The following is a 57,671-nucleotide window of genomic DNA, read 5'->3' as shown; positions in this document are numbered from 1 at the left end:
ACCTGTCCGGTTGGCATTGCGACGCAGGATCCGGTTCTGCGCAAGCGCTTCAAGGGCACTCCGGAGCACGTCATCAACTACTTCTTCTTCGTTGCTGAAGAAGTCCGTGAGCTGATGGCATCTCTCGGCGTTGAAAAGCTCGATGACCTCATTGGCCGTTCCGACTTCCTCGACAAGGAAGCCGCGCTCGATCATTGGAAAGCCAACGGCCTTGATTTCTCTCGGATCTTCTTCCAGCCGGACGCAAAGCCGGAAGAGACCCGCTGGACTGAGCGTCAAGAGCACCCGATCATCGACATTCTCGACCGCCGCTTGATTGCAGCTGCCCAACACACGCTGGACACCAAGGAACCGTCGACGATCGAAGAGACCATCTGTTCGGTGGACCGGTCGGTTGGCGCCATGCTGTCCGGCGAGATTGCCAAGCGCTACGGCAACAAAGGCCTCAAAAAACCGGACACGCTGACAGTCAAGCTCACGGGCACGGCGGGTCAGGCGTTTGGCGCATTCGTCGCCAAAGGCGTCACAATGGACCTGGAAGGCGATGCCAACGATTATGTCGGCAAAGGTCTGTCCGGCGGCAAGATCATTGTCCGCCCGCCAGAAAACACCCGGATCGTTGCCGAAGACTCCATCATTGTCGGCAACACCGTGCTTTATGGTGCAACCGAGGGCGAATGCTACTTCCGAGGCGTTGCAGGTGAGCGGTTCGCAGTCCGCAACTCCGGTGCAGTCGCCGTTGTTGAAGGCGTCGGCGATCACGGCTGTGAATACATGACCGGTGGTGTCGTTGTTGTAATCGGCCAGACAGGGCGTAACTTCGCAGCTGGTATGTCCGGCGGCATCGCCTACGTTCTCGATGAAGACGGAACCTTCGGATCCCGTTGCAACCTGGCAATGGTGGAACTAGAGCCCGTCACCGAAGAAGATGACCTGCTTGAGAAGCTCCATCACCATGGCGGTGACATTGAGCACAAAGGCCGTGTAGACCTGTCCTGCGACATGACCCGGCATGATGATGAGCGCCTACGGCAGATGCTGACCAAGCACAAGGAGCTGACCGGCTCAACCAAAGCAGCTGCGATCCTGGACGACTGGGCCACCTACCGGCCGAAGTTCGTGAAGGTCATGCCGGTCGAGTACCGCCGCGCACTGCGGGAGATGGAAGAACAGCGCCTCGGCATGGTCGCGGCGGAATAACCGGCACACTGAACAACATGGCTCTCGGTCGCCTGTCGCGGCCGATTGCAGCCACCTTGAGGACGCACAAATTTGAGGAGGTCGCCTTGGGCAAGGTAACCGGTTTTTTGGAAATCGATCGTCAGGAACAGAAGTACCAACCAGCTTCTGACCGCATTCGCCATTTCCGCGAATTCACGATCCCGCTCAACGATCAGGAAGTCGCCAACCAAGCGGCACGTTGTATGGACTGCGGTATCCCGTTCTGCCATGGACCAAGCGGGTGTCCGGTCAACAACCAGATCCCGGACTGGAATGATCTGGTCTTTCAGGGCGACTGGGACATCGCACTGCGCAACCTGCACTCGACCAACAACTTTCCGGAATTTACCGGACGCATTTGCCCCGCTCCTTGCGAAGAAGCGTGTACGCTCAACCTTGAAGACATTCCGGTCAACATCAAGAGTATTGAGCAGGCAATCGCTGACAAAGGCTGGGAAGAAGGTTGGATCGCCCCGGAACCGTCCGCCACGAAGACAGGCAAGGCTGTTGCCATCATCGGTTCAGGCCCCGCAGGTATGGCCGCGGCCCAGCAACTCGCCCGGGCAGGCCATACGGTCCACGTCTATGAACGGGAGCCAAAGGCCGGCGGTCTGCTGCGCTACGGCATCCCGGACTTCAAGATGGAAAAGCACTTCATCGACCGCCGTGTCAAACAGATGGAGGGCGAGGGTGTCACTTTCCACTACAACGTCGATGTCGGCGTCACGGTCAGCATGGACGAGCTTACCGAGCGCCACGATGCTGTGATCCTGTGCGCCGGTGCTGAACGTCCGCGCGATCCTGGTGTTGAAGGCATGGACCTTCAGGGCTGCCATTGGGCGATGGACTACCTGGTTCAACAAAACCGCCGCGTTGGCGGCGAACCGGAAGGCGATGAAGCTCCGATCTGGGCCGGTGGCAAACATGTTGTCGTCATTGGCGGCGGCGATACCGCCTCAGACTGTGTTGGAACTGCATTCCGTCAGGGTGCGCTGTCGGTTACTCAGCTGGACATTCGGCCGATCCCGCCTCTGAAAGAAGACAAGCTGACAATCTGGCCTTACTGGCCAACCAAGTTCCGCACGTCTTCTTCTCAGGCGGAAGGGGCAGAGCGCGAGTTTTCTGCTGCAACGCTCGGTCTGGTCGCAGACGAAGATGGTGTCGTTACCGGTGTGAAATGCGCCCGTGTTGACGAGAAGCGCAAGCCGATTGAAGGCACGGAATTCATCCTGCGTGCCGATCTGGTCTTTGCAGCGATCGGTTTTTCCGGACCACGCCTGGACACCTACATCGCACAGGCCGGTGAGAAACTCGAACTGGATGGTCGCACCAACGTCAAGGCCAACACCGATGACTATAAAACATCGATCGACAAGGTGTTTGCAGCGGGAGATGTTCGCAAAGGGCAGTCGCTGGTCGTCTGGGCAATCCGTGAGGGCCGCCAGGCAGCGCGCGCGGTGGACGAGTACTTGACCGGATCAAGCGACCTACCGCGCTGATCGAAACACGTCAAACGACGTCCAAAAGCCGCCGGGTGCCCGGCGGCTTTTTTGTTGCGTTGAAACATACATCTGACGCGGAATAGAAACTCATGTATCTCCGGCTTCCGCCTCTACCAAGGAAGACAAGCTGTCATTTCCGAAACTTCGCGGATCATCAACGCGACCGGAGACCGGTTCAAGTGGCTCGCCTTCAACGAAGAACCGGTATGCCGTGCTGCCGGTGTCAATTTCGGCATCGTCCTCACCGCCAAGTAAAAAACCTTCAGGTGATGTTGTCCGGCCCGTCAAGACGATGAAATTGGGGTCATCCTCGACACCTTCGAACGCAAGTCCACCATAACCGCCAAGAAGACGCGACAACTCGCGTTCGACAAAAAACGCAACCTTCCGGTACCCGGCCCAGGTAAATGCGATCCGGTCATTGGTCCGAAGGCGGGTGTTCTTACCGTCTACATCGGGACCGAAGGATGTGTATGCCCCATCCTCTGAGAGGAAGATATCCCACAAATCAACATATCGGACACGGCGCTCTTCCGCTGCCCCGGCAAAGAGAGAGTTCAGTTGGGTGAAATCACCATTGAGAAGTTCATCATTGGTGGGCGGCAACCCCACCCAGACAATTGGAAGCTTCTCCTGCCGAACACTGCGAACCAGTGCCATCACCTTGTTTCGATAGGTTTCAAGCCATTCCGCTGTCATATACTCAATTGGCGGTTCACCCGGAAACTCTGCGTTCCGGTCGCGCCAGCCCATCATCACGACAACAGCTTTAACATCCGCGCCCCGAATACGGGAGAGCGTACGTGTGGCCCAGTCCGGCGGCTCTGCACCTGCAAAACCCTTCCGGTCTTCGGTGATTTCCTCAACCTTGATTTTTGGTTGTTGCGCCAGCGTAAATCGCAGACCGTCGGCCACACCCCGTGCCATCCGGTCTCCGACCACAAGGATCAGACCGGCGTCGGGGTCTTTTTCCACTTCCTCAAAACGCGGCGGGAGGCCGGCAGGCCGAACCACTTTTGGAGCCTGCTGAACTGGAGCTTGCCGTTTTTTCTCACGGCCACCACCAAACAAACGCTGAATTGGGGCGAACGGGTTGAAGCCCCGAAATCCATTGTTCTGAGCAAGCACTATCGGCTCTTCAGCTATGGTCTCTCTTTGAAACCAGCCAGTTGGCTCAGCCGGACTAACAAGAAGTGCCAGGGCAAGTGCGAACGACAACGCAGATGGCCGAGCCATCTGCGTCAAACGACGAAGTGAAGATTTGGAAGCCACTGTTCGCGTCCCGACACCGATCCGTGTTGGGGTCAGTTTAGCGGCCTGTTTTCAGGTGCGCCAGCAAAACAACAGACGGATGCCCATCCGGCACCATCCCCTTTGACCGCTGATAGGCCCGGATACCCCGGCGTGTGGCCGGACCAACTTTGCCGTCGGCAGCCCCAACAGAAAAGCCCTTCTGATTTAAAAGCGCCTGCAACTCTGTCGTTTCAGACCGTGTCAGAGGAAGATGTTCCTTCGACCAGTTTCCGGCCAGAGGTCCACCACCAATAATACGATCCGCCAGATGGCCAACTGCCAGGGCATAAGCCGTTGCATTGTTATACCGCTTGATCACGTAGAAATTGCGCAACATCAGAAAGGCGGGGCCGGAGGCGCCGGCCGGCAGGACAAGAATGCCGTTGTCGGATGGACGGGGAAACCCGCGGCCGTTAACCCGGCGGATGCCATAACGCTGCCATTCACCGAGTGTGAGTGTCTTCTCACCATCTGCAAGATTGTAGTCAAAACCGTTCGGGAGCTGAACTTCATAGCCCCAGGTTTTGCCCGTCTGCCAACCATGGCGTTTCAAATAGTAGGCGGTGGACGCCAGAGCGTCCGGTATTGAGGTCCAGATATCCCGCTTTCCATCGCCATTGTAATCCGCCGAATAGGCTTTCCAGCTGGACGGCATGAACTGGGTATGCCCCATTGCTCCTGCCCAGGAGCCTTCCATCTCAGAGAATTTCACATGTCCGGCCTGAACGATCGCAAGTGCCGTTACAAGTTCTTTGCGCCAGAAGTCTGTCCGCCTCGGCGCGGCATAAGCCAGGGTCGCAAGCGCCTGAATAACGTTGTGGCGGCCCATGAAGCCGCCGTAGTTGGTTTCCATGCCCCAAATGGCGAGCACAGCCTCACGGTCGACACCGTAGCGGGCTTCGATTTGGCGCAGGACACTATCGTACTCGATCAGAAGCTCACGGCCCTTTTCGACACGGGTATCGGAAACTGCGCTATCGAGGTATTCCCAAATCGGCTTTACGAACTCCGACTGCTTGCTCATCAGGCGGATGGTATCGTTGTCGGGCTGCATGCCCGTGAAGACCGCATTGTAGGTCTGTGCGGTGATGCCAGCAGACCGGGCTGTCGGCCAGAAATCCTTGATAAAGCGGGTAAAACCGGGATCGGACGCCCCGCCGTTCGTAGCGAAGGCGGAACTGGCACTTAAACTGCCAACCGCGATGACGAGCGCTCGTAAGCTGTTGCGCAGCATTGGTTTGATGGAAAGAACCGAAGGCATTCCGCCGATCACACGTGTCGATTGCCGAAAAATATTCCGCATACGGGCCTCCTAATGCCCTAACCGTAGTGTCGCCCCACCTCGTCCAAATGATCTGTTTTTGGTTACTGTGTAGTTAATGCCGGAAACGAAGGCCGGCTTCAATGGCGTTTTCGGTGTAATCACCACCGTCTTGGGAACTCTCAAAGCGGCGATGAATGTAATTTGCAGTGAGCGCAACGTTTTGCGTCAACGCGTATGTCATTCCACCAAAGCCGGTCAGCGTGTTTTCCTCGATCGAAACACCTTCATATGTCCGATAGCTGTAACCAAGCCCAGCCTCGCCTACCCACCGGTCGCTGAAGGCATGCGCAAGACGAAGATCCCCTGAGTAGATAATGGACCCGCTTGCATTGTCGATATCCGTTGCGTCGAAACTCGTTCCAATACCGGCTGTGAGCGTTGTCAGGCGGCTTGGCGACCAGACCAATGATCCGTCAAACACAAGCCCGGACAGGTTTTTCAACCGGCTGTCTTCAATGTCTTCCAAACGCCAACCAGCGCTGACTTCACCGACGAGTTTCGGGCCGGCTGCAATGGCAAGACCGCCACGAAGCTCATACCCGTCTGCATCCCGGATTTCGCAGATACTGTCGCTGCAGGTTTGGTCGAACCGGCGGAAAAGGAGCGAGCCCTGAGCAAACGGTGACAACATGCCTCCGGTGTTGCTGCCGAGCCTCAAACTCGCTGAATAGACGGTGTTGTCACGCCCGCTCTCTATGGTGCTGTCTGAATCGTAAACTGTGCGGTCTGCACCGACGGCTGCAGTCGCTGCAAGAAGGCCCACATTGCGCGTAACACCCAGATCGATATTGCCTTCATGAATGAACGTATCGTTGCCGAGCGACTCGGCGCTCCCATCTTCCTCGCGGCTAATCCCGTAGCTGATATCCGCATCAACCCGAGTTGCCTCTGTAATGTCGAGGCGCAGGCCTGCAGCGGCAGACCCGAAAACATCATCATCATCCGAATTGCCAGGATAACCGATGTAGCTGCCCCGCAAGGAAGCATCAAACTGATGCCGCACCCAATCCGATGTCAGAGCTATGTCCGGTGCAATTCTGTAAAGACTACCCGCCCGACCTGTAGCTGATCTTGAGGTATTGTCCGTATAGCCGGCGGTGAGGGTCAATTGCGGTGTCAAAATGAAGGAGCCCAGCCGGATCCCCTCTGCCGCATCAAACGTCGTATCGCCGCCGAAGACGGTATCGTCGATCCCGCCCTGCGCAAGGGGAACCGCCCTTGTTACGGCCGTTATCCGGTCAGAAAATGGTCGCACTGGTTGAACACGTCCGGCTGCGCCGAGGCCCGTCGATCCATCCTCTTCCTCTGCGATATTGACCGAGGGGCGTAGGGCAAAAACATTGGATTGCGTCGGGTTAACACCTGCAGGCGTTTCTGCTTCTTCCCGGCCATCATCATCGGCAGCACCTGCGCGTCCAGGATCATCGGAACCACGCAGACCGGACACCGCCGTCTGAGCGAACAGCGGTTCAGCATGCGCCAGGGTAAGCGCCAAGCAGGTGAGGCATGTCAATAAACGGGTCATTCAGAGCCAGAAAACGGTCAAGTTATACCCGCTCAAACTGACGAAGGATGGTTAATGCTTCGTTTCCATATTGCAAAATGCCAAAGCTGATTAACCATAGCCGCGGGTTATGGACATAAAATAAACAGGTTCTTGAACGAAAGCCTGCGGTGGCCTAATGCTAGCGCCGAAAAGCAAGAAAGACCGCGATCCATGACCAGCCCAGTTCAAGACCCCAACACTTCGGAAAACGCAGAGCTGCACATGGAGTATATCGTTTCCGCTGAGCGGGCCCTGGAAACGGAGATGGCTGGACTGAGCGCGCTGCGCGCGGCTCTGAAAGACGGACTTGCGGCGCCTTTCCAAAAAGCCTGCAGCCTAATCCAAGGCATTTCCGGGCGTGTCATTGTCTCGGGCATCGGCAAGAGCGGTCACATCGGCACCAAGATAGCGGCTAGCCTTGCCTCCACTGGGACACCTGCGTTTTTTGTCCATGCCACAGAGGCAAGCCACGGCGATCTCGGAATGATCACGCAGAACGACGTTGTCCTGGCGCTGTCCTGGTCGGGTGAAACACAGGAACTTGCAAGCCTTGTGGCGTACACCCGGCGCTTTAAAGTTCCATTGGTTGCCATCACATCGCGGCAGGACAGCACGCTCGGCAAGGCCGCAGACATCGTCCTGAAACTTCCGAGCGTGGCAGAGGCCTGCCCGCACGGCTTGGCACCAACAACATCCGCGCTGTTACAGCTTGCACTTGGTGATGCTTTGACGGTGGCACTTCTTGAGGGGCGCGGGTTTACTGTTCACGACTACAAGGTCTTTCACCCTGGTGGACGCCTTGGCGCCAGCCTCAAGACGGCGAAAGACATCATGCATTCTGGTGTGTCGCTTCCGCTGGTCCCGGCATCCACACCAATGACCGACGGTATTGTCGTGATGTCACAAAAGGGCTTTGGTGTCCTCGGTGTCGTTGACGAGTTGAACCAGTTGATGGGCATCATCACCGACGGAGATTTGCGCCGTCATGTGGCGTCCAATCTCCTTGAAAAGACGGCTGGCGATATCATGACACGCGGACCGAAGACCGTTTATCCGGGGGCGCTGTCAGCCTCGATCCTGGAGCTACTGAACAGCTCATCGATCACGACTGTGTTTGTCGTTGAAGACGGCCGGCCGGTCGGAATTGTTCACATGCACGACCTGCTTCGCGCGGGTGCAGCCTAACGATAATCCGCACGTTCACAAGCTGATCACAGATTCTGACATTTTCTATGTGCTGCAAATTTTTAGTGGCGGCATTAGCATTTGATTAGCCATAGCGCGCCTACACTGAGCCCAAGTTTGACTGGGCTTATCGCCCGAGACCTTGGTGTGTGTAGTATGGATCTCGCGACCCTACTTGGAATTGTCGGTGCGTTTGCCATTGTCATAACCGCTATTTTTCTTGGCGGTAGTTTTGGACAATTCGTCGATATTCCATCTGTCTTGATCGTTATCGGAGGCGGCCTTGCCGCAACCCTTATCCGTTTTCAGGTTTCGGATATCGCAGCGGCGTTTGCAACCGCCTTTAAGGTTGCTCTGTCCGGGAAAGGCGCCAGCCACCGGGACCTCATTTCTGAGATTACGAACTTGGGCGAAATTGTCCGCAAGTCCGGCCCGCTTGGTCTGGAAAATGTCGACGTTTCAGATCCGGTCCTGGCCAAAGGTGTTCAATACATCGCCGATGGATACGAGCTGGAATTCATCAAGGAAGCGATGGAGCGCGAGCGCGATCTGCAACTGACGCGTTTGTCGGAGGGCAAACGTGTGATGAAAGCTCTTGGCGATTCAGCACCGGCCTTCGGCATGATCGGTACGCTGGTCGGTCTCGTCCAGATGCTTGCGAACATGGACGATCCAGCCGCGATCGGCCCGTCCATGGCGGTTGCTCTTTTGACAACGCTCTATGGCGCATTGATTTCAAACATCTTGTGTTTGCCAATGGTGGACAAGCTTGATGCGAAGTTTGATGTCGATGAACTGAACCAGACCCTAATCATCGACGGCGTGTGCCAAATCCGCGAATCCAAGAGCCCGGCACTGATCAAAGAAATGCTCGTCGCCTATCTGCCCGAAAAAGCCCGGGCCGATCTGGCCGAAGCAGCCTAACAGCGATCGAGGCGAGTAACGAGCAATGGCCAGGAAAAAACCACAAGGAGGAGGAGGCGCACCCGATTGGCTGGTGACGTTCGCCGATCTGATGTCGCTCCTTGTGTGTTTCTTCGTTCTGATCATTTCGTTTTCCATTCAGGACAAGGAAAAGCTGCAGGTTGTCGCGGGCTCCATGCGCGAGGCCTTCGGGGTGAAGGAAAACTCCCGCCGTACCGGGATAATCGAGGTCGAGGGTATTCCGATCCGCGACTACATGAAGGACATCAGCCAGGTAGAGCAGGAACTGGATTCAGACTTTGCGCAAGAGCGGCACGAAAAGCGCCGCAAACAAGGCCCGGAAGCCAACACGCACGACACGATGGAAGCGGAAATCGAAAAGCCGCGTCAATTCGCAACCGCAGCGGCCTCCCTTCGGCAGGCCTGGCAGGAAATGCCGGAAATCACGGAAGTCTCAACCAACATCATTCTGGAAGAGACCGAGGAGGGTCTCAACATCATGCTGGTTGATCAGGATGGCCGGTCCATGTTCCGTGAAGGGTCGAAATATCCTTACGAAACAACGCGCCGGCTGATTTCCAAGATGGCACCCGTGCTCGCCCGCATGCCCAACCGGATCGAGATCACCGGACACACAACGGCAGGTGCAGCCACGGTTGACCCCAGTTACACCGGATGGGACCTGTCGACGGAGCGCGCCAATGTCGCCCGTCAGATCCTCTCAGAGTATGGTGTGCCAGACGGGCAATTCTATTCGGTGGTTGGAAAGTCGGATACAGAACCATTGTTCCCGAACGATCCTTATCTGGCGGCCAACCGGCGTGTTGGCATTCTGTTGATGGCCGAAGAACCACCAATTCCGCCCGGTCACAAGCTCTAAGACATCTTCTGGTTTCAACTACGATTACAGCGCTTTTCCTTCGCTGACATCGGAAACGACCAAACGGGCACCATCGACCCCCTCGACGCGGACTTTGGTTCCGGCGGGCATATCCGGGCCAGAGATCCGCCAAATCGTATCATCAATTGACAGCTTTCCGGCGCCTTCACTCAAGGGTGTTGTTAGCGTGAATTCCCGTCCGATGTAGCGGCTGCCCCGCTTGTTGAGCCCCGGATCTCCGGTCTCAGACGCCGCTTTTAACATCAGCTTGCGCCCTATCAGCAAGCTGACAATGGAGAGGACGACAAATAGGCCGACATGCACCTGCCAGCTGAAGTCGAACAGCAGCGCAACAACCCCCACGACAATTGCAGACAGTCCAAACCATAGAAAGACGGTGCCTGGAGCCAGGATTTCCAGCCCCAGAAGTATCAACCCCAGGACCACCCAGCTCCAGGACCCCAGAGCCTGGATGATGCTCTCAGTGAGGCTCATTGCTCCTCTCCGGGCGTTGTTCCTGTGACCGGAACCCGTGACGATGACCGTTGCGGCTTGTGACTATCACCAAAAGCTTCCTTGGCGATCTCACCAATGCCACTCAACGATCCGAGCAAAGATGTTGCCTCCATTGGCAAGATGAGGGTCTTTTGGTTGCGGGACGTTGCCAGTGCCGTAAAGGCTTCAACGTATTTGTTCGCAACGAAGTAGTTGATCGCCTGCACATCACCTGTTGCAATCGCCTCACTGACCATCTGCGTCGCCTTGGCCTCGGCTTCCGCCTCCCGCTCGCGAGCTTCAGCATCCCGGAACGCGGATTCCCGGCGGCCTTCGGCTTCAAGGATCAGCGATTGCTTCTCGCCTTCCGCCTTCAGGATTTCAGACTGACGTTTACCTTCAGCCTCAAGAATGGATGCCCGCTTGTCACGTTCTGCCTTCATCTGCCGCGCCATCGCGTCGACCAGATCCCGCGGCGGGTTGATGTCCTTGATCTCGATGCGGGTGATTTTCACACCCCATGGCTCAGCGGCGGCATCGACCACTCGCAAGATCTTCGCGTTAATCTCATCACGATTTGAAAGGAGATTATCAAGATCCATCGATCCCATGACGGACCGAATATTGGTCATGGTAAGGTTGAGGATCGCGTTCTGCAGACCCAGAACTTCATAGGCTGCCCGGGCGGCATCAAGGACTTGATAAAACGTGACACCATCGGCTGTAACAGTCGCGTTGTCGCGGGTAATCACCTCTTGCGAGGGAACATCCAGGACCTGCTCCATCATGTTCAGCTTGTGACCGATCCGGTCGATGAACGGGATGATGAAGTTCAGTCCCGGGGTCAGTGTCTTGCGGTACCGTCCAAAACGCTCAATCGTGTAATTGTATCCTTGCGGGACTGTTTTGACCCCGGCAAAGAACACAAGGATGACCAGCAAAAGTACGCCGATCAAAACAATATCAAATCCGGCAATAGGCATTTCAGCCTCCTAAAATCATTATCTGACAACACACTACGACGTGAGGTCGGGTTGTTCCAGACGAAACACCCAGCGTCAACGTGGTGTGACTGTCTTCAAAATGATCTTAGGCGCTTGAGCCTGGCTGGATTATGACGGCCTCAACACACCGGACATTGCTGTTCGCAACGCCCGATGAACTTCAACTGCCAATTCAGATCAAATCCAACCGCCGAGCTCGCGGCGAACGATCGTGTTCAGAACATCCATTCCCAGATCGCTGTCGTTGAGGCATGGGATATGAGTGAAGTTTTCGCCGCCGGCCTCTTCAAAGATCTCGCCAGCCTCGCCAGCGATTTCTTCGAGCGTTTCAAGGCAATCCGAAACGAACCCAGGGTTCATGACCGCAATGTTCTTCATGCCGTCTTTGGCAAGTTGTTCTACGGTCTTGTCGGTGTAGGGTTGAAGCCACTCTTCAGGCCCGAAACGGGACTGGAACGTGGTTCGCAATTTCGTTTCGTCCATGCCCAGCACCTCACGCATCAGGCGCGTCGTTTTCATACAGTGGCAATGGTAAGGATCGCCGCGCTTGAAATAGGACTGCGGGATACCGTGGTAGGACGTAAGGATCGTTTCCGGCTCAAAATCCAGGCTTTCAAGATGTCTCTCGACCGATTTCGCCAGCGCGTTCACATAGATCGGATCATCATGATAGGGTGGCACAGTTCGGATTGCCGGCTGCCAGCGCATGTCGATCAGGGTTTTGCAGACAACGTCGTTCACAGTGGCCGTGGTTGTGGCCGAATACTGCGGGTAAAGCGGAAACACGAGAATCCGGTCACAGCCGGTATCCTTCAGCGCTTTCAGCTTATCCGGGATTGACGGCTGGCCATAGCGCATCGCCCAGTCCACTTTCAGCCGGCCATTGGCATCGCCCAGCATTTCAGTGAGCTTGTCCGACTGGCTGCGGGTAATGGTGCGCAGGGGCGACTCGTTCTTTTCGTGGTTCCAGATTTCCTCATAGGCCTTGCCGGATTTCCCCGGGCGGGTCATCAGAACAATGCCATAGAGAATTGGATACCAAATCGCCTTAGGCCATTCGATCACGCGTTTGTCCGACAAGAACTCGCGAAGATACCGGCGCATTGGCCAGTAGTCCGTCGCATCCGGCGTGCCGAGATTGACAAGAAGGACGCCGACCTTACCGGCTTTCACATCCGGGTGTCCCTCAGGCAGTCGGACTTTTTGAAACTCAGCCGCCTGATCGAGGATGGGAGCTGTCGGTTGAACGTTCATCTGCTTTTATTACCCTTACGCTTTGCGTCACTTTCGCCCATACATAGGACAACGACTGCGGAAGGCCAATGCGGCATCACCGGCGCAGATGATCTTTTCTTAACAGAGACCCACCAGGCGACTGGCAGCCTTAGCCGTAGTCGCGTTCGTCAGCGATGACCTTCCCGTCGTTCGGCAGCGTCCCAGGAGACACAAGTTCCACATCTCCCTTCAAACGGGTTACATCCCGCAGGGTATCTGCAACACGCTCAGCAAGCCCGTTGCCCATAACCTCCGTCTCGACAGACAGCTTCATGGCATCACTGGCCCCTGCACGGCTGACAGACAAGCGCGCTTTCTTGACTTCCGGGTGGCTACTGAGGATTTGGGCGATTTGGGACGGGTCGACGAACATACCTTTAATTTTGGTCCGCTGATCGGCCCGTCCCATCCACCCGGCCAGCCGCATGTTGGTCCGCCCGCAGGGCGACTGACCAGGCATAACCATCGACAGGTCCCCGGTTCCAAACCGGATCAAGGGGTAGAGGGGGTTGAAGTTGGTGACCACAAGCTCACCGACTTCGCCATCGGCAACCGGCTCTCCGGTTCCCGGGCGCACGATCTCAACAATATAGTCCTCATTGACCACCATGCCTTCGCGCGCTTCGGTCTCATAAGCAATGACACCAAGGTCAGCCGTCGCATAACACTGCGCAACGGATATGCCTTTGGATGCATATTCCTCACGCAAGGCCGGGAACAAAGCTCCGCCGGAGACCAGCGCAACCTTGATGGAGGACATGTCCCGGCCCTGCTCTGCCCCACGGTCGAGGAGAACCTTGAGGTAGTCTGGTGTTCCCGTGAAACCGGTCGGCTTCAATACTTCAATCGCTTCCACTTGCATATCCGTGTTGCCAACACCGGCAGGAAACACAGAGCAGCCCATCGCAATCGCAGCCTGATCCAGGATGAAGCCGCCAGGTGTCAAATGGTAAGAGAAGGCGTTGAGAATGGTATCACCCATCTTGAAGCCTGCAGCGTGCAACGCCCGCGCCCCGTTCCACGGATCCAGACCGGGTGCTTGAGGTTCCCAGATCGGTCCAGGCGACATGAAAACGCGCGCGGCCGTGACACCGTTTTGCGATAGGAAGCCACCAAACGGAGGAGCCGCTTTCTGCTTCTCGAGCATCTCGGATTTGCGCAAGACCGGTAGTTTTGCAAGCGCCGCACGGTCTGTCACGGAATGCGCATCGACACCATTCAATTGCGCCGCCCACCCTGGGGCAGACTGCATGGCGCCACTCAGTTGCTCCGGTAGCCGGGCAAAGAGCTCCTGTTCGCGCTGAGCAGGGCTTTGCTGCTCGCGCGCTTCATATGGTTGATTGCTCATGGTCGTCTCCGCCTGTAAGCCCTTGTTTAGGCCAGCCAGCGCTTTCTTCGTTTGTAGTGTTTGACGTCCTTGAAGGAGCGGCGTCCTTCGCCGCCAACACCAAGGTAGAATTCCTTGACGTCTTCGTTCTCCAGAAGGGATTTCCCAGCCCCATCAAGAACAATCCGTCCGGATTCCATAATATAGCCGTAGGTTGCGTATTTGAGCGCAACGTTAGTGTTCTGCTCAGCCAAGAGGAAGGAAACACCTTCGTTTTGGTTGAGCTTGCGAACAATTTCGAAAATCTCTTCCACGAGCTGCGGCGCAAGGCCCATGCTCGGTTCATCCAGCAGGATCATCTTCGGCCGGCTCATCAGGGCCCGGCCAATGGCGCACATCTGCTGCTCACCGCCTGAGGTGTACCCCGCCTGGCTCTGGCGGCGTTCTCTCAAACGGGGGAAATAGTCATAAACCATCTCCAGATCTGCCTTGACCGCAGCGTGCCCGTCCTTGCGGGTGTAAGCACCTGTCAGCAGGTTTTCTTCAATTGAAAGGTGACCAAAGCAGTGCCGGCCTTCCATGACCTGAATGCACCCGCGGCGGACCAGATCATTTGGAGACAGCGCTTGAACTTCTTCCCCTTCAAACAGGATCTTGCCCTTTGTCACATCTCCGCGCTCAGCGCCGAGCAGATTGGATATGGCCTTCAATGTGGTTGATTTGCCGGCGCCGTTCGCCCCGAGCAGAGCCACGATCCCACCCTTCGGCACAGTCAGGGACACGCCCTTAAGCACCAGGATCACGTGGTCATAAATCACTTCGATATTGTTGACCGACAGGATCGTTTCAGCCGGCTCAGCGGCAGCCTCCGTGTTCGGCGTTTCTACATCCAATAAAGCCATTCCGTCCTCTCCTGAGAGGCTCCGCCGCAGTGGTGCGGCGGAGCGGGCTGCCAATCAGTTCGGGCAGGGTTCAGTCCGTGCAGGCCACGGAGCGTTTTTCTCTGCGTATTCTTTGGCCGCAGCTTCGATAAGCGGACGAACGACGTCGGTCATCGGTTCAATCCAGCCAGATGCCTGCTGCCACTTTGTGCCGGTCCACTCTTGAACGAACACAGGATGGCTTCCGGAGTGGTCTTCACAGGTCACCTTCATCGGATGTGCAAAACCTTTAAGGCCAAGTTCCGCAAGACGAGCTTCGTCAAGGTTCAAGGCTTCCAGACCCATCCGCATATCTTCACCGGTGATCACTTTCTTGCCGGTCAGTTCCTGAGCAGTACGAATGCCTTCGGCAACGATCACGGAGTTCAAGACACCACGGTTGTAGAGCGTCTGACCCAGTGTCTCGCCGTCCGTGGAAGACAGACCTGCGTCAATGACATACTTCTGAATGTCATCCAGAGCCGGGAAGTCACGGCCAACGCCAGAGAAGTTCAGAGCCTTGTAGCCTTTAGCGTCCTGACCGCCTGCAGCCGCATCGTCATCGCCTGCGGACCACCACACACCAATGAACTTGTCCATCGGGTAACGTATCTTGACGGCTTCCTTGATCGCGGTCGGGTTCATTGCGCCCCAGCCCCACATGATCATGTAGTCCGGACGGTCACGGCGCACGTTCAGCCACTGTGAGGACTGGTTCTGCATTTCCTTAAGACCAACCGGGTACTTCAGGAGTTCAAAGCCATGCTTTTCTGCGAGCTGTTCCAGAAGCGGGATCGGCTCACGGCCGTAGCCGGCATCCAGGAAGATGTAACCGATCTTTTTGCCGTTCAGATTGTCCAGCCCACCTTCCTGTTCACCAATGTATTTGATGACCACGGAAGCACCGTCCCAGTATGTGTCCGGCACATTGAAGACCCAAGGGAATGTGTTGCCATCTGCGGCCGCAGACAGACCGTAACCCATGGAGAGAACCGGAATCTTGTCAACGCTGGCCTTCGGGATCAGCTGGAGCGTGATGCCCGTTGAATACGGGTTATAGACCAGCGCGCCTTTGCCTTTGGTCGCTTCGTAGCACTCCACGCCTTTTTGCGCGTTGTAGCCGGTTTCGCACTCTTCGAGGGCCAGCTTGACACCGCCGATACCACCATCGCGCTCATTGAGCATTTTCAGGTAGTCGTGCATGCCGTTGGCGATGTGAATGCCTGAAGCTGCAAACGGACCGGTCCGGTAAGTCAGCAGCGGAACATAGTTGGTGTCTTCGGCCTGGGCGACAGGCGTCATAGCACCCGACAAGCCCACACCGACGGCAACAGCTGTTCCCAGAGCAAGTTGCTTGAAGTTCATTTTGTACTCCTCCCATGCGGACCGGACGATCCGGTACCGCCAGACCAGTGACGCCATTCCTCCCCGGACTGGTCCAAGTCCGGATGGCGGGTATAAGGCTGGCCGCCTTAGTACGGGAACGGCCAGACCCTGAGCTTTTGTTTCCCGATCTGCCACAGCCGGGCAAACCCGTGCGGCTCGACGATCAGGAAGAAGATGATCAATGCACCGACGATCATGAAGGTGACATGCTCGACCGCTTCTGCTGCCACGTCAAATCCGAGAACACCCGGAATGAACTTCAGGAAGACCGGCAGGATCCAGATGAACGCTGCGCCCATGAAGGCGCCTGCAAGGCTGCCCAAGCCACCCAAGATCACCATGAACAGCACCTGGAAGGACAGCTGGATGGAGTAGGATGACGGCTCAGCCGCGTTGAGCCAGAAGAACACCATCATCGCACCTGCAACACCGCAGATGTAAGACGACACGGCAAAGGCCACAGCTTGGTTTGCAAGGGGCGGATGCCCATCAGTTCCGCGGCGATGTCCATGTCGCGGATCATCATCCAGGACCGTCCGATCCGGCCGCGCAAGACGTTCGCCATCAACATTGCAATGCCGACGGTGATTGTCAGAACGATGAAGTAACGCACCAGTGGAGACGATTCCGCGCCTGAGACAACGACACCGAAGGCTTCACGGTGCGGGATTTCGATCGCTCCGGACGCATTGTAGTTGTAGAGCCACCCAATGCGGATGAAGCACCATTCCAGAAAGAACTGGGCCGCCAGTGTGGTCACGGCCAAGTAGAGGCCTTTGATACGCAAGCTCGGAAGACCAAAGATTGCGCCAACCCCGGCGGAGAACACACCGGACAACAACACCATCAAAATGACGTTGGCGTCCGGGAAGATGGTTGTCAGTTTGTAGGCAGCATAGGCTCCGACACCCATGAAGGCCCCGGTACCGAGTGACAACTGCCCACAGAACCCTGTCAGAACGTTCAGCCCGATCGCCGCCAGCGAAAACACCAGGAACGGGATCATGATGGACGTCAGAAAGAAGTCGTTGGCAAAGAACGGAATGGCGACAAATGCGATCAGCAGGATTGCCGCAAGACCGATCCGGTCCTGACGGATCGGCATAAGCGCCTGGTCCGCCTGGTAACTTGTTTTGAATTGGCCAGCTTCGCGATAAAACATGGTGTCAAACCCGCTCGATGATCTTTTCGCCGAACAGCCCTTGAGGCCGGAACAGCAGGAAAATGAGTGCGATGATGTAGGCGAGCCACGACTCAATGCCGCCGCCGACAAGACCACCCCAGTAAAGTTCACCGATCTTTTCGCCGAACCCGATGATAAGGCCGCCAACAATCGCGCCCGGGATCGAGGTAAAGCCCCCGAGGATCAAGACCGGCAAGGCCTTGAAGGCGACGATTTCAAGCGCGAAGGAGACGTCGGAGCGCGCGCCCCACATGATCCCCGTTGCTAGCGCAACCAAGCCTGCTGCGAACCAGACAATTGCCCAAATTTGATTAAGCGAAATGCCGACAGAAAGCGCTGCCTGGTGATCATCGGCAACAGCACGCAAGGCCCGGCCAATACGCGTCTTGTTGAAGAAGATCCCGAGCGACGCCACCATGATGACCGCGATCACGGCCGCCGCAATATCGATGTGCTGCAGGATAACCAGACCGCGTTCACCAAATTCGAATGCCGTTGAGCCGGTTGGCAGGCCAAGTTCCTGAGTGATCATCTGTTTCGGCTCACCACCGAAGACAAATTCACCAAACCCAATCAGGAAGTAGGTCAGGCCAATGGTCGCCATCAGCAAGATGATGTCCGGCTGATTGACGAGCGGGCGCATCACGACCCGTTCCACACTATAGGCCAATACACCCATGACACCGATGGTCAGCAACAACGCCAGATACGCCGGAACACCATTTTCATGGAGCCCCACGAGTGTCAGACCGGCAAACACCACCATGATACCCTGGGCGAAGTTGAATACTCCGGAGGCCTTAAAGATCAATACGAAACCCAATGCAATAAGCGCATACAGGATCCCGGCAACAAATCCTTCCCAAAGCACCTGCAGGAAAAAGTTCGGCATCTGGTACATCTGGACGAAGGGATCAATGAAAATATCGTAGAGCATTTGGTTCCCCCCGTTAGTGGCTCACACCGAGATAAGCGTCGATAACGGCCTGGCTGGCCTGAACTTCCTCGGGAGGACCGTCCGCGATCTTCTTGCCGTAGTCGAGCACGACAACACGGTCGGAGAGATCCATGACAACACCCATATCGTGTTCAATCAGGGCGATGGTTGTTCCAAATTCCTGATTCACATCGATGATGAAGCGGCTCATGTCTTCTTTTTCTTCCAAGTTCATGCCGGCCATCGGCTCGTCCAGGAGTAGAAGATCCGGTTCCATGGCAAGCGCGCGGCCAAGCTCAACCCGCTTTTGAAGGCCGTATGGCAAACGGCCGACAGGGGTTTTACGGATCGCCTGGATCTCAAGGAAATCGATAATGTCCTCGACCTTCTTGCGGTGCTCGATTTCTTCCGCTTCTGCCGGACCTCGCCAGAGCATCTGCCAGAAGAAGTTCTTGTGCATCTTCAAGGACCGGCCGGACATGATGTTGTCCAGCGTCGTCATTCCTTTGAACAGCGCAACGTTTTGGAAGGTCCGGGCGATGCCATTGCTGGCCGCCTCATACGGTTTCATCTTCCGGCGCACTTTGCCTTGCCAGGTAATTGTGCCTTCCTGGGGATGGTAGAACCCATTGATAACGTTCAACATTGAGGTCTTGCCGGCCCCGTTCGGACCGATGATGGCGCGGATTTCCCCTTTCAGGATGTCGAAAGAGATGTTGGTGATCGCTTTCACACCGCCGAACGACAGGGACACGTTGTCCACGCGCAGGAGCTCTTCACCCGCAGCAGGTGCTCCAGCGACAGCCGGAGAAAGTACTTTCTCTGAGACTAGAGCATTCATTCGGCTGCCTCCTGGAACCCTGCTCCGGGCTCGTAGATCTTCATGTCGCGAATTTCGACAGTCGCCTCAATGGCGCCCTTGCGCCCGTCTTCGAAGGTGACTTCTGTACGCACGTGTTTGCTGGTCGACCCGTCATAGAGCGCCTCGATCAACGGGGCATACCGGTCTGCGATGAACGACCGGCGAACCTTCTGCGTCCGTGTCAATTCGCCATCATCAGCGTCAAGTTCCTTGTGCAGGACGAGGAAACGCTTGATCTGAGCACCCGCCATCATCGGTTCGCCGGCAAGGTCTCGGTTGACCTGATCTACGTGACTTTCGATCATCGCATAGACTTCAGGGTTGGACGCCAGTTCCTGGTAAGACGCATAGTTGACGTTGTTCCGTTCAGCCCACGACCCGACCGAAGTCAAATCGATGTTGATGAACACCGTCACCATGTCCCGCTCATGACCGAAGGCAACCGCCTCTTTGATGTTCGGGAAGAACTTCAGCTTGTTCTCGATGTATTTTGGAGCGAACAAAGCTCCGTCATTGAGTTTGCCGACGTCCTTGGCCCGATCGATGATCTTGAGATGTCCGTTGTCTGCAATAATGCCGGCGTCGCCCGTGTGCACCCAGCCGTCTGGTGTCTTGGTGCTGGCTGTCGCCTCATCGTTCTTGAAATAGCCGACGAATACGCCGGGTGAGCGGTACATGACTTCGCCGTTGTCGGCAATTTTGATCTCAACATCCGGTGCCGGTTTACCCACCGTGTCACCATAGATCTCACCGTCCGGCTGAAGGGTGATGTAAACGCTGGCTTCGGTCTGGCCATAAAGCTGCTTGAGGTTCAGCCCCAGTGAGCGGAAGAACTGGAAGATCTCCGGACCAATCGCTTCACCTGCAGTGTAGCCAACTTTCAAGCGTGTTAGACCCATGCGGTTTTTGAGAGGGCCGTAAACGCAGAACTCGCCGATGTTATAAAGAAGACGGTCGCCAAACGAGACCTGCTCACCGTTCAAGATTTTCTCGCCGACTTTCCGGGCAACACCCATGAAATAGTCAAACATCTTTTTCTTGAATTTACCGGCGTCTTCCATCTGGACCATGATCCGGGTCAGCAGATTTTCATAGACGCGCGGCGGGGCGAAGAAATATGTTGGCGCGATTTCGAGGCGATCTGTATCGATCGTGTCCATGCTTTCCGGGCAGTTCACGCAATATCCGGCCGTAAATGCCTGCGCGAGCGAAAACACGTGATCGCCAATCCAGGCCATCGGTAGATAGGCCAGAACCTCTTCCGTCTCATCGAGGTTATCGAACGCATTTCCGTTGCGTGCCGATATTACCAAGTTGTCAAACGAAAGCATGACCCCCTTCGGACGCCCAGTGGTTCCGGAGGTGTACAACATCACCGCAATGTCGCTGCCTTGATACCCTGAGAACCCGTTGACCCATTCGGCTTCCAGGCCGGAGTTCTCAGACAACTGTTTCCGGCCGATTTCCTGAACCGTGTCGAAGAAGTGCAGATGATCCTGCTGATAGTCGCGCAAGCCACGAGGATCGTCATAAATGAGATGCTCCAGCGACGGAACTTCATCGCCCATGCTGAGCAGCTTATCGACTTGCTCCTGATCTTCGACCACCGCGAACCGCACTTCCGCGTGGCCGAGGACATATGCCATCTCTTCCGCAACAGAATCGGAATAGACCGGCACTGGCACCGCGCCGAGGGCCTGCGCGGCTACCATCGACCAGTACAGGCGCGGCCTGTTGGCCCCGACAATAGCGATCTTGTCCTTGGGTTTCAGACCCAATGACTGAAGTCCGATTGAAAAAGCACGGATTTCATCAAGCACCTCAGACCAGGTCCAGCTTTGCCAGATCCCCCGATCTTTTTCCCGGAACGCCGTCCGAGATCCGAATACCTTCCCATTGCTTAGAAGGATTTTCGGAAAGGTGTCCTCCGCGCGCTGTCCAGCGCTGGCCGACCCTACCATAGATGTTTCTTCCCTTAGAAGGCGCCCCGGTTATCCGAGGTCGTTCTCATGCTGGATATGAAACTACCTAGTGCCATCCCATTCAACCAGAATCTGGTTTGTCGAACGGACAAAGGCTTGTTCCACTTCCAACGCCTTCACGCTAATTCGGGTGGTTTGCAGCAGTATGTTCAAATCTTATCGAAATGTTGCAAGTTCGCTGCGGGTGCGAAACAAGGCAGTAGCCAAAGCCTCCATCGCACCTTACTGTTCGGATATGGAGGAGACCAAACAACTCAAAGCGCAGATCGACCTGCTGCAGGCGGCTCTTGATCATATAAATCAGGGGTTTACCGTCTTTGACAGCGACCTTCGCCTGGTCGCTTGGAACCGCGGATTGTACGACATGCTGGACATGCCGGAGAGCATTGTGCGGCGCGGTTCTCACCTGCAAGATTTTATTCGCGTAAATGCCGAACGGGGCGAATATGGCCCGGGAGACATCGAAGCCAAGATTGAACGCCGGATCGAACGCGCCAAGCTTTTCGAGCCGCATTATTTCGAACGCATCCGCCCAAACGGTCAGATCATTGCGGTTTCCGGGACGCCCCTCCCCCAAGGCGGGTTCGTGACGATTTACTCGGATGTCACCGAAGAACGTCAGCGGCAGGAGAAACTCGAACGAACTGTCGAAGAAAGAACGCACGCCTTACAGCAGAGTGAGGACTGGCTGCGTCTTGTGACGGACAACATCCCGGCCCTCATTGCGTACCTTTCGCCAGGGCCGGTTTTCAGGTTTGCAAACCGCAGATATGCGGACTGGTTCGGCCATTCCATCGTCTCAATTGCTGGGCGTCCAGCGCGGGATATTGTGGGCGACGAGCTGTTTGCAGAGCTTGAACCGCATATCAATCGCGCCTTTGAGGGCAATGCGGTCAGCTATGAGTATCAAAGGGAACGCCTGGATGGCACGATGGCCTATATGCGATCGACGCTCATCCCCGACATGACTGTTGACGGGCGGACTCTCGGAATATTCGTTTTGTCCCTTGATGCCAGCGATCAAAAAGCAGCGGAAGCGGCGCTGGTCCAATCCCAGCGAATGGATGCCGTCGGCAAACTGACCGGGGGATTGGCGCACGACTTCAACAATCTCCTGGCCATTATGATGGGCAATCTTCTTACGCTTGGCCGGATGGAAACACCTGTTGGTAAGGAAGCGCTCGACAGCAAGGTCACCCCGATGCTGGAAGCCGCTAAACGTGGATCTGACCTGATCCAGCGCCTATTGGCCTTCAGCCGTGGCAAGCCGGTCGATCCGCAAAGGGTTCCGGTCGCCGATGTGATCGGGTCAGCGGCGCGACTGCTTGAAGGCTCCCTACCATCTTCCATCTCACTTACCATAGATGCCGAAGATCGCAGCATTGGCGCATTGATCGATCCGACCCAGATGGAAACGACGTTCATCAATATGGCCTTCAACGCGCGGGATGCGATGCCGAATGGTGGCTCACTCTCCATCGGTTTAAAGGCAACTGATCTGGGTTCTCAACAAGCTCAAGAATTGTCGGTGCCGGCGGGAGAATATGCCGCGATAACCGTTGCTGATACAGGCAGCGGTATGGATGAAGACAGCCAACTCAAAATCTTTGAACCCTTTTTTACGACCAAGGCTTTCGGCACTGGCAGCGGGTTGGGTCTATCAATGGTTTATGGCTTCATTCAGCAGTCCGGCGGTGCGATTCAAGTACGCAGCAAGCTGGGAGAAGGCACCGCACTTACAATCTACTTGCCGCTTGTCAGGCTGCAAGACGCGGGTGACATCGGCGAAAGCGAAGACAAAGCATCCCTAAAATACGGCTCAGGAGAACTGCTTCTGCTGATCGAGGATGATCCGGATGTGAGCGAAACCATCGCTGATCAGCTGCAGAACCTCGGGTTCGCGATATTGAAGGCGGAAAATGCGGAAGATGCCCGTCAACTCGCGCTGGACCTGCCGGAGCTGCGTGCAGTTTTGAGTGACATCATCATGCCAGGGCAAACCAACGGTTTGAAGCTTGCCCGTGAAATACGCCAGAACCGGCCAGAGTTGGGGATCGCTTTAATGACTGGGTATGCGGATTGGTCGGCACTCGCAGACAACAACAGCAGTTGCGAATTTCCTGTTTTAGCTAAACCTTTTAACGACTACCAACTCGCGGAAACACTCCGCAAAATACTGCAACCATGACATCAGAACGCTCTTCGCACTCAAAGCCTTTGGCAACGGGAAAGACCCGCGCATTCATCGTCGATGACGAACCGGAAATCGGTCGTCTGTTGATTGAGGCGATGCAACCCTTCGATATGGAAGGTGAGGTATTTTCAACTGCAGCGCAGATGCTGGCCGCTCTTGAGGCAGAAACACCAGACGCTTGTATTGTTGACCTTGGCCTCCCGGACATGGAGGGCATGGCCTTGATCAATGAGATTCGCCGGCACTCGTCCGTGCCAATCATTGTCTTGTCCGCGCGTGCACATGCCACGGACCGGGTCCTCGGTTTGGAACTCGGCGCGGACGACTACGTGGTCAAACCGTTCGACCCGAGGGAAGTCGTGGCACGGATCCGGTCCATTCTCCGAAGATTGGGGGGCGAACCGATCCGCGCTGCCAAGAAAGAAGAAACCGCGTGCTTTGCAGACTGGAGTTACATACCGTCTTCCCACTGCCTAACATCTCCGGAGGGGGAGGAAACCTTTCTGTCGACCGGGGAAGCAACACTCCTGGAGGCACTATTGCGAGCACCAAAGCGGGTACTCACCCGGGATTACCTACTTGAACACGGCGGCCGCGATGAAAGCCTCGACCGGTCCATCGACGTTCGCATTTCGCGTATCCGCAAGAAACTGAACAGGAAAGACGGCCCTGCGCACATCCGGACGATTTACGGGTCCGGTTACATGCTGACCTGCGATGTGAAGTGGGATTGAGCTCAGTCCCCAACGCAGAGCAACCGCCCATCCAAACAAAAAAGCGGGGAGATTTCTCTCCCCGCTTTTTTCGTTTCTGTTTAACTCAGAAGCTGAGCGAAATGTCTCTGTGATCGGAGAGACATCCAGCGACTTCCAGAGCCATTGCGTCCGGCAAGCGGTCCCGCTGACGCAATCCGATGTTGGTGCCAACCGCAGCGTCATACGCCTCCAGTTGGGGCAACAGCTCCGATGCCGCACGTTGGCGCCAGGCAAGATCGGCTTGGACAGCAGCAATCGACTTGTCGATCTCCGCAATCGCCTCTTCCGCGTTGGGTGTCCGGCTCCGCATGATCTTGCGGGCTTCCGTCAGGCCCTTGCGAATATCGCTTGTGCCTTCAGCGGACCCGACCTTGGATCGCATCGCAGCAATTGCCTCCACCGCGGCTTCCGGTTCCAACTGGGTAACCTGCTCTTTCAAAGCCTCAAGTTCAGCTTCGAAACTGGCGACAACGTCGACATCTCGCAGGATTGCCTTCAGCTCGAGCACTGGCTCATAGGCCTGGTCCGCATTGCGGCGGAAGGTCAAGCGGGCTGTGTTCTCGGCCTTCTGGATCTGAGAGAAGGTCGCGTATGTGTCGTCCCATTCCTCAGGGATCTGAGCCAGGAGCGCATCATGCTCAGCCTGGAGAGTGTCGATCCGTGCCTGAGCCCGTTCGCCTTGCTCTACCGTATAGATGCCTTCCGGACCAGACCGGCTGACGACCACTTTAAGCTCTTCGATCGTCTCGTCGATGCGGCGGGCATCCCGCTCTAGAGCCCGAACCAGGCCGTGGATTGGGCGGTAGTCGCCCGCAGCTGCTGCTACCGCCGCCTCTGCGTCCTTGATCTCCTGCATCAGCGGGAGTGCGTTCTGCGCTTTTTCAAAGCCTTCGGCCAAGTCTTCACGCAGGTCCTCCGGCAGATAGCTCATGTCCAAGTTTGCCGTCGACTGGATCGTTGCAAGAATGCCATCACCATTCTGCTGGAAATCCTCGTGAACGATTCTTTCCATGCAGTATTGAAGACGCGGGTTCTTTGGTGGCGGCGCAGTCTCCGACAACAAAGTCGAACGGTTCGGAAGATAGTTCACGAGCTGCGGATTGAAGCCCACGATCGCGAGCGCGACGAGCTGCAATGCAATGAACGCGATCACGCCCTTGTACATATCGACCGTCTTCACGATCGCAGGCGCAACCCCGCGCAAGTAGAACAGCGCAAATCCAAATGGTGGTGTCAGGAAGGAGGTCTGGATGTTCAGACCGATCATCACACCAAGCCAAACAGCCGTGACGTTTGCAGACGGGTCAGCAAGCAGGATCGGTGCAACAATCGGCACGACCACAACCGCAATCTCGATGAAGTCGAGAAAGAAGCCGAGGATAAAGATCACCAGCATGACGATGAGGAATTGCGCCCAGAAGCCGCCAGGCAGCCCCTGCAGGAAGTCCTTCACAAGGTCTTCACCACCGAAGGCCCGGAACGCAGATGTCAGCATCGCCGCACCAAGCAAGATGATAAAGACCAGCGACGTCGTCTTCGCGGTTTCGACCATCACACCACGGAGGGTGTCTTCCAACTTCAATGTGCGCCAACCAGACCAGAAGATCGCAATCAGCAGCAACGAGACGGCAATCAGAGCCAACACAAGCCCAAGAAGGTCCTGGCTTGTCTGGATCAACTTGATGTTCACGGCACCAATGAAGCTGATCACAATGGCAATCGCCAGCAACGCCACGATCGCGATGATCGCAGGAGTGTATGCCCCCTTCTCACCATCACGCAGCCTGTACCCAGCCATGATCATGGCGCCGACAGCACCGATCGCGCCAGCCTGGTTCACAGTCGCAATACCCGCAATGATCGAACCCAGAACCAGGAAGATCAGGGCCAGCGGCGGAACCAGGGTAATGAAAACCTTCACTGCGAACTGGCGTGTAAACGTGCCTTCCTCATGCACTGCAGGTGCAGCGCTTGGCTTCAGAAGTGCGAAGCCAAGGATGAACAGCATGTACAGCCCAACAAGGACGAGGCCTGGCAAGAACGCGCCGAGGAACATCTCGCCGGCACTGGTCGACACGACCGAGAAGTCGGACGGCATCGAAAGTTCGCCAGTGTTGTCCTTGTAAAGCGCCTGCCGGATCGACCCGGCCTGGTCGACCGCACTTGCGAGCTGGTCAGCCAAAATGATCAAAACGATGGATGGCGGGATGATCTGTCCGAGCGTACCCGAAGCCGCGATCGTACCCGTTGCCAGCGGCACCGAATAATTGTTCCGCAGCATTGCCGGCAAGGAGATCAGACCCATCGCCACAACAGTCGCACCAACGATGCCTGTTGTTGCCGCGAGCAGCGCGCCCACGAACACAACGGATATGCCGAGGCCGCCCGGAACCGGACCGAACAGCCGGGCCATGGTTACGAGAAGATCCTCAGCGATCTTGGACCGCTGGAGCATGATGCCCATGAACACGAAAAGCGGAATCGCTATGAGCGTATCTCGTTCCGCTTCCCAGTAGATGCCCCGGAAGTTGGTAACACCGGCACTTAGCCACTGAGCGGCGCTGCCGGAGTGGAAGAACGCGTCCGCCCCACTGCCGAAGAGCGCGCCGGCACCGGCTGCAAGTCCGATTGTGATGATTGCCGCGCCTGGAAGGGCGAATGCCACCGGAAAACCGCAGCCAAGCGCAAACGCCATGATCACGACAAGAAGAAGAAGGAAGAAAAGTTCCATATCAAACGATCTCGTCTGGCTCTAGTTAACAGGGTGGTTTTCGTGATCCCGGCCGCCGGGTTCGCCGCGAATGTCGGCGATGGCGTCCAGGAAATAGGCCACGAATTGGATCATCATGGAGGTGGCAAACACTCCCAGAAAACCGGCCATGAGGTATTTCACGTAAAGACCAAATCCTGCCTGTGTCACTTCGTAGGCCAGGATCGGGCTGTTGATGATGTTCTGTTTTCCGCCCATGCCAAGAACAAGGATCGTCGTGCAAAGGCTCATGCCCAGTACAACCGACCCGATCGCGTTGACGTAGCCTTTGGTCTTCGGTGACATCCCGGCATAGAACACATCGACTCGAACGTGCCCTTCTTCAAGCAGCGTATAGGCACTCGCGAACAGGAAGAGTGCTGCGTACCAGAAACGCACCAAGTCTGCGAGGAAGGCCTGCTCGTAGGAGAACACAAAACGGCCGATCACGATCGCAAGCTCGGCGACAACAACCAGCAGTGCGAGCCAAGTAAACCCAAGCGTTCTTGTAAAGGCGGCGATCACGATCGACAGGGCGATCAACGGCATGTGGACGTAGGCGCCGCGGAACCGCGACTTGCCAAGCTCATCTGCGAGATCCTGCCCAACAATTCCCGGCAACAATTCTTCGATCCGCAAAAACGAGATTGCACTGTCCACCAATCCAACGATCAATACCGCAAAAAATGCAGCCCGGATTATGAAGGTATTGATGTTGCTGATCCGCGCGCTGTCGACGCGCAGCGGTGTTGTACTCCGCATCACATAAACGAACACGGCCGCCAGAAAACCGGCATAAACAGCCAGCTGCAGCCAAGACCAAACGATCGGCAGCGACCCGTTTGCAGCACCACCATAGATGGGCGCAATGCCGGGTAAGTCTTGCCAATATGTAAGGTAATTGTTCAACAGATATGCGGCCATGATGGCCAGTACGCCCCAACCGAACAGGCGGAAAGAACGCGCGCTTTCTGGTGTTGGTCCCGTGCCGGTATTCATGGCTGGAGATCCGTCTTGAACACTGTCCAAGGCAGTCATCGTGGCGGAGCCTTTTTTATCGTGTCAATAAAAAGAAGGGACGGGAAGTTTCCCGCCCCTATCCGTAGAAGAGCATCGCTTATGAAGGGATGCCCAGCACGCGGTTCCGCTTGTTGCTGTATGCAACGTCGGAAATCGCCATCCAGCTGCCGATGTCCTTGCGGGCATTGATGAAGCTTTCGAAGATCTTCTTGGCCATCGGAGAATGGTCCATTGCCTCTTCAAGAACTTCCTGAGCTGCTTCACCGAACGCATCATAGATTTCGTCGTTGAATTCACGCAGCTCAACGCCGTGCTCGTTGATCAGACGGTTGAGGTAAACACCGTTGTTGGCGTTTGTCTCAGCCATGGTCAGGGCGTTTTCTTCGTTACAAGCCGCCGCGATGATCGCCTGATCGGTCGCGTCAAGTGTATCCCACCATGCCTTGTTGATGCCCATGGCCAGCTGTGCGCCCGGCTCGTGCATACCCGGATAGTAGTAGTACTTCGCAGCTTCGTAGAACTTCATGAAGTAGTCGTTGAACGGACCAACCCACTCAGTCGCATCAATTGCACCTGAAACCAGGTTTTCGTAGATCTGGCCACCCGGAAGAGAAACCGGAGATGCACCGAGTTTCGCCATGACGTCACCGCCCTGGCCAGGAATACGCATCTTCAGACCTTTAAGGTCGTCAGCTGTCTCGATTTCCTTGTTGAACCAGCCGCCCATCTGAACGCCTGTGTTACCCATGGCGAAGTTCTTCAGGCCGAATTCACCTGCAAGCTCATCCCACAATTCCTGACCGCCGCCGAACTTAATCCAGGCGTCCATTTCAGTGTAGGTGAGACCGAACGGAACAGCAGTAAATGCAGCCCAACCCGGGTGCTTACCTTTCCAGTAGTAGTCTGCGCCGATGTAAGCTTGCGCGTTGCCGGAAGCAACTTCATCGAAGGAGTCGAAAGCACCAACGCGTTCGCCAGCGGCGAAGTACTGAACGTTGATGCGGCCTTCGGTCAGCTCTGCAATGCGAGCCGCGAGGCGCTGAGCCGGAATACCAAGACCCGGGAAGTCCCGCGGCCAAGTTGACACGATGACCATGTCCTTGGTGCCCTGCGCGATGGCCGGAGCCGCAAGAGCAGAACCTGCAGCGATACCACCAGCACCAAGACCAGCTTTTTTGATAAACGAACGACGATCCATTAGTTTCCTCCCTAAACGGACCTGATATCGGACCGGAATACACCCTTGCACCGATCTCGCCGTATGTCTAGTTGACCAAGCGGCACTGATGCTATTCGTGGTTCTGCGCATCTTTTCAGTAGTACTACTGAATTCCACGCAAGAGAGTGCTATTAGGGCGCAGGTTCGCGCAATATGAGGAACAAGTGGGTGACGTTTAAGACAAAATTGCTGCTGATCACGATCCTGCCACTGATCGCTGTTTCGTTGCTGATCGGCGGCGTCAGCTATTATCAGTCCAGCGCGCTGATTGACGCAGAGACCCGTTCCGTTGAAACGCGGATCCTGGCCGCAAAACGCCAGGAAATCCGGAATTACGTGAGCCTTGCGCTCACGTCGATTGAACAGATCTATGAAAACGAACCGGACGGAAGGCAGGCTGCTCAAGCTGAGGTCAAGGAGATCTTGAAGAATCTGACCTTTGATTATGACGGCTATTTTTTCGTCTACACGCTGGACGGCACCAACGTTGTGCACCCCAAATTACCGCAGCTCGTCGGTAACAATTGGTGGGACTTGCAGGATAAGACGGGCGATTTTGTCATCCAGAATCTGATCAAGGCTGCGCAACAGGGCGGCGGCTTTCATCAATATGTCTGGCACAAGCCATCGACCGGAACGGTAGAAGAAAAGCTCGGCTACGCCATTCTGCTGGACAAATGGGGCTGGATGCTCGGAACCGGTCTTTATACCGACGATATTGCGAAGGAAATTGCTGCCATACGAGCCGATTTTGCCCGCAGCATCCGTCAAACACTTTTCGTGATTTTTTTGATTACGCTGGCCGCGATCATAATCGTTGGCACCTTGATCGCAGCCGTCAGATTCTCTGAGCAGCGCTTTGCCGACACGCGTTTGAAGGCCTTGACCAACCGGATCCTTGAAGTTCAGGAACAAGAACGCAAACGCGTTTCCACCGAACTTCATGACAGTATATCGCAGCTGTTGGTTTCCGTGCGGTATGGGCTTGAATTGATCCATAGCGAAGCCAACCAAAACGCGGACCTTCAGGCCCAAGCTGCAAAATGCCTGAACATCATCGACGGAACCATTACCGAGGTTCGCCGTATCTCCCGGGACCTGCGGCCAAGTGTTCTGGACGACATGGGGCTGGCCGCAGCGCTCGGGAGTCTTGGCAAAGAGTTCCAGGCCCAATCGGGCATCACCGTCAACGTCGAGGCAGAACGATGCCACGCCCGCTTGTCAGAAGGCGCAAAGACATCACTTTATCGCGTTGTGCAGGAGTGCATGACAAATGTGGCCCGTCACGCTGAAGCCGGGGAAGTCAACATCTCCCTGACCGTCGGCGCGCGCACGCTTAAGCTGCGGGTTGAAGACGATGGGATTGGACTGCCTTATCCGCTGCCAAAAACTGGTGGCCTGGGTTTCCGGAACATGCGCGAGCGTATCGAAACATACGGCGGCAAATTATCCATGAGCCGCGGCAAGTTCGGCGGCACACAAATCGACGTTGAAATGCCTCTCGACAACGCCACTGCAATGGCTGCATGATATGAACATGACAGTTCACTCACCTAACCTTGAGCCAATGACCAAACCGATACGGGTTTTGCTGGCCGATGATCATGCCCTTGTCCGCGACGGGATAAGGGCCCGGTTGAACAAGGTTCCGGAAATCGAAGTTGTGGGCGAAGCAACGAATGGCCGGGAAGCTGTTAAACTGGCGCATGAACTCCGGCCGGATGTCCTCTTGATGGATGTCTCGATGCCGGTCATGAACGGCCTTGAAGCCGCTGCGGAAGTTCGCAAATCCTTCCCGGAAATCGCGGTGCTGATCCTGTCGATCTATGACAACTCTGAATATGTGCGCGGCGTTGTTCAAGCCGGTGCCCGCGGTTACATCCTGAAGGATATTTCGGCCCCTGAAATGATCACTGCGATCTCGAGTGTGGCGTCCGGCGGATACTATTTCTCCTCTGCGGTGGGGCCGACACTTGTAGGCACCGCAACCTCCGCTCCGATTGAGGATCCCTATGGATTGACTGACCGCGAGCGCCAGGTGCTCACAGCAATTGCCAAAGGCCTGCCGAACAAGGAAGTTGCCAAGAGCCTCGGGATCAGTGTGCGGACGGTTGAGTCCCATCGCCTAAACTTGCGGGAGAAGGTCGGCAACAAGAACGCAGCGCAGCTCTACAAGGTTGCACAGGATCTTGGATTGCTCGATTGATCGGCAGGCAGTATCACTCTCTTCTGATCTCGTAACGTTCTGTCCAGACAATCTGATAAGGCAAGACCATGTCCAAACCGCTGGTTCTCGTGACCGCCGATGTCAAATCCATCGATGGCTTCAACTGGCATGCAACCATCTCCACCTATTTGCAGGCGGTTCTAAAAGGCGCAGACGCCATACCCATGATCCTGCCGGCTCTTGGAGCGGACCTGGATATCGATGCGGCTCTGGACAACGTAGATGGAGTTCTGGTGACCGGATCGCGGTCGAATGTAAATCCGCAACTCTATGGACAAGAACCGACAGAAGCCAACGGGCCTTATGACCCGGACCGCGACGCGACCACATTGCCGCTCATCAAGAGGGCTGTGGAACGCGGCGTTCCGGTATTCGCGATTTGCCGCGGTATGCAGGAGATGAATGTAGCCTTTGGCGGGACACTATTGACCGAGGTTCAGGAGATTGAAGGGCGTAAGGACCACCGGCCGCCGACATCAGACAGTCAGGACGAACGTTTCCGTATTGCTCATACCGTCGAGATCAACGCAGGTGGCCCGTTGGAAACCGTCCTGGGCGAGGAACCGTTTGAGGTGAACTCCCTCCACCGGCAAGCGGTCGGGGAACTCGGCAAAGGGCTTGTGATCGAAGCCAAAGCGGAAGACGGCACGATTGAAGCCATGACCATCAAGGATGCGCCTGGCTATGTAATGGCCACCCAATGGCACCCGGAGTACTGGGTTATGACCGACGGGCCCTCCAAGAAATTGTTTTCAGCTTTTGGAGACGCCGTTCGCACTTACAGGCAAAAAAGGCTGGCACTCTAAGCGCCAGCCCGAATTCTCTTTCTTTCGGAACAAATCAGTCCCTATCCCCAGCCGACAGCGGCGATCAAAAGGGTAATCCCGAGCAAAAATACCACTGCGGCGCCCAGTATCTCGATTGTACGGTGCACTCTGATCGCCATGGGGCTGCCTTCGCCGAAGAGGCGGACGGCCAGATCCTTGGCCGAGACGGCAAGCCCCGCCAGAAGCGCAACGGTAATCCCCGTACCGACGGCCATCGCAAGCGTTGAGGCAATCCCGGCAGCGATCATGCCTTGCGACAAAGCAAAGACCAGCACGACAAGCGCACCGGTGCAGGGCCGCAAGCCCACGGCCAAGATGATGGACACGGCCTTGGACAGCGTGATCTTGCCCTGAAGCATATCCGGTGTCGGTGCATGGGCATGTCCACAACTGGAGCACACACCATCCGGGCCGATGTGATGGTCATGGTCGTGATGATGGTGATGACCGTGGTGGTGGTGATGATGATCGTGGCCATGATGCCCCCCAGCGTGGGCACCGGCAAAAGCAAGCCCCTCGTGGGCCTGACGGTTCACCATGCTTGCCAGAACGGGTTTTCCCGCCTTTTGCCACAAGAGCCAGGCGCCCAGCGCTGTAATCAGCACATAAGACCCGATCTCGAACCAGCGCGCCGTATCCTGAATAGCGATACTGGTGAGATTGAACACAACGGCAAGCCCGCCCACCAGAACGATCGCGGTAACTGCTTGAGCGAACGCGGAGGCGAAGGAAAGTATAATACCTTTCTTCAAGGTTTCGTTGTTGGCGACGACATAAGACGTGATGATCGCCTTCCCATGCCCCGGACCTGCCGCGTGGAATATTCCATAGGCGAAGGAAAGGCCGACGAGCAGCCAAAACGCATTCGGATTGGTCCGGAAAGACCTCAAGCTCGCGACCAGCTTTTGATAAAAGTCCTTCTGCATCTGGGCAATCGATCCGAAAATCTGGTCCATCAAACCCGGCTCTATCGTGATCGTCTGCTGCGTTTTTTGCAGAACATCTGAAGCCCGGGACATCGGCTCTGTACCCGGGCCTTGCGCGATTGCGTTTTCAATTGCTGATGCCGCAGTCTCTGGAGAAGCATCTCCTGCCGCAGGTTGTTGTTCTGAAAGCTCTGAAGCGTTGGGAGCGGCGGCTACTTGAGCAGTAGCCCCACAGGTGACAATCATCTGGTTGACTTGTGTCGCGGCGGCAGATTGCAACTCGGGCGGCAGGTCTCTCTGATCCGGTCCAATTTGAGCGAGAGCATATGCCGTCGCATCATCAAGCGGCGGCGGTTCCTTGCGCGTGATCTGACACGCGCCAGGCGCATTTACTGTTCCGAGTGCGCTATCCTCTTGGCCGAACCGGAAATCGACGTAATAAGTCGGATCATAGACATCAAGCGTGATTGGTGCAGACGCATCACTCGGATCTTTCAGCGGCAACGTGAAATGCAGCTCAAGGAGCTTCACATCCTCCGGCATTGTGCCGCCGTTCATCTGAATATCTTCGGCGATCGCCTCAAAGTCCTCTGGCTTCATGACCCAGTAGTCTTCGAGTGCGACAGTCTTCACCTCAAGCCAGTAGTCGGTCGGCGTTGCGAAATCCAATTCGATGCGCGTGTTGTCGCCAAACGTGAAATAGCCGAAATCAGCCATACTCTCGACATTGACGTCAGCCAGTTCGGCAAGCTCTTCCCGAGAATAGATGCCGTCCTGATTGGTATCGAAGCCCTGAATGGCAAAGGCTGAAAACGCGTCATCGAAGCGGAAGATATGCCGGACGGCGACAGCATCACCGTTGTCATCGAAGACAAGGGAAGAGCGCGCCTCCACGAAGACATGCGGGTGCGCCTGAGCGCCGGTCGCGCCAAACATCGCAAAACCAAATACCGCAAGGAGCAAGACTGCCCTGGCGTTCATCAAGTTCCACGCGCGAACGATTTGCTGACGCACTTGTTGCTCCTGCTCGAATCCCTGAACCTTAATATAGCGCAATCGGGTTGTTGTCCCAGAAGGCGGCAACAAGATGACCCAAACTGTTCGCAGCCGCAAAAACGAAATGAAAAATTTTTCACAATAGCTCTGAGAAGCAGGAAAGAACCTTCACCTATTAGCATTCAATTGAGTAAGAAAAGCAGCAAATTTCAGAATGCCTGAATAAAATATACTCAACAACAATCATTTTGAATTGAGCCAACCATGAACGCCATCCATACCACTGTCCATCACACCGCTGTCTTTGACCATCCGGAAATGGAAGACCACGAAAACATCGTGATCGTTCAAGATGCGAATACCGGTCTGAAAGCGATCATCGCCGTCCATGACACCCGGCTTGGCCCCGCTCTCGGTGGCTGCCGCGTCTGGCCTTACGCCACGCCGTCCGAAGCTTTGAACGATGCGCTCCGGTTGTCCCGAGGCATGACTTACAAGAACTCACTCGCAGGCCTTGAACTTGGCGGCGGTAAGGCGGTCATCATCGCTGATCCGCGCAAGGATAAGTCAGAAGCTTTGATGGAAGCCTTTGGACGGCATGTGGAGCGGTTGTCCGGCACTTACATCACGGCTGAAGACGTCGGCGTCTCACCAGAAGATATGGAGGCGGTTGCGCGCCACACGGACCACGTGCGCGGCACCCAGGCAACAGGACTGGGAGACCCCTCTCCGTACACCGCGCTCGGTGTCTTTGAGGGCATTAAAGCTTCCGTTGCGCATGTCTTCGGTGATCCGTCCTTGTCCGGACGAACAGTCTCGGTTCAAGGTCTTGGACATGTCGGCTTCGATGTCGCCCGTCAACTTCATGAAGCCGGCGCCAACCTGATCGTTTCCGATATTCACAAGCCGGCCGTTGAGAAGGCTGTCGAAGCCTTTGGTGCAAAGAATGTTGATCCGGCGGACGCGCACAAGGTGGAGGCAGATGTGTTTGCACCATGCGCTCTAGGCGCAGGTCTCAACGCCCGCACCATTCCGGAAATCAAGGCGCGGATCGTGGCGGGTGCTGCGAATAACCAACTGCAGACACCGGCTGATGGCGTGGCTCTCAAAAACCGCGGCATTCTCTATGCACCAGACTACGCGATCAACGCAGGCGGCGTTATATCGATCGCTCTGGCAAAGCCAGGCGGCAACGACCAGGGAGTTCGTGAAAAAACAATTGCAATCGGCGATACGCTGACCCGGATCTACGACCGGGCGGTCCGCGAGAACGCAACACCGGAACAGATTGCCGACAGAATGGCCGAAGAACGCCTGACAGCCGCGCGGCCGATCTGAATCCTATGTAAATGATCTTGGGAATGGCGGGCCTGGTCCCGCCGTTTCATGTTTTTAGCGTGCTGACGTCAAGAGTATTTGCTCTCGTTCGCACTCTTGAACATTTGACGCACCAAACGTTTGGCATCTTCTACAGCCTGTTCCCCCAGCTCCGCATAAGAGGCAGTCACACCTTCGTGGAGAAGATAGAGCGTTGAAGCGAACTGCATCTGGCCGCTGAGATTTCCAAAGAACGTCAGCAGCTCCGATTTATGCCGGTTCACGGTCTCAGCGATGTCTGTACTATCAGGGTTCGCCGCAAGAGCTTGCCGGAAGAAGCACTCTTTGCCCTCCGTCATCCGCATCCAGCCACCCAGTTTGTCAAACAACTGTTCGGCTGCACTCAGACCAGGCTCTTCAACACCATCTGTGACGTACCGCATGTACCGTTGATGCCGGAATTCCAAAGCGCCCAAGATCATCGCCTCACGAGAGGGAAAATACCGGTAGAGGGTCCGCATGCTGACACCGACGCCGGCGCGCAAAACGGGAACGCTTGGTTCCGCGAAACCCCGGCTCCAGAACACCTGTTCCAGGCCTGCGGCAATATCGTCCTTGGAGTCGCTCATGTTCAGATTGTGAGCCTGTATTTTTTTTATTCAAGAAAAAATTACGCTTATTTTCGCCGTGCAGGGTCTTATTTACCCTAAGTCACTCAAATTCCTCGCGCTAAGCCCCCGTGTGCACTTCCGCTCTTGATCGGGCCGCATACCAGCTGACAAGGAAATCAACCAGCGCCCGGACTTTTACTGTCAAATGGCGCCGGTGCGGGTAAACGGCATATATCCCGCGCATCGGCTCCTCATGTTCCGCCAGCACAATCTTGATACGGCCTTCATTAATGTACTCTGAGACGAAAAACAGTGGCATCCGGATGAAGCCAAGCCCTTGAAGAGCGGCCTCACAGACCGCCTCAGCGCTGTTGACCTCAACCGGCCCTTTTACAGTGACCATCTGGCGTTCGCCTTGGCTGCCAAACGCCCAGTTTTGCTTGTACCGGTAATTGGTATCGATGATGCAGGGACGATCGGCAAGATCAGCCGGTGTATTTGGAACACCGACTTTAGCCAGCAGGTCCGGACTGGCGCAAATCACTGTCCGAAAGGGCGCTATTTTTCTCGCAATCAGACTTGAGTCTTCGAGCTGCGTCACCCGCACCGCGATGTCGAACCCCTCCTCCACAAGGTCCACGAACCGGTCTTCAAGCCTGAGATCAAGAACGACATCAGGATGCTGCGCGAGAAACTCCATCATGGCTGCATTCAAGAGCTTGTCGCCCATAGACCGTGGCGCCGACACACGCAGCCGCCCGCGGATCTCCTGATGAGACGACTGAACTGATGCCTGGAGGTCGTCAATGCGCTGGAGGATTTCAGAGGCTTCCTTATAATAAGACTCTCCAACTTCGGTCATGGACACTTGCCGGGTTGTCCGGTTCAGCAACCGGACCCCCAGTTCATCTTCCAACTCGCTAACGTATTTGGAGACAAGCGCCTTGGACCGCCCCATATCCCTGGCGGCAGCGGAAAACCCCTTGGAATCCACGACCTGAATAAAACAACGCATCCGCGTCAGCGCATCCATAGGGCAAAGCCTCCACCGAATCTGAGGTGTTCACATCACAACAGTTCAAGCGGGGGCGCGACGGCGCGTCAAGCGGACAAGTCCCGACAAGCACCAAATGAGAATGAAACCACCCGCAGCGCCAACCCCAGCGCTCACCAGACCGACCGGGGTCAGCGGGATAGCTGGAACATAGTCTTCTGCGGTGGCTTGTGCCAATTCCCGGTCCGGGCTCTCGACGAGGATCAAGATCCGCTCAAACGGGCTAGCCGTTTCAAAACCGGATCTTTGATCTTTGAGATGAACAAGACGCTGGCTCGTCCGCTCGATGCTGCTACCCCGCGCCTGAATGAACGGATCTGCGGATGCCTTTTGCCGGTCAATCGCCTCGGGAACAGTGAGACCATAATCCGCCGCATCTCGCCGAAAGTCCGCCATCACCTGCTCCAACGCATCGATCGCGCCACCCAGGCGCTGCCGGTATTGTTGCGCGAACTCCGGAAGCTGTGATGTCAGCGTGCCGCTAGCTAGCATCGTCAAAACTGTAAAGATTCGCAGCATCCCCGCCACTCCATGAAATGGTGCAAGCCTAGTTCACAGCCAAGACGATCAGATTATAAAGATCTACCCGTCCTGAAGGGAGATAATGCCTGCTTCGTTCTTTTCGCTGCCGAAAGCGAGCCGAAGGCCTGCGTCATCCCACCCGAGACTTGTGATTGGATGACCTCCGGGTCGCCGCAGCAGGACTTCTGCATTATCTTCGAACCGGCTCATCATGACCATGCCGTCCTGATAGCCCAGCGCGACAACCTCTTCCTTGGGATGACAGGCAACCGCCGTAACCAAGACGTCGCTCCGTGTCCCAAGCTGCAATGGCGATTGGCCCATGGGACCGGTTTTCCCAAAAAACGGCCAAACGATTGCGGCATTGGCACCGGAGGTTGCAAGATACTTGCCTTTGACCGACCAGCTGAAAGACTTCACTTTCGCAGGATATCCCGTCATGCGCATGTCTTGATTGTCAGACAGACGCCAGCCATGCAGCGCGTTTTCCTGCATAGCCGTCACAAGGTATTTGCCGTCGGGTGAAAAACTTGTTCCAAGATGGGCACCTTTCCAGGTCAGGTTGACCGGCTTGCCTTCGGTGCCCGCCCACCACAATGTGGCGCCGTCGTACCGGGAAACAGCTAACCGCAGCCCCTTGGGCGCAAATGCAATACCTCCAACGGCCCGATCGTGGGCAAACTCTTTTTCCCGGCCATCCGACAAGCGAACCCACGCTGTCCGGCCGCTCGCAAAGGCAACAGCGCCGTTGGGCCCGCAGGCAATCAGATCAATCCACTTGCGAGGACGTTCTGCCAGAAGCTCGCTCGATCCATCCGGCGACGAGGCATAAATCACACCATCATCGCCCGAAGTGATCAGGGACTTGCCATCAAACGATGGCTCCGCCGCCAAGAGACCATTCTTATGCGGCGCCAGATGAGTTTCGCCTACTTCAACGAAGTGTATGGCGCCCTCACCGGTCGCGACATACGCAGCATCACCCAGAAAACCGGCTCGCACGACGAAGCCGTCCACGTCCATAGGAGCAACAATTGGCACCCTGCGCTCCTATTCCGCGGCACAAGCCTTGAAGTTTGCTTTCAGGACATCCCAGTTCAGATCCCGGCCAATAAAGACAAGCCGGCTTTCACGAGGTTCGTCTCTCTTCCAGTCCCGCTGATGATCTCCCTCAACGATCATATGAACGCCCTGAATGACGTAACGCTGGGGATCATCCTTGAATGCGAGGATCCCCTTCATTCGGAGAATGTTCGGTCCCTGGATCTGGGTCACCTGATTGATCCAAGGGAAGAACATTTCGGGGTCAAGATCACCCGCGGTCAGTGAGATGCTTTTGACGGAATGCGTCTCTTCGTGACCATGATGGTGGTGACCATGATCATGGCTGTGGTCATGATGATGATGGTCGTGGTCATGATCACAGTCCGGGCTGCATTCGTGGGCGTGATGACCGTGTTCCAGGAAATGCGGATCAAGCGACAGGATCCGATCCAGATCAAAAGCACCACGATCGAGCACCTTCGCGATATCGACACCGCATCGTTCGCTATGATGGAGAACCGCATACGGATTGATGGACCGGATACGCGCTTCAACTGCGCTCAATTCATCAGCAGATACCAAGTCAGTCTTGTTGATCAGGATAACGTCTGCAAAGGCAACCTGATCTTCGGCTTCCTGGGTATCTTCCAAACGTTGCAGTATATGACGCGCATCCACGACCGCCACAACCGCGTCCAACTTCGCCGCGGCCCGCACATCGTCATCCATAAAGAAAGTCTGCGCGACGGGCGCAGGATCGGCGACGCCAGTGGTCTCCACGATTATGGCATCGAAGGCGCCCTTGCGCTTCATCAGGTTTTGAACGGTGCGGATCAAATCACCACGAACCGTGCAGCAAATACAGCCATTGTTCATTTCAAAGATTTCTTCATCCGACTCGACCAACAGGTCGTTGTCGATGCCGACTTCTCCGAATTCATTGACGATAACGGCATACCGCTGACCATGATTTTCGGTCAGGATCCGATTGAGCAAGGTGGTTTTCCCGGCTCCTAAATAACCTGTCAAAACGGTGACCGGGATCTGAGCCGGTGTCTCCTGGGTCGCAGACATTGCGTATCTTCCTGGAAAATTGAAAAAGGCGGGCTCATCTGAGCCCCGGTTAGCCGCCATATAATCACATACGCACCGAATTGGGAGAGCGGTTCGCGATTTTTGAACCGCGAAGGTTCAGAGCGGAAATGACCAAGCCCGAACCGGTTTCGTCACAAGCGGCCTTTAAGAGCCGATGCGGCATGCTATCAACTACAGTCAGAAAAGTAGAGCAACGCGGACAAGAGACGTCATGAAAACCATTTCTGGATTCGATCGGATTGGCGAAGAAAATGCATTTGCGGTTCTTGCGCGCGCCACGCAGCTGGCGGCCGAAGGGCATGACATCATCAATCTTGGAATCGGTCAGCCGGATTTCCAAACGCCGGACCACATCGTGGAAGCGGCCATTAAGGCCCTCCGGGATGGTCATCACGGTTACACACCGGCGACCGGCGTCGCACCGTTGCGCGAAGCGGTATCGGCAGATCTTCACAAGCGTCACAACGTCGACAGCAATCCGGACAATGTCGTCATCGTGCCAGGCGGGAAGGTCACCATGTTCATGGCGATCTTGATGTTTGGCGAACCCGGCGTGGATATTCTTTACCCGGATCCAGGCTTTCCGATTTATCGGTCGATGATAGAGTTCACGGGCGCCCGACCGGTTCCAGTGCCCATTCGCGAAGAAAACAATTTTGCGTTTTCCGCTGAAGAAACCTTGTCGCTGATGACGGACAAGTCCCGTCTTCTCATCCTGAATTCGCCGGCAAATCCAACCGGTGGTGTCACGCCGAGATCGGAAATCGAAACCCTGGTCAAAGGTCTGGCTGCCTTTCCAGAGGCAGCCATTCTTTCTGACGAGATCTACTCTCAAATGACATATGACGGCATGGAGCATGTGTCGTTGCTGTCGTTTCCGGAAATCCGGGACCGCCTTATTTTGCTGGACGGCTGGTCGAAAACCTATGCCATGACCGGATGGCGGCTCGGGTTTTCCTTGTGGCCGGATCAGCTGATCGACAAAGCACGCAAGCTTGCGGTCAACGCCTGGTCCTGCGTCAACGCCCCTGCCCAATATGCTGCACTTGCCGCGCTGACTGGTCCACAAGACGCCGTTCATGCGATGGTTCGAGAGTTTGATCAGCGCCGGACAATCGTCGTTGAGGGTTTGAACGCAATAGAAGGGATTTCCTGCAAAACACCGCTCGGCGCATTCTATGCCTATCCGAACATCAAACAGACCGGATGGCAGGCCAAAAAACTGGCGTCAGCACTCCTGGAAGAAGCTGGCGTTGCGGTGATCGGAGGACCGGATTTTGGCGTTCTCGGCGAAGGTTACATCCGTCTTAGTTATGCAAACTCGTCCGAAAACATCCAAAGAGCGCTAAACAGGATGGAAATTTTTCTATCCGGTCAAAAAATCCAAGTATTTACCAACACCTCACTCAATAGACTTCTGCATAAGACATAATTTACCTTAAGGAAATTCGAATTCTGTTACGTATTGTTTTATTAAACCTTTAGGCCGTTCAATGCCGTTCAAGCTAAAATAGGCGCGATGGTGGGAAACGAGATGGCGACAAATATTGCCTTGGATCTGGAGCAATCTTTTGAAGAGCTTCATGAATGTGTTCTGGTCACGCAACGGGACCGCACAATCATTTTCGTCAACAAGGCGATGGAAAACCTGCTCAAGGTTGATCGGCAAGATCTTATAGGAACAACAACCGAGCGCTTTTTCGCAGACAAAAAGCATTTCGAAAACCTCGGCGAGATCTACGATACGCCGACCGACCAGCGGCACCGGAAAGCCTATACTTTCGACATTAGAACTGGCGATGGAACTATCGTCCCGCTTGAGGTCGTGAGCGCGCCCCTGTTTGACGCCGACCATGAACTCACCGGCATCCTGTTCATCTCAAGGGACAAAACAGAACAGATCGCGCTGGAGAAACGAGCCAAAAACATCGCCGAGACTCTCGATGACGCATTGGATGCGATTTCTGAAGGATTTGCGATCTACGACACGGATGACATTCTTGTCGTCTGCAACAACACCTACCGCGAAATCTACGCGCCTTCGGCGCCCGCTATGAAACCAGGCAACTCATTTGAGTCTATCCTGAGATATGGTCTCGATCGGGATCAATACGACACCAAAGGCCTGACCAAAGAAGAATGGCTCGAGGATCGCCTGACCAACCACAGAGCCGCCGACGGCAAAGTGATTGAACAATCCCTGGCGGATGGCCGGTGGCTTCGTATTTCGGAGACCAAAACCCGGAGCGGCCGGACCGCAGGTATCCGGGCGGATATCACGGAGATGAAAACGGCTAAAGCTCAGGCCGAAGCCGCTTACAGGAACCTCTCCCTGATTGCCGACAACGTTTCCTGCTCCATTACCGAGGTTGATCTTGAAGGCCGGTGCGTCTTCATCAACAAGATCGGTTGCGAATGGTTCAATGGAACGCCGGAAGAACTTGTTGGGACCCGGCTGCGCGAACGCCTCCCATGGAAAGAACGCGAGCAGGTTCGCCAAGTATTCCAGAAAGCCTACGCCGGCGAGAAGTCCGCTGCAGAAATCCCTTTTCACTTCCCGGACGGCATTTCCCGCGAATGCCAATTCGAGGCAACACCCCGGTTTGATGAGGTAGGAGAGGTCTCAGGCCTCGTGGTCATGATTGTCGACATCACGGACAAGAAAAAGACGGAACGCACGCTGGCTGAACTCTATGCGATCACGTCGACCAACGAGCTTACCTACGAAGACAAGATCGCGGAGATTTTGCGACTCGGTTGCGAGCATCTTGACCTGCCGTGCGGGATCATCAGTCACGTGATTGACGACCGCTATTCCATCAGCCATGCGCACAGCCCAGGCTGTGTCGTCGAGCCGGGGTCGTCCTTCCCACTTGAGGACACCTACTGCACGCTAACGCTGGAAGCCGACGGTCCGATCGCAACCGCAGAGGCCTCAAAATCGGAGTTCGCAAAACATCCGTGTTATCGGGTTTTCGGTCTGGAAACCTATATCGGCGCGCCTCTCCTGGTGGATGGCGAAGTTTACGGAACCATCAATTTCACTTCCGAAGAGGTCAGGAGACGTCCCTTCACTGAGGCCGATGTTCAGATTGTCCGGCAATTCGCAGATTGGGTCGGTCATGAGATCGCCCGCGACCGTGCGCACAAGGCACTTATGCAAGCCAAGATCAATCTGGAGCGCATTGCGAGCATCGACGATCTGACCGGCATCATGAACCGCCGTGCTTTCCTGGAGGCAGCGAACACGGAAGTGGCCCGTTACCGCCGGACAAAACGCCCCTTCACGGCGGTGATGATCGATATCGACAACTTCAAGCGGATCAATGACCGATGCGGCCATGCGGTCGGTGACGAGGTGTTGAAAAAGTTCACCAGCATCGTCAGCGGAGCGCTGCGGGCAGTGGACGTCTTCGGACGCGTGGGCGGCGAAGAGTTCTGCATGATCCTGCACAACACCACCATGGAAGATGCCATGCTGGTGTCACAGCGGCTGCGGGAAAAAATCGTCAACGATTGTCAGTTCGATAATGTCGATCAGACGATCACCTGCAGCATGGGGCTTGCATCGATCGCGCGTGAAGACGTTGAGTTTTCAACACTCATGCAGCGCGCCGACACCGCCCTTTACACCGCAAAAGAAACTGGCAGGAACCGCTGCGTCGAGTTCACGCCGGAACTGGAGCCGGACGTTGCCGGTTAAGCAAAGGGCTCGGCTCCCATTTTGATGCTTGATGTCAATCAGGGAGCTGCGGCGCCAGACGCACTCCCGGCGGCGGCGAGCTTTCGCGAACCCGCAGTTGGGGTTCGATGACGATCGGTGTGTTCGGAACACGATCACCCGCGATTTGCCGGAGCAGTGTCAATGCTGCCAGCCGGCCGATCTTGTCAGGCTGGGCGCCGACGGTCGTCAGGGCCGGTGTGCGGGCATCGGCGCCATCAATGTCGTCATATCCGGTGATCGCCATTTCCGGTCCAGGTTCGACACCGGCCCGCCGCAACGTGGTCATCATGCCAAAGGCCACCAGATCATTGAAACAAACTGCCGCTGTCGGCCTGTCAGCAGCTCCCAAAATCGCCGGAGCGGCCGACCGGCCATCGGCTTGGGTCATCAGTTCAGGCATATCGACTTGCGCATCCGGGTCCAGTCCGGCGTCGAGCATGGCCTTCCGCCAGCCTGTGTGCCTGAACCTCCCGGTGGAGCTGTCACGGCGTCCACCCAGCATCGCAATTTGCCGGTGCCCCTGATCAATCAGGTGCTTTGTGATCTGGTACATGCCGGCTTCATCGTCGCCACGGACACAGGGAGCCCAGACCCCGGGCACTTCCCGCGCAACGAGCGTGACTGGAATGCCCTGATCGACCAGGCGATTTATTTCCTCAGCTGAGGTTCCAACCGAGGGACACAGGATCAGACCGTCGGCACGGTGTTGAAGCAGCGTGTTCACAAATGCCTTTTGACGCTTCACGTCGTCCCTGTGATTGCAGATGAAGATCATCTGCCCCTGCTCTTCCAGAACATCCTCAAGAGCCGAGAACACTTCGGCAAAGAACGGGTTCAAGATGTCATGGACCGCCACCCCGACAATCTGGCTTCTCGAGGTCCGTAGCGAGGCCGCAGACCGGTTGTAGATGTACCCGATCTCTTCAGCTGTCTGCTTGACCTTTTCCCGGGTTTCTTCAGCAACCAGCGGACTGTCCCGCAAGGCCAAAGAGACTGTCGCTGTCGAGATCCCGAGTTGGTCGGCAATATGACCAAGAGTCAGGCGTTTTCCGGGTTTTTGCGTCCCTTCCGGTGCGCGGGACTTGTTATTTTCACTGTCGGGCATGCCGTACACTCAAAGTTCGGTTGCAGCGGGCGGCAGTTTGGAACACTGCGCCAGCTGGAACGATACCGCGTAACAATCCTCTGATCAGTTACTTTGGGGAGCGGAAGCGTCGAATTCTTCTCGCAAATTCACGACGACGCGGCGGTTTTGCGACTGACAGGTCACCGCATCGCAATCGGTTACGGGACGCTCCACGCCATAACCCTTGGTCCACATGCGTTTGGCATCGACACCCCGTGCAACAAGCGCGTTGTAAACCGCTGTGGCCCTTTGTGTCGACAATGTTTTTTGGGCCGCTTCACTGCCCGGATCATCGGCATGGCCCTGTACTTTCACCAACCAGGACTTGTTCTGCTTCAACCATTTTGCCTGGTTATCGAGGGTCATTTTCGCTTCATCAGAGATCGTCGCCGATCCTCTGTCGAAATAGATCCTTCTGCCCACATTGATGATGAACTCTTCTTCAGATCCTGGACGGATTTCGGCAAAACCAGCCGCCGGAGCATTCGTCACGTTCGGAGAAGCAAGGTTAGAAGCCGTATTGCAGCTGGCAAGCCCTAGGCCAAGAACGACAGCCAAACAGATGCCGCCTGTCGTACGGCCAAATCGAATAGTCAAAAACGCCCCCAATAGTTTTTTCATTTATGACCGGGTTCAACCGGCATTTGCCCCAAGATGTTCCAGCACCAGCACACCTGTTCCCTTAGGACAGCGCTGGTAGAGATCGATCACGTCCTCCGGGAACATACGGATACAGCCACTCGACACATCATGACCAATGCTCCAGGGCTCCAAGGTGCTGTGCAAACGGTATCCAAGATCAACGCCGTCACGATAAAGATAAAGCGCCCGCGGACCGAGGGGATTGTTGGCCGCCCCGCCTTCTACTTTGCGCGGCAGTTCAGGCTGGCGTTTCAGCATTTCGGGTGGCGGTACCCAGCGCGGCCACAAGGCCTTCCGGTCAATACGGGCGCGTCCATACCATTTGAACCCTTCCCGGCCAACACCGACCCCGTAACGGAGCGCAGTATTGTTTTCCCAGACCCAATAAAGGAAATGGTTGTTTGTATCGATCACCACCGTGCCAGGAGGCTCCGGACTGAAGTACTTGACCATCTGACGGTGCCAGACCGGATCAATCTTCTTGAAGTTGGTGCGGCGATACCGATACCCGTTGTCATCCTGGTATCCGGTAAAATAGGCATTGGCTGCAGCACTTGCGCGCGCGGCTGTGGGCAATGCCATGCTTCCGGCAACAACCGTTGCACCCTTCAGCAGCGTCCGGCGATCAAATTCCATCCCGATCCTCCCAGGCAATAGAGCCAATTGAGACCTGACATTTCACATCTGGGATTATTAAGCCGTCAACTCCAGCGCAGGGTCAACAGGGGAGGCACCGGAATTGCGGCTAGGATGCCTTCACTTGCTCCCGGTAGAGGATGTAAAGCCCGGAAGCGACAACAATCGACGCTCCCAGGATCGTCGTCACGGTTGGAACATCGTCAAAAATCAGATAGCCAAGAATAATCATCCAAACGATCTGAACATAAATCAGGGGCGCAAGGACAGGGGCTGGGGCCATACGGTGTGCAAGAATGAAGAGAAAGTGACCTCCGCCGCCAAGTGCACCGGTCGCAACCAGCAAGGTCCACTCCCAAAGCCCATTGGGGGCTTGCCACACAGAAATGCCCACCGGCGCCATCGCAACCGCAGCAACGACACCTGAAATGATCAGCATTCCGGCGGAACTGTCGGTCGCAGCCAATTTCCGGGTAAGGAGCGCATAAACGGCATAAAACGTCATCGCGGCCAGTGAATAGAAGACGGCCCAATGGAGCCCTCCAAGCCCCGGGCGTGTCACCACGAGTACACCAATGAACCCTACAACAATGGCAGCCCACCGCCGGATTCCTGCCCACTCCCCAAGAAACGGCCCGGCGAGAGCGGTAATGACAAACGGTGCTGCGAACATGATTGACATCGTTTCGGCAAGCTGCAGATAGCGAACCGCCAAGAAATTAAAGATCGTCGTCCCTAACAAACAGAAGGCACGCACGATTTGGAGCCCCCAGCGGTCTGTGCGCAAATACTGCGGTGACTTCCAAACCTGAAACAGAACCAGGGCGAGAACCACGTGGCTGACAAACCGCACCCAAACAATTTGAAGAGTTGGCAGACTTGCGGACAGGTACTTTGCGGTCGCATCCAGAACGGAGAAACACAGGCAAGCAAGAATGATCAGCCCGATCCCGGCAATTGGAGCCGTGGTATTGGCGCCACTGCTGCCATCATTTTGTCCTTGACCCGAGACTGCAGACATCGCCAGTTGACCTTTTTAGAATGCTGCAGTTGGCGTTGAAGACAACCAAAACGCAGATAACACCCCTGCCTCGGCTTAGGGAAACAGGTGCAGGGCCACAAGGATACAAGATGCCAGTTGCAGGAATTGAAACATGGCTGGGCTGCCTCACCGTGACAGAAACCGATGGCGCCATCACCGACCTACAATGGAATGATGAGCCAAGCCAAGCGGAAACGCCGCTTCTGCGAGAAACAATCCGGCAGTTGTCAGCCTATTTGGAGGGAGACTTGAAAAACTTCGATTTGCCTCTGAGCCCCAAAGGCGGTGATCTGCACCAGGCCGTATTCAAAGCCATGCTGGAGATCCCGTACGGCGAGACCCGAACATATGGCGACCTGGCCCGTGACTTGGACACCTATGGGCAACCGATCGGTCAAGCCTGCGGCGCCAATCCGATCCCGGTCATCATCCCATGCCACCGTATCCTATCTGCCAACGGTCTTGGCGGGTATTCCGGCGCTGGCGGCACGGAGACAAAAATCGCACTACTCAAACTCGAGGGTGGTTTTCCGTTTTTGCTTTGAGCGTCATTTCGGAGCGCGCATCACAGAAAGAGCGCCGCACCCATCACCAAAAGTGCAACGACAAGCCAAAACCCCAACGCTTTGTTCGGAGGATTGTACCTGGAAGCTTCTGACTGTCGCCCTGGATCCATGCGAAACGGATTTCGCGGTCCGTTGCGCCCCAAAGAAGCTGTCGAGACCTTGTTGAACCGTTTGCGCAAATCCTCCGCCCGTTTGGCGCCCCGGTCATTGTTGAGTGTCTGGCCGGACATAACTGCGATCTCTTTCTCCCTGGAATGCAAGTCGTTCGCTATTGACTTGGGCCGACTATAGAAAATTGCAAATGAGCGTTTTGTAATCTTTGGCACAATGAATTCTGTCTTGCTGGGGTCACACATGCGCACTAGGAAACCGAAACACCAATGCGCGTGACCGGATCCCACATGTCAGTCAGTCCCGACACCAACAAAAACAACGAAAACCACAATGACAACTTGCCGTCTCTTATGGAGGTGACGAAAGTCGCGTCGAAAGTTGGGCTTCTGTCCTTTGGCGGCCCTGCGGCGCAAATCTCGGTGATGCACCAGGAGTTTGTCGAAACGCGGAAATGGCTCTCCGAGGATCGTTTTCTTCATGCCTTGAATTACTGCATGCTTCTGCCCGGTCCGGAAGCCCAGCAATTGGCGACCTATTGCGGCTGGTTGACCGGCAAAACTTTGGGCGGACTGATCGCGGGCCTGCTCTTTATTCTGCCCGGAGCTCTCACAATGGCTGTGGTGAGCTACATCTATGCGGCATATGGCGAAACCCAGATTATCAACGCGCTGTTCTACGGCATCAAAGCCGGAGTGCTGGCAATCGTACTGCAAGCGTTGTTCCGGATTGGCGCAAAGGCACTAAAGACCCGATTAAGCTGGCTACTTTGCGGTCTTTCGTTTTGCGCCCTGTTTTTCTTTGCGGTCCCATTTCCATTGGTCATCATATCGGCCGGAATGATCGGGCTTGTCTTTGGCAAGCGGGAAGAAGAAAAAGAGCGGCCGGCAGACACATCGCAAACTCATCCATCTGCCATCAACACGCTCAAGACGCTCGTAATCGGAGGATTTGTTTGGCTGACGCCGCCGTTCCTGGCTGCTCTATTGCTGACACCCCAGTCCGTCCTCGTTGATATTGCAGGGTTCTTTGCAACTCTTGCTGTGGTCAGTTTTGGGGGAGCCTATGCCCTCCTCAGTTACATGGCCCAAGTCGCTGTTGACACAAAAGGCTGGTTAACTGCGGGTCAAATGCTGGACGGCCTCGGCCTTGCCGAAACAACTCCTGGCCCGCTCATTCTGGTGACGCAATTCGTCGGGTTCCTGGGAGGCTGGCAGAACCCAGGACCGCTCACACCGATAACCATGGCGTTACTCGCAGCAGCAATGACCACCTGGGTAACGTTTGTGCCAAGCTTTTTGTTCGTTTTGGCCGGCGCCCCCTGGATGGAGCGGCTGTATGGGAATGCGTATTTGGCAAGCGCTCTGTCAGCGATCACTGCTGCCGTTGCGGGCACAGTCTTGAACCTTGCAGTATGGTTCGCAATCAATGTCTTGTTTACTGAAACAAAGACCGCGTCGATTGGTCCCGTGACAGTTATTGCACCGACCCCTGGCAGCTTAGACACGATCCTTTTTTTGATCGCCGTTGCCGCCGCCGTCCTTGTTTTTTGGGCTAAGCGCGGAATGTTCACAGTGATCGGAACAACGGCCGTCCTCGGTCTGGCCGCAAAAATGCTGACCAGCTAAAAATCGCTTGGTTTTAGATTGTGGCGCTGAGCGCACCCTATCAAGCGGCAGTCAACTCCTTATCGGTTTTGCTCGATGTGTCCGCTTCGTCGGGTTCCAGATCTTCGTCGTGATCCGGGTCATCATCAACCGAGACAGACAGATTTTTTTCAACCTGCCGCAAAAGCTTGCGCAGTTTCTTACGATCCTTGTCTTCGATGCCCGCCATCGCCTCACGTTCCAAGCGCTTCCAGGCTTTATCGACAGAGACAACCAGGTCCCGGCCAGTTTCTGTCAGATAGACACGTGCAAGGCGGCCGTCTGAATCTGACACCTGACGGCGGACATACCCCTGACTGGAGAGCCGGGTAACCATTTTGGTGACCGTCGGCGGCTGAACCCCAAGGGCCAAAGCAAGCTGGCTCATCGTCCGGCCGTCGGCATCCGCCAAAACCTTCAAAACAAGCTCTTGCCCTGGATGCAAACCAATCCGCATCAGATGCGCACCCGACCGGGCGCGCTGTGCTTTGGCGGCCTGTAACAGCCGGAATGTAATGCTCTTTTTGTAGTTGAAAGGCATTATGGGATCCCCGAACGCAGATTCATTCAAATCGTTCATCTTGAACGGGGGAAACCTAACCAAGTTATTTAACCGTCAAATGACAGTCTGAACTTCTGCATCCCGCAAGCGTGATCTGCGCGAAAAACTTGCGGGATCTCAAGAAGCCAGGTGGAAGACGCCGTCGCGAAATTGATCGACCGCAATCTTGCCGTTCACCGAACACCATTTGGCAAAGGCCGGAGACTTGTCTCACTCACGGAAGATGGTCTTGAGTTGGCCGCCCGGCTTGCGGCCGGTGTGATTTTCTAGCGTTGCGCTGGCATTACCGTCGGCTCAAGAAAGTATCTTCAGGCAAACAGTGATCCCGCTGCTTGCTGCAAATCATTGACCCGATCCAGAGCTGCTTGATAGGCCTCTATGGCGCTGGTGTCAGGCCTGTTGCGCGAGGAACTGCCACCGTCATCTTGACCGCCGGATTCGGCAGCACTTGAAGATGACGCCTCATTCGCATCAGTCCCATTCTCAGAAGGATCAGTTCTGCCTACAGACCTGTTCTCAGCACCCGAAACTTCTGACGATTCTTCAGTGTCATCGCCGCGCAACTCTTCCAGCTTTTGCTGACGCAGCTCGGCCTGAGCCTCAGACAATTGTGACCGTGCCAGTTGTGCGACCCTCAGGTCCTGACCGGAGGGTTCGGCCGGAGCCAAGGCGGCACTGATCACCACGCGCATTTTCCGGATCGTTGCCTCAGGCGTGCGTTCTGTCGACGTATCGATCTGGACCTCACCGCCAACGGCATAGCGCTTGCCGTCCGGACCTTGCTGGAACGTGTAGGTCGGCGCACTCGCATAGGCACCACCCACCCGGGCATGAGCTTGCTCATGCGCTCGGACTTCCCGGTCCCGTTGCTTTAGTTCCTGAACCTGTTTTTCTTCTGCCTCGGTCAGGTCATCGCCATCTGCATCATCGTCCGTCTCTGTCTGTTGAGAAGTATCTTCCGCGGAAGACGCCGGGTTGGCAGACAATTGCGTGCCACCCGGTTGTGCTGCCACAGTGCTTTGCACCTCGCCAGACTGCTGTGCTTGTTGCTGATCACTTTCTGTAGACGATTGGCGGCCGTCGCCTGACGGATCAGCTTGTGATCTTCGACGTGCCGCGGCGTCTGTTTCATCGGTTTCTTGCAAGGCAAGGATCGCTTGCGGCGTTAAGACGGGCGCTGTTCCTGCCCGCACGGCAACAGCCCTTGGGCTCGCCTGACTGTCGCGCACAGCGGAGCTGTCCCGGTTCTGGGCTGTCCCCTCAGAACCGGGCGCCGCATCGCCAGCGACACCGCTGCTTCTCAATAGGTTCGCCGGCGTATTGGATAAAAGTGCGCCGATCATCGGAGCATTTATTGCCGAAAATCATCGCCAATTTGTTAATTTGCATTAAGAAATTGCGATCAAAACTTCGAGAGGAAAGTTTGGCACCCACCTTCGTCAGATTTGCGAAATTCGGGTATCAAGATAATCGGACGTAGAATCAGGATACCAAGAATGCTGCCCAAACGTTTCTGGCATGAGATGACAACAGAGGATTTCGAAAGTGCCGGCACCGAAGACTGGATCGCAGTCCTGCCTGTGGCGGCCATTGAGCAGCACGGGCCGCATTTGCCTCTCTCGACGGACACCGCGCTCGCAGAAGGCCAAATCCAACGAGTGATAGAGCTGGCTCCCAATGAACTCCCAATGACATTCCTTCCAGTACAGACCATTGGCAAGTCGGACGAACATGTCGATTACTCCGGGACACTTACGCTCAGCTGGGACACCATCACCAAATGCTGGATCGAGATTGGTGAATCTGTCGCCCGCGCCGGAATACGGAAACTGGTTATCATCAATTCCCATGGCGGCAATGTTCCCGTGATCGATATCGTGAGCCGCGAATTGCGCATAAAACACAACATGTTTGTGCTCGGAACAAACTGGCTCCGCTTTGGACAGCCAGAAGGTCTTTTTCCGGAGGACGAACTTATCTACGGAATCCATGGCGGTGACATTGAAACGTCTCTTATGCTCGCACTCCGGCCTGATCTGGTGCGGATGGATCTTGCACAGGATTTTGCATCAGAGCAGCAGAAATTCCTCAAGGAATTTAAGCATCTGAGAGGGCATGGAAAAGCTCAGTTCGGCTGGAAAGCACAAGACCTAAATCCGGATGGCACTTTGGGCAACGCGTCCGCGGCGACCGCAGAAAAAGGTCATAAATCACTGGACCACGCGGCCAAAGCCTTCATCGAACTCGTTGAAGACGTGCAGAGCTATGACTTAAACCGGCTGAAGCGGCGTTGACTTAAACAACCGCTCAATAGGGCCTACTTTGCTTCGCAATGCATACTGTGAATGTTTACATGGGCTCTACGAATATTCTGCAAACAGAAATATTCCAACAACGACAAGCAGTTGACGATGGTCAAATTCAGTTCCACAGTGTCAAGGAATTTGCGGATTGTAACATAGAGCCTCTATGAACCTTTCAATCAGGCAACTTGCGACCTTTAGGGAAGTCATGCGGTGCGGATCAATATCCGAAGCCGCGCGAACGCTTGGCCGAACCCAACCTGCCATCAGTTCAACGATATCAGGCCTGGAGACCGAACTCGAACTCAAACTTTTTGTCAGGGAACAAGGACGTCTTGTTCCTACACCCGAGGCCGATTTCTTCCTTGAAGAAGCAGATGCAATCCTCAAACGTCTGGAACTCTCCAAGCGGACCTTGCGCGGCCTTGCAAACCGGGAACAAGGCCAACTTCGCATCGCGTGCATTCCGGAGGTCGCGGAAGATTTTTTGCCCGATGTTCTGTCGAATTTTTTGACCGACAAAACCAAAGTGAATATCGCGCTTGCGAGCAAATCTTCCGCGGAAATCGAAGAGTTAATAGCAGCCCAGCACTTTGATATCGGCATTGCCGAAACACCTAAGGTTAGAAGCTCTTTTGATCAGGTAGACTTCGAATTGGAGTGCATGTGCGCTCTCCCTTCTTCAGACCCATTGGCGTCCAAGGAAGTGATCACTCCCACGGATCTCGATGGCTATCCGCTTGCGCTCCTGCATGCGGAACATCGAAGCCACAAGCAAACACTGGCCCGATTCCGCGACACAGGCATACAATTAAATCAAAGATTTGAGCTACAGACTTCCAAACCTGGTTTGAAGTTCGTCGAAGCCGGACTTTGTGCGCTTATTTGCGACATGGTGACAGCATTTAAGACCCAAGAAATTTACAGACATGGTTTTGGACCACCGCTCATTGTCTTCAGGCCGTTTCGGCCTCGGGTCCAAAACAACATATCGATCCTCACCCCGACCCACCGGCCGATTTCGATCGTTGCAAAAGAGTTTTGTTCGACCCTTAGTGAGACGATCGCCGAAATCCGATCTGCCATGATCAAGCCAAGTTCCTAAGTACGCCAGATGTGACCTCACTTCATAATGAATAAAATAAGAGGAGATAAACTACCGTAACGTCACAACCACTTTCAAACCACCCAGCCGCCTCATGCAAATGGCCGCGCCCTTGGCTTCGTTTTGGTTAGGAATTCACCGCGGCGGATTTATGCGCGGATTTGGCACAAGAGTTTGGATATCATCGGTTTCGAAAGGAAAGTGGCCCCGCGCGTGCGAGGCTTTGTGTTTTTTGCCTTTTGCGTCTGGGGCAGTCCTGCTAGCTGTGCTGGTGCTGGTGCTGGTGCTGGCTAAGGGTGTGCCCCATATCCGCGGCTGAATACACAAAAGGCCGCCCTTTTGGGCGGCCATTTTTGTATTTGGTTGCGGGAGTAGGATTTGAACCTACGACCTTCAGGTTATGAGCCTGACGAGCTACCGGACTGCTCCATCCCGCGTTATTCATTTGCGCTATCGCCCTTCGGGCTGCTTGAGCGCGTCCCGTTTCCATGTGGATACGGCACAGTAATTCAAGAAGACCGGGTTTTTGCGCCGATTTGGGACGTTAGTTCCGAAGCGCAGCTGAGGCAAGGCCAAGTGGCCGCCACCCGGTCAGGGGGCCCTCGCGGAGGTTAGGGCCTCTTGGCCCGCTCAACCGTGAGCGCTTTATCGTTTTGAAGATGTATTTATCTGCACTTTGCAGGCCTGGCAGCGACCTACTCTCCCACACCTTAAGATGCAGTACCATTAGCGCTGGGGAGTTTCACGGCCGAGTTCGGGATGGGATCGGGTGGGGGCTCCCCGCTAGAGCCACCAGGCCGGCGAAGGGCAGATAAATTGTAAAACTGGTCTTGTTGTTTAGCCCTCACGGCCGCACCGCGCATGACTGCGCTGGCCTGCGGGAACGCGGCCTGACCGGCCGGCGCACGCTTGTGCTTGCGAACCTTTCGGTTCGACGTCATTTCCCTTGAGAATCTAAACTGGTCTTATTTGTTTGGTCCTCACGGTTGAGCGGGCTGACGCCCTGACCTGCGGACGGCGCAGCCTGTCCGGCTGGCGCGCGTTGCGCTTGCGAACCTATTGGTTCGTGATCTTTTTCCATGAGAACTGGTCGTTTGATAAGTCAAAACGCACTCAAGTAGGCCGAAGGCCGTTAGTGCACTAAGACTTATCTTTTCAAAGCGCCTTTTGGCGCTTTTAAAACTCGTGCTCAAGTAGGCCGAAGGCCGGTAGCACAAGTAAAGATGAACATTGACTAATGAGAGGATCAAGCCGAACGAGCTATTAGTAAAGCTAAGCTTCATGCATTGCTGCACTTCCACACGCTTCCTATCGACGTGGTGGTCTTCCACGGCTCTTCAGGGAGAACTGGTTTTGAGGTGGGTTTCCCGCTTAGATGCTTTCAGCGGTTATCCCGTCCGTACATAGCTACCCTGCAATGCGGCTGGCGCCACAACAGGTCCACCAGAGGTACGTCCATCCCGGTCCTCTCGTACTAGGGACAGATCCTCTCAATTCTCCTACACCCACGGCAGATAGGGACCGAACTGTCTCGCGACGTTCTGAACCCAACTCACGTACCACTTTAATTGGCGAACAGCCAAACCCTTGGGACCTGCTCCAGCCCCAGGATGTGATGAGTCGACATCGAGGTGCCAAACAATGCCGTCGATATGGACTCTTGGGCATCATCAGCCTGTTATCCCCGGCGTACCTTTTATCCGTTGAGCGATGGCCCTTCCACGAGGGACCACCGGATCACTATGGCCGTCTTTCGACTCTGCTCGACTTGTCAGTCTCGCAGTCAGGCAGGCTTATGCCATTGCACTCAACGAGCGATTTCCGACCGCTCTGAGCCCACCTTCGCGCGCCTCCGTTACCATTTGGGAGGCGACCGCCCCAGTCAAACTACCCGCCACACACGGTCCCGGACGTTGTTGCGCCGCGGTTAGATATCCATAAGGACAAGGGTGGTATTTCAAGGATGACTCCACCTCTGCTGGCGCAAAGGCTTCAACGTCTACCACCTATCCTACACATGTCATTACGAATACCAGTGTGAAGCTGTAGTAAAGGTGCACGGGGTCTTTCCGTCTGACCGCAGGAACCCCGCATCTTCACGGGGAATTCAATTTCACTGAGTCTATGCTGGAGACAGCGGGGAAGTCGTTACGCCATTCGTGCAGGTCGGAACTTACCCGACAAGGAATTTCGCTACCTTAGGACCGTTATAGTTACGGCCGCCGTTTACTGGGGCTTCAATTCGGTGCTTGCACACCTCCTCTTAACCTTCCAGCACCGGGCAGGCGTCAGACCCTATACGTCGTCTTGCGACTTCGCAGAGCCCTGTGTTTTTGATAAACAGTCGCCACCCCCATTTCTGTGCCACCTATACCTGGTTGCCCAAGTACAGGTCTCCCTTCTCGCGAACTTACGGGAGCATTTTGCCGAGTTCCTTCAGCATAGTTCTCTCAAGCGCCTTGGTATACTCTACCAGTCCACCTGTGTCGGTTTCGGGTACGGTTTATACGGTGGAGCTATTTCCTGGAACACCTTCGCTGCACCCCCAATCCAATAAGGAGATACAACACACGGCATCCGTCACTACCACCAAGTACAGGAATATTAACCTGTTTCCCATCGACTACGCCTTTCGGCCTCGCCTTAGGGGCCGACTAACCCTGCTCCGATTAGCGTTGAGCAGGAACCCTTGGACTTTCGGCGAGGGAGTCTCTCACTCCCTTTATCGTTACTCATGTCAGCATTCGCACTTCTGATATCTCCAAGAGCCCTCACGGGTCTCCCTTCGCAGACTTACAGAACGCTCCGCTACCGCATGCACTTAAAGTGCACACCCGCAGTTTCGGTGTATGGCTTGAGCCCCGGTACATTTTCGGCGCGGAGACCCTTATTTAGACCAGTGAGCTGTTACGCTTTCTTTAAATGATGGCTGCTTCTAAGCCAACATCCTGGTTGTTTTGGGATCTCTACATCCTTTCCCACTTAGCCATAACTTAGGGACCTTAACTGGCGGTCAGGGTTGTTTCCCTCTCCACAATGGACGTTAGCACCCACTGTGTGTCTGCCGGATAGTACTTCTCGGTATTCGGAGTTTGGTTAGGATCAGTAAGGCGGTAAGCCCCCATAGCCCATCCAGTGCTCTACCCCCGAGAGTATTCATCCGACGCTCTACCTAAATAGATTTCGCGGAGAACCAGCTATTTCCGAGTTTGATTGGCCTTTCACCCCTAGCCACAGCTCATCCCCGACTTTTTCAACAGGCGTGGGTTCGGTCCTCCAGTGCGTGTTACCGCACCTTCAACCTGGCCATGGCTAGATCACTCGGTTTCGGGTCTAATCCAACGAACTAAAACGCCCTATTCAGACTCGCTTTCGCTACGCCTACACCTACCGGCTTAAGCTTGCTCGTTAAATTAAGTCGCTGACCCATTATACAAAAGGTACGCTGTCAGGCACAAAGCCCTCCAACTGTTTGTAGGCATCCGGTTTCAGGAACTGTTTCACTCCCCTCGTCGGGGTACTTTTCACCTTTCCCTCACGGTACTTGTTCGCTATCGGTCGACAAGGAGTACTTAGGCTTGGAGGGTGGTCCCCCCACGTTCAGACAGGATTTCACGTGTCCCGCCCTACTCGAGGACTATAGATCTTTCTACCTGTACGGGGCTATCACCCACTAAGGCCCGACTTTCCAGACGGTTCCAGTTCTTAATCTACAGCCACTGGCCTGGTCCGCGTTCGCTCGCCACTACTAGCGGAGTCTCGGTTGATGTCCTTTCCTCCGGGTACTTAGATGTTTCAGTTCCCCGGGTTTGCTCCCTTGCGGGTACTCCATACGGAGTGGGTTGCCCCATTCAGAAATCCATGGATCAAAGCTTATTCGCAGCTCCCCATAGCTTATCGCAGCGTATCACGTCTTTCATCGCCTCTTGTCGCCAAGGCATCCACCGAATGCCCTTAAGACACTTGATCACTCTCATTATCAATGTTCATCTTTTTCAAGAGCCTCAAAGGCTCTTAAAAAGATCATTTATTTGTGCGCTACCATGCTTCGCATTACTTGAGCGCGTTAAACACTCAACAAACACCAAAACAAACGGCACAAATACGTTTGATTCAAACCAGATCCAGCATGGGCCCCTTTGTAAAAACCCAAGCCTTCAAAGGCTCAAACACAAACAGATCTTGATAATTAAGACCAGTTTCACGAGATTTTTCCGACAGTCATGCGGTCAGGCCTGACTACCTACTTAATCGTAGATCCCTTTAAAGCACTCAAGTAGGCCAATGGCCGATAGTGCACTTCAAAGAAGTCCAAAAAATCTTCTCTTCAACGATGTCAAGAACAGGCGATGATCCACACGATCACCGCAAAACGGATACTCTCTTCAAAACGAGTTTGGTTATTT

The 57,671-nt window shown here is 55.4% G+C and carries 46 protein-coding genes, 1 tRNA gene, 2 rRNA genes and 1 pseudogene (1 of these 50 only partly in view); 18 read left to right on the top strand and 32 right to left on the bottom strand.

The window, feature by feature from the left end; genetic code table 11:
• Positions 1 to 1,200 carry the final stretch of a glutamate synthase large subunit gene (gene gltB / locus ACQY4Z_RS14835; protein WP_428522490.1) on the top strand. 3,534 nt of this gene lie to the left of the window's left edge, so the window shows 1,200 of its 4,734 coding nt (coding positions 3,535–4,734); the start codon falls outside the window, past its left edge; its stop codon occupies positions 1,198 to 1,200.
• A gap of 86 nt (positions 1,201 to 1,286) precedes the next feature.
• Positions 1,287 to 2,720: a glutamate synthase subunit beta gene (locus ACQY4Z_RS14830; protein WP_209179882.1), complete on the top strand. Its 1,434-nt coding sequence runs from the start codon at positions 1,287 to 1,289 to the stop codon at positions 2,718 to 2,720.
• A gap of 90 nt (positions 2,721 to 2,810) precedes the next feature.
• Here ACQY4Z_RS14830 and ACQY4Z_RS14825 read toward each other — a convergent pair whose 3' ends face one another.
• From ACQY4Z_RS14825 to ACQY4Z_RS14815, 3 genes are all read right to left on the bottom strand, one after another.
• Entirely contained in the window at positions 2,811 to 3,995 is a 1,185-nt protein-coding gene (locus ACQY4Z_RS14825; protein WP_428522487.1) for an SGNH/GDSL hydrolase family protein, read from the bottom strand.
• Between the two features lie 37 nt (positions 3,996 to 4,032).
• Positions 4,033 to 5,319: a lytic murein transglycosylase gene (locus tag ACQY4Z_RS14820; protein WP_428522485.1), complete on the bottom strand. Its 1,287-nt coding sequence runs from the start codon at positions 5,317 to 5,319 to the stop codon at positions 4,033 to 4,035.
• Between the two features lie 73 nt (positions 5,320 to 5,392).
• Positions 5,393 to 6,865 (bottom strand): outer membrane beta-barrel protein, encoded by a 1,473-nt coding sequence (locus ACQY4Z_RS14815; RefSeq protein WP_428522483.1) that lies wholly within the window; start codon positions 6,863 to 6,865, stop codon positions 5,393 to 5,395.
• Between the two features lie 192 nt (positions 6,866 to 7,057).
• On the opposite strand from ACQY4Z_RS14815, the gene ACQY4Z_RS14810 reads away from it, so the two are divergent.
• From ACQY4Z_RS14810 to ACQY4Z_RS14800, 3 genes are all read left to right on the top strand, one after another.
• The gene (locus ACQY4Z_RS14810) at positions 7,058 to 8,071 is read left to right on the top strand and encodes a KpsF/GutQ family sugar-phosphate isomerase (protein ID WP_428522481.1); all 1,014 of its coding nucleotides are present in this window, start codon (positions 7,058 to 7,060) and stop codon (positions 8,069 to 8,071) included.
• A gap of 156 nt (positions 8,072 to 8,227) precedes the next feature.
• A complete protein-coding gene (locus tag ACQY4Z_RS14805) occupies positions 8,228 to 8,995 on the top strand; it encodes a motility protein A (protein ID WP_428522479.1) in 768 nt (255 codons plus the stop codon).
• Between the two features lie 25 nt (positions 8,996 to 9,020).
• Positions 9,021 to 9,875, top strand: coding sequence for a flagellar motor protein MotB (locus tag ACQY4Z_RS14800; RefSeq protein WP_428522477.1), 855 nt, complete (start codon positions 9,021 to 9,023; stop codon positions 9,873 to 9,875).
• A gap of 24 nt (positions 9,876 to 9,899) precedes the next feature.
• Here ACQY4Z_RS14800 and ACQY4Z_RS14795 read toward each other — a convergent pair whose 3' ends face one another.
• From ACQY4Z_RS14795 to ACQY4Z_RS14750, 10 genes and pseudogenes are all read right to left on the bottom strand, one after another.
• Positions 9,900 to 10,370, bottom strand: a complete 471-nt coding sequence (locus ACQY4Z_RS14795; RefSeq protein ID WP_428522475.1) for an NfeD family protein — start codon at positions 10,368 to 10,370, stop codon at positions 9,900 to 9,902.
• Entirely contained in the window at positions 10,367 to 11,353 is a 987-nt protein-coding gene (locus ACQY4Z_RS14790) for an SPFH domain-containing protein (protein ID WP_428522473.1), read from the bottom strand. The genes ACQY4Z_RS14795 and ACQY4Z_RS14790 overlap by 4 nt, the downstream gene beginning before the upstream one ends.
• A gap of 198 nt (positions 11,354 to 11,551) precedes the next feature.
• Complete coding sequence (gene hemH, locus ACQY4Z_RS14785; protein WP_428522471.1) at positions 11,552 to 12,628, bottom strand: ferrochelatase; 1,077 nt, start codon at positions 12,626 to 12,628, stop codon at positions 11,552 to 11,554.
• Between the two features lie 130 nt (positions 12,629 to 12,758).
• On the bottom strand, positions 12,759 to 13,997 hold the full coding sequence (locus tag ACQY4Z_RS14780) for a phenylacetate--CoA ligase family protein (RefSeq protein WP_428522469.1): 1,239 nt from the start codon (positions 13,995 to 13,997) through the stop codon (positions 12,759 to 12,761).
• Between the two features lie 26 nt (positions 13,998 to 14,023).
• Positions 14,024 to 14,878, bottom strand: a complete 855-nt coding sequence (locus ACQY4Z_RS14775) for an ABC transporter ATP-binding protein (protein WP_008196185.1) — start codon at positions 14,876 to 14,878, stop codon at positions 14,024 to 14,026.
• A 54-nt stretch (positions 14,879 to 14,932) separates the two neighbouring features.
• The gene (locus ACQY4Z_RS14770; protein WP_428522467.1) at positions 14,933 to 16,261 is read right to left on the bottom strand and encodes an ABC transporter substrate-binding protein; all 1,329 of its coding nucleotides are present in this window, start codon (positions 16,259 to 16,261) and stop codon (positions 14,933 to 14,935) included.
• Positions 16,262 to 16,368: 107 nt separating this feature from the next.
• Positions 16,369 to 17,444 (bottom strand): annotated as a pseudogene (locus ACQY4Z_RS14765) (branched-chain amino acid ABC transporter permease).
• A gap of 4 nt (positions 17,445 to 17,448) precedes the next feature.
• On the bottom strand, positions 17,449 to 18,402 hold the full coding sequence (locus tag ACQY4Z_RS14760; protein ID WP_428522465.1) for a branched-chain amino acid ABC transporter permease: 954 nt from the start codon (positions 18,400 to 18,402) through the stop codon (positions 17,449 to 17,451).
• A 13-nt stretch (positions 18,403 to 18,415) separates the two neighbouring features.
• Positions 18,416 to 19,243 (bottom strand): ABC transporter ATP-binding protein, encoded by an 828-nt coding sequence (locus tag ACQY4Z_RS14755; protein ID WP_428522463.1) that lies wholly within the window; start codon positions 19,241 to 19,243, stop codon positions 18,416 to 18,418.
• On the bottom strand, positions 19,240 to 21,225 hold the full coding sequence (locus ACQY4Z_RS14750; protein WP_428522461.1) for an AMP-dependent synthetase/ligase: 1,986 nt from the start codon (positions 21,223 to 21,225) through the stop codon (positions 19,240 to 19,242). The genes ACQY4Z_RS14755 and ACQY4Z_RS14750 overlap by 4 nt, the downstream gene beginning before the upstream one ends.
• Before the next feature lie 166 nt (positions 21,226 to 21,391).
• Here ACQY4Z_RS14750 and ACQY4Z_RS14745 point away from each other — a divergent pair, with 166 nt between their 5' ends.
• Together ACQY4Z_RS14745 and ACQY4Z_RS14740 are read left to right on the top strand one after the other, a co-directional pair.
• Positions 21,392 to 23,434 carry a PAS-domain containing protein gene (locus ACQY4Z_RS14745; protein ID WP_428522459.1) on the top strand — a complete coding sequence of 681 codons (2,043 nt, stop codon included), beginning with the start codon at positions 21,392 to 21,394 and terminating at the stop codon, positions 23,432 to 23,434.
• Complete coding sequence (locus ACQY4Z_RS14740; RefSeq protein WP_409694451.1) at positions 23,431 to 24,174, top strand: response regulator transcription factor; 744 nt, start codon at positions 23,431 to 23,433, stop codon at positions 24,172 to 24,174. Before ACQY4Z_RS14745 ends, ACQY4Z_RS14740 begins: the two co-directional genes overlap by 4 nt.
• 85 nt (positions 24,175 to 24,259) lie before the next feature.
• On the opposite strand, the gene ACQY4Z_RS14735 is transcribed toward ACQY4Z_RS14740, so the two are convergent.
• The 3 genes from ACQY4Z_RS14735 to ACQY4Z_RS14725 form a co-directional block, all read right to left on the bottom strand.
• Entirely contained in the window at positions 24,260 to 26,926 is a 2,667-nt protein-coding gene (locus ACQY4Z_RS14735; protein WP_428522457.1) for a TRAP transporter large permease subunit, read from the bottom strand.
• 21 nt (positions 26,927 to 26,947) lie between these two features.
• Positions 26,948 to 27,982 (bottom strand): TRAP transporter small permease subunit, encoded by a 1,035-nt coding sequence (locus tag ACQY4Z_RS14730; RefSeq protein ID WP_428522455.1) that lies wholly within the window; start codon positions 27,980 to 27,982, stop codon positions 26,948 to 26,950.
• Between the two features lie 79 nt (positions 27,983 to 28,061).
• A complete protein-coding gene (locus ACQY4Z_RS14725) occupies positions 28,062 to 29,162 on the bottom strand; it encodes a TRAP transporter substrate-binding protein (RefSeq protein WP_428522453.1) in 1,101 nt (366 codons plus the stop codon).
• Positions 29,163 to 29,351: 189 nt separating this feature from the next.
• Here ACQY4Z_RS14725 and ACQY4Z_RS14720 point away from each other — a divergent pair, with 189 nt between their 5' ends.
• From ACQY4Z_RS14720 to ACQY4Z_RS14710, 3 genes are all read left to right on the top strand, one after another.
• Entirely contained in the window at positions 29,352 to 30,713 is a 1,362-nt protein-coding gene (locus ACQY4Z_RS14720) for a cache domain-containing protein (protein WP_209179893.1), read from the top strand.
• Positions 30,714 to 30,720: 7 nt separating this feature from the next.
• Complete coding sequence (locus ACQY4Z_RS14715) at positions 30,721 to 31,389, top strand: response regulator (RefSeq protein ID WP_040452569.1); 669 nt, start codon at positions 30,721 to 30,723, stop codon at positions 31,387 to 31,389.
• 68 nt (positions 31,390 to 31,457) lie between these two features.
• Positions 31,458 to 32,216: a gamma-glutamyl-gamma-aminobutyrate hydrolase family protein gene (locus tag ACQY4Z_RS14710; protein WP_133951287.1), complete on the top strand. Its 759-nt coding sequence runs from the start codon at positions 31,458 to 31,460 to the stop codon at positions 32,214 to 32,216.
• 41 nt (positions 32,217 to 32,257) lie between these two features.
• Here the strand turns inward: ACQY4Z_RS14710 and ACQY4Z_RS14705 are convergent, their stop codons facing one another.
• Positions 32,258 to 34,177 (bottom strand): DUF1007 family protein, encoded by a 1,920-nt coding sequence (locus ACQY4Z_RS14705; protein WP_428522450.1) that lies wholly within the window; start codon positions 34,175 to 34,177, stop codon positions 32,258 to 32,260.
• Positions 34,178 to 34,423: 246 nt separating this feature from the next.
• Here ACQY4Z_RS14705 and ACQY4Z_RS14700 point away from each other — a divergent pair, with 246 nt between their 5' ends.
• A complete protein-coding gene (locus ACQY4Z_RS14700; protein ID WP_428522448.1) occupies positions 34,424 to 35,497 on the top strand; it encodes a Glu/Leu/Phe/Val dehydrogenase dimerization domain-containing protein in 1,074 nt (357 codons plus the stop codon).
• Positions 35,498 to 35,565: 68 nt separating this feature from the next.
• Here ACQY4Z_RS14700 and ACQY4Z_RS14695 read toward each other — a convergent pair whose 3' ends face one another.
• The 5 genes from ACQY4Z_RS14695 to ACQY4Z_RS14675 all read right to left on the bottom strand — a co-directional run bounded on the left by ACQY4Z_RS14695 (position 35,566) and on the right by ACQY4Z_RS14675 (position 39,781).
• Entirely contained in the window at positions 35,566 to 36,105 is a 540-nt protein-coding gene (locus ACQY4Z_RS14695; protein ID WP_133951281.1) for a TetR/AcrR family transcriptional regulator, read from the bottom strand.
• Positions 36,106 to 36,205: 100 nt separating this feature from the next.
• Positions 36,206 to 37,120: a LysR family transcriptional regulator gene (locus ACQY4Z_RS14690; protein WP_428522445.1), complete on the bottom strand. Its 915-nt coding sequence runs from the start codon at positions 37,118 to 37,120 to the stop codon at positions 36,206 to 36,208.
• Between the two features lie 45 nt (positions 37,121 to 37,165).
• The gene (locus ACQY4Z_RS14685) at positions 37,166 to 37,660 is read right to left on the bottom strand and encodes a DUF2937 family protein (RefSeq protein ID WP_428522443.1); all 495 of its coding nucleotides are present in this window, start codon (positions 37,658 to 37,660) and stop codon (positions 37,166 to 37,168) included.
• A gap of 63 nt (positions 37,661 to 37,723) precedes the next feature.
• On the bottom strand, positions 37,724 to 38,704 hold the full coding sequence (locus tag ACQY4Z_RS14680; protein ID WP_428522441.1) for a WD40 repeat domain-containing protein: 981 nt from the start codon (positions 38,702 to 38,704) through the stop codon (positions 37,724 to 37,726).
• A gap of 9 nt (positions 38,705 to 38,713) precedes the next feature.
• On the bottom strand, positions 38,714 to 39,781 hold the full coding sequence (locus ACQY4Z_RS14675; protein WP_428522439.1) for a CobW family GTP-binding protein: 1,068 nt from the start codon (positions 39,779 to 39,781) through the stop codon (positions 38,714 to 38,716).
• Between the two features lie 232 nt (positions 39,782 to 40,013).
• On the opposite strand from ACQY4Z_RS14675, the gene ACQY4Z_RS14670 reads away from it, so the two are divergent.
• Positions 40,014 to 41,234, top strand: a complete 1,221-nt coding sequence (locus ACQY4Z_RS14670) for a pyridoxal phosphate-dependent aminotransferase (protein WP_428522437.1) — start codon at positions 40,014 to 40,016, stop codon at positions 41,232 to 41,234.
• A gap of 102 nt (positions 41,235 to 41,336) precedes the next feature.
• On the top strand, positions 41,337 to 43,505 hold the full coding sequence (locus ACQY4Z_RS14665) for a diguanylate cyclase (RefSeq protein ID WP_428522435.1): 2,169 nt from the start codon (positions 41,337 to 41,339) through the stop codon (positions 43,503 to 43,505).
• 34 nt (positions 43,506 to 43,539) lie between these two features.
• On the opposite strand, the gene ACQY4Z_RS14660 is transcribed toward ACQY4Z_RS14665, so the two are convergent.
• The 4 genes from ACQY4Z_RS14660 to ACQY4Z_RS14645 form a co-directional block, all read right to left on the bottom strand.
• Positions 43,540 to 44,631 (bottom strand): LacI family DNA-binding transcriptional regulator, encoded by a 1,092-nt coding sequence (locus ACQY4Z_RS14660; RefSeq protein ID WP_428522433.1) that lies wholly within the window; start codon positions 44,629 to 44,631, stop codon positions 43,540 to 43,542.
• An 84-nt stretch (positions 44,632 to 44,715) separates the two neighbouring features.
• On the bottom strand, positions 44,716 to 45,243 hold the full coding sequence (locus ACQY4Z_RS14655) for an OmpA family protein (RefSeq protein WP_428529567.1): 528 nt from the start codon (positions 45,241 to 45,243) through the stop codon (positions 44,716 to 44,718).
• Positions 45,244 to 45,285: 42 nt separating this feature from the next.
• Positions 45,286 to 45,876 carry a L,D-transpeptidase gene (locus ACQY4Z_RS14650; protein ID WP_306147884.1) on the bottom strand — a complete coding sequence of 197 codons (591 nt, stop codon included), beginning with the start codon at positions 45,874 to 45,876 and terminating at the stop codon, positions 45,286 to 45,288.
• Positions 45,877 to 46,039: 163 nt separating this feature from the next.
• Positions 46,040 to 46,951, bottom strand: a complete 912-nt coding sequence (locus ACQY4Z_RS14645; protein ID WP_428522431.1) for a DMT family transporter — start codon at positions 46,949 to 46,951, stop codon at positions 46,040 to 46,042.
• A gap of 110 nt (positions 46,952 to 47,061) precedes the next feature.
• On the opposite strand from ACQY4Z_RS14645, the gene ACQY4Z_RS14640 reads away from it, so the two are divergent.
• Entirely contained in the window at positions 47,062 to 47,517 is a 456-nt protein-coding gene (locus tag ACQY4Z_RS14640; RefSeq protein ID WP_428522429.1) for a methylated-DNA--[protein]-cysteine S-methyltransferase, read from the top strand.
• Between the two features lie 20 nt (positions 47,518 to 47,537).
• On the opposite strand, the gene ACQY4Z_RS14635 is transcribed toward ACQY4Z_RS14640, so the two are convergent.
• On the bottom strand, positions 47,538 to 47,768 hold the full coding sequence (locus tag ACQY4Z_RS14635) for a hypothetical protein (protein ID WP_428522427.1): 231 nt from the start codon (positions 47,766 to 47,768) through the stop codon (positions 47,538 to 47,540).
• Between the two features lie 171 nt (positions 47,769 to 47,939).
• On the opposite strand from ACQY4Z_RS14635, the gene chrA reads away from it, so the two are divergent.
• Complete coding sequence (gene chrA / locus ACQY4Z_RS14630) at positions 47,940 to 49,277, top strand: chromate efflux transporter (protein ID WP_428522425.1); 1,338 nt, start codon at positions 47,940 to 47,942, stop codon at positions 49,275 to 49,277.
• 40 nt (positions 49,278 to 49,317) lie between these two features.
• On the opposite strand, the gene ACQY4Z_RS14625 is transcribed toward chrA, so the two are convergent.
• On the bottom strand, positions 49,318 to 49,836 hold the full coding sequence (locus ACQY4Z_RS14625) for a MarR family winged helix-turn-helix transcriptional regulator (RefSeq protein WP_428522423.1): 519 nt from the start codon (positions 49,834 to 49,836) through the stop codon (positions 49,318 to 49,320).
• 150 nt (positions 49,837 to 49,986) lie between these two features.
• Here ACQY4Z_RS14625 and ACQY4Z_RS14620 point away from each other — a divergent pair, with 150 nt between their 5' ends.
• Entirely contained in the window at positions 49,987 to 50,127 is a 141-nt protein-coding gene (locus tag ACQY4Z_RS14620; protein WP_428522421.1) for a hypothetical protein, read from the top strand.
• A 38-nt stretch (positions 50,128 to 50,165) separates the two neighbouring features.
• Here ACQY4Z_RS14620 and ACQY4Z_RS14615 read toward each other — a convergent pair whose 3' ends face one another.
• Positions 50,166 to 51,200 carry a putative metalloprotease CJM1_0395 family protein gene (locus tag ACQY4Z_RS14615; RefSeq protein ID WP_428522419.1) on the bottom strand — a complete coding sequence of 345 codons (1,035 nt, stop codon included), beginning with the start codon at positions 51,198 to 51,200 and terminating at the stop codon, positions 50,166 to 50,168.
• Positions 51,201 to 51,353: 153 nt separating this feature from the next.
• Here ACQY4Z_RS14615 and ACQY4Z_RS14610 point away from each other — a divergent pair, with 153 nt between their 5' ends.
• Both ACQY4Z_RS14610 and ACQY4Z_RS14605 read left to right on the top strand, forming a co-directional pair.
• Positions 51,354 to 52,151 (top strand): creatininase family protein, encoded by a 798-nt coding sequence (locus ACQY4Z_RS14610; RefSeq protein WP_428522417.1) that lies wholly within the window; start codon positions 51,354 to 51,356, stop codon positions 52,149 to 52,151.
• Between the two features lie 175 nt (positions 52,152 to 52,326).
• Positions 52,327 to 53,265: a LysR family transcriptional regulator gene (locus ACQY4Z_RS14605; RefSeq protein WP_428522415.1), complete on the top strand. Its 939-nt coding sequence runs from the start codon at positions 52,327 to 52,329 to the stop codon at positions 53,263 to 53,265.
• Positions 53,266 to 53,625: 360 nt separating this feature from the next.
• Here the strand turns inward: ACQY4Z_RS14605 and ACQY4Z_RS14600 are convergent.
• From ACQY4Z_RS14600 to ACQY4Z_RS14590, 3 genes are all read right to left on the bottom strand, one after another.
• A tRNA-Met gene (locus ACQY4Z_RS14600) sits at positions 53,626 to 53,702 on the bottom strand.
• A gap of 245 nt (positions 53,703 to 53,947) precedes the next feature.
• Positions 53,948 to 54,062: ribosomal RNA gene (gene rrf, locus ACQY4Z_RS14595) — 5S ribosomal RNA — on the bottom strand.
• 445 nt (positions 54,063 to 54,507) lie between these two features.
• Positions 54,508 to 57,234, bottom strand: a 23S ribosomal RNA gene (locus ACQY4Z_RS14590).
• Positions 57,235 to 57,671 lie beyond the last annotated feature (437 nt).

This window comes from Roseibium sp., assembly GCF_965276855.1.
Classification (GTDB): Bacteria; Pseudomonadota; Alphaproteobacteria; order Rhizobiales; family Stappiaceae; genus Roseibium.
This window is presented reverse-complemented; position numbering and strand designations above follow the sequence as displayed.

Coding starts and splice junctions, on each gene's coding strand:
- ACQY4Z_RS14820 (WP_428522485.1), bottom strand. CDS start 5,319: ATGCGGAATATTTTTCGGCAATCGACACGTGTGATCGGCGGAATGCCT.
- ACQY4Z_RS14815 (WP_428522483.1), bottom strand. CDS start 6,865: ATGACCCGTTTATTGACATGCCTCACCTGCTTGGCGCTTACCCTGGCG.
- ACQY4Z_RS14810 (WP_428522481.1), top strand. CDS start 7,058: ATGACCAGCCCAGTTCAAGACCCCAACACTTCGGAAAACGCAGAGCTG.
- ACQY4Z_RS14805 (WP_428522479.1), top strand. CDS start 8,228: ATGGATCTCGCGACCCTACTTGGAATTGTCGGTGCGTTTGCCATTGTC.
- ACQY4Z_RS14800 (WP_428522477.1), top strand. CDS start 9,021: ATGGCCAGGAAAAAACCACAAGGAGGAGGAGGCGCACCCGATTGGCTG.
- ACQY4Z_RS14795 (WP_428522475.1), bottom strand. CDS start 10,370: ATGAGCCTCACTGAGAGCATCATCCAGGCTCTGGGGTCCTGGAGCTGG.
- ACQY4Z_RS14790 (WP_428522473.1), bottom strand. CDS start 11,353: ATGCCTATTGCCGGATTTGATATTGTTTTGATCGGCGTACTTTTGCTG.
- hemH (WP_428522471.1), bottom strand. CDS start 12,628: ATGAACGTTCAACCGACAGCTCCCATCCTCGATCAGGCGGCTGAGTTT.
- ACQY4Z_RS14780 (WP_428522469.1), bottom strand. CDS start 13,997: ATGAGCAATCAACCATATGAAGCGCGCGAGCAGCAAAGCCCTGCTCAG.
- ACQY4Z_RS14775 (WP_008196185.1), bottom strand. CDS start 14,878: ATGGCTTTATTGGATGTAGAAACGCCGAACACGGAGGCTGCCGCTGAG.
- ACQY4Z_RS14770 (WP_428522467.1), bottom strand. CDS start 16,261: ATGAACTTCAAGCAACTTGCTCTGGGAACAGCTGTTGCCGTCGGTGTG.
- ACQY4Z_RS14760 (WP_428522465.1), bottom strand. CDS start 18,402: ATGCTCTACGATATTTTCATTGATCCCTTCGTCCAGATGTACCAGATG.
- ACQY4Z_RS14755 (WP_428522463.1), bottom strand. CDS start 19,243: ATGAATGCTCTAGTCTCAGAGAAAGTACTTTCTCCGGCTGTCGCTGGA.
- ACQY4Z_RS14750 (WP_428522461.1), bottom strand. CDS start 21,225: ATGGTAGGGTCGGCCAGCGCTGGACAGCGCGCGGAGGACACCTTTCCG.
- ACQY4Z_RS14745 (WP_428522459.1), top strand. CDS start 21,392: ATGTTCAAATCTTATCGAAATGTTGCAAGTTCGCTGCGGGTGCGAAAC.
- ACQY4Z_RS14740 (WP_409694451.1), top strand. CDS start 23,431: ATGACATCAGAACGCTCTTCGCACTCAAAGCCTTTGGCAACGGGAAAG.
- ACQY4Z_RS14735 (WP_428522457.1), bottom strand. CDS start 26,926: ATGGAACTTTTCTTCCTTCTTCTTCTTGTCGTGATCATGGCGTTTGCG.
- ACQY4Z_RS14730 (WP_428522455.1), bottom strand. CDS start 27,982: ATGACTGCCTTGGACAGTGTTCAAGACGGATCTCCAGCCATGAATACC.
- ACQY4Z_RS14725 (WP_428522453.1), bottom strand. CDS start 29,162: ATGGATCGTCGTTCGTTTATCAAAAAAGCTGGTCTTGGTGCTGGTGGT.
- ACQY4Z_RS14715 (WP_040452569.1), top strand. CDS start 30,721: ATGACAGTTCACTCACCTAACCTTGAGCCAATGACCAAACCGATACGG.
- ACQY4Z_RS14710 (WP_133951287.1), top strand. CDS start 31,458: ATGTCCAAACCGCTGGTTCTCGTGACCGCCGATGTCAAATCCATCGAT.
- ACQY4Z_RS14700 (WP_428522448.1), top strand. CDS start 34,424: ATGAACGCCATCCATACCACTGTCCATCACACCGCTGTCTTTGACCAT.
- ACQY4Z_RS14695 (WP_133951281.1), bottom strand. CDS start 36,105: ATGAGCGACTCCAAGGACGATATTGCCGCAGGCCTGGAACAGGTGTTC.
- ACQY4Z_RS14690 (WP_428522445.1), bottom strand. CDS start 37,120: ATGGATGCGCTGACGCGGATGCGTTGTTTTATTCAGGTCGTGGATTCC.
- ACQY4Z_RS14685 (WP_428522443.1), bottom strand. CDS start 37,660: ATGCTGCGAATCTTTACAGTTTTGACGATGCTAGCTAGCGGCACGCTG.
- ACQY4Z_RS14675 (WP_428522439.1), bottom strand. CDS start 39,781: ATGTCTGCGACCCAGGAGACACCGGCTCAGATCCCGGTCACCGTTTTG.
- ACQY4Z_RS14670 (WP_428522437.1), top strand. CDS start 40,014: ATGAAAACCATTTCTGGATTCGATCGGATTGGCGAAGAAAATGCATTT.
- ACQY4Z_RS14665 (WP_428522435.1), top strand. CDS start 41,337: ATGGCGACAAATATTGCCTTGGATCTGGAGCAATCTTTTGAAGAGCTT.
- ACQY4Z_RS14660 (WP_428522433.1), bottom strand. CDS start 44,631: ATGCCCGACAGTGAAAATAACAAGTCCCGCGCACCGGAAGGGACGCAA.
- ACQY4Z_RS14650 (WP_306147884.1), bottom strand. CDS start 45,876: ATGGCATTGCCCACAGCCGCGCGCGCAAGTGCTGCAGCCAATGCCTAT.
- ACQY4Z_RS14645 (WP_428522431.1), bottom strand. CDS start 46,951: ATGTCTGCAGTCTCGGGTCAAGGACAAAATGATGGCAGCAGTGGCGCC.
- ACQY4Z_RS14640 (WP_428522429.1), top strand. CDS start 47,062: ATGCCAGTTGCAGGAATTGAAACATGGCTGGGCTGCCTCACCGTGACA.
- ACQY4Z_RS14635 (WP_428522427.1), bottom strand. CDS start 47,768: ATGTCCGGCCAGACACTCAACAATGACCGGGGCGCCAAACGGGCGGAG.
- chrA (WP_428522425.1), top strand. CDS start 47,940: ATGTCAGTCAGTCCCGACACCAACAAAAACAACGAAAACCACAATGAC.
- ACQY4Z_RS14625 (WP_428522423.1), bottom strand. CDS start 49,836: ATGCCTTTCAACTACAAAAAGAGCATTACATTCCGGCTGTTACAGGCC.
- ACQY4Z_RS14615 (WP_428522419.1), bottom strand. CDS start 51,200: ATGATCGGCGCACTTTTATCCAATACGCCGGCGAACCTATTGAGAAGC.
- ACQY4Z_RS14610 (WP_428522417.1), top strand. CDS start 51,354: ATGCTGCCCAAACGTTTCTGGCATGAGATGACAACAGAGGATTTCGAA.
- ACQY4Z_RS14605 (WP_428522415.1), top strand. CDS start 52,327: ATGAACCTTTCAATCAGGCAACTTGCGACCTTTAGGGAAGTCATGCGG.